Genomic DNA, 55938 nt, shown 5'->3' with positions numbered 1-55938 from the left:
TTCGTCGCGTCGGAGTCCACGCCGGGCGCGTCCGGATCGGCCACGAAGTAGACGATGTCGTAGCGCGAGAAGTCGACGTCACGGTCGGCCACCGCGAACGCGTCACGCAGATAGGCGGCCCGCTGCGCGGCGCTCCAGTCGCGCCTTATGGCGTACGACGCCGAGGGGCGCGGCATGCGCAGCCAGCGCTTCAGCGGATGCGGGCGGAGCGTGAACCTGCCGTAGGAGGCTTCCTCGAAGAAGCGGCTGGTGGCCGGGAAGTGGTCGGCGGCCAGTTCGGCGGGCGTGCTGCGCGGGGCCGAGTCCGGGAAGGAGAGGAATACCATCACGGCGTCGAGCGGGCGGCTCGGGCGCGCGTAGGAGCGGTTCCAGGTGTCCACTCCCTCGGAGTGGTGCGCGTCGGTCCGGTGCAGGGCGCACGGCGTCGTGGAGAACGGTTCGGCCACCGAGGGGACGGTGAGGATCGACGTCGCGGCGAGCGCCGACATCGTGGTGAACACGGCTGCGACACTGCGCAGATGGGGCGGCACGGGGGGACCTCCGAGTGCGGTTGCACGGACACCGCACCCAGCCTGTGGGATTTTGATCCGCTACGCCCTGTTTGTCTGCCCCAGAAGAGTGAGCATTCGTCACACCCCCGAATGGCCGATATCCAAAATCACTCACGGAACGTCACAAGCGGTCGCACGCTTGAAGAACCCGTCCATGCGCGGGCAGAAACGATCTGTCAAAACCGTGGGTTCATCAGGGACACTGGAAGGTAGCTGGAAGGCCCTCGGGCCAGCATCTATGATCGGCACACTTGCCTGCACGGACGGAGATCGAGTGCACTGCGGGAGCGAGCGGTGAGCGGAACGTCCGAAGGGTCGACGCCCGCGGCGGACCTCGACCGGTCCGCCATCACGGAGAGTGACGAGAGAAGGCCTCCCGGTGCGCGGCCGCCGGCGGGGGCATCGGCGCACACCTACCGTTCCGTCTTCGCGGCCGCCCCGCTGGCCATGGCCGTCGTCGACCGCGACGGCCTGGTGGTCAGCGCCAACGACGCGCTCGGCACGCTGCTCGGCACCGACACCGCCGCACTGACCGGACGCGTCGCGGCCGACCTGGTCGATCTGACCGCCGATGCCCGCGCCTGGCACGCCTACCGCGAGGTGCTGCGCGGCCGGCAGGCGAAGCTGCGCTGCACCCGGCGGCTGAAGCAGCCCGACGGCCGCACGGTGTGGGTGCAGGTCACCGTCGCCCCGCTCGCCGAGTCCGGGGAGGGCGTCCTGCTCTCCGTCGCCGACATCACCGCCCGCCGTGAACTCCAGGCCCGGCTGCGGCACCTGCAGATGCACGACCCGGTCACCCGGCTGCCCAACCGCACGCTGTTCTTCGAGCGGCTGACGGCCGCCCTGGAGGCGGACGCCCACGAGCAGGGCGGCACCGGCCGGGTCGGACTGTGCTACCTCGACCTCGACGGCTTCAAGGCGGTCAACGACACCCTCGGCCACCGGGTCGGCGACCGGCTGCTGGCCGCCGTGGCGGAGCGGCTGACCCGGGTCGCGGACGAGGCAGGGCGCGGGCGGGCGGGCACCCCCTTGGTGGCCCGGCTGGGCGGCGACGAGTTCGCCGTGCTCGTCGAGGACTCGACGGGCACGGACCAGCTGGCCGAGCTGGCCGCGGCCGCGCTGACCGCGCTCCGGGCCCCCTTCGACCTGGCGGGCCGGCGGCTGTCGCTGACGGCCTCCATCGGCGTGGTCGAGCGGCACACGGCCGGCACCACGGCCACCGGCCTGATGCAGGCGGCCGACACGACCCTGTACTGGGCGAAGGCCGACGGCAAGGGCCGCTGGACGCTGTTCGACCCGGAGCGCAACGCGCACCTCATGACCCGGCAGGCCCTCTCCTCCGCGCTGCGCCCCGCCATCGAGCGCGGTGAATTCGCCCTGGACTACCAGCCGTTGGTGGGCATGGAGGACGGCCGGCTGCGCGGCGTCGAGGCCCTGGCCCGCTGGCACCACCCGCAGTTCGGCACACTGGCGCCGAATCGGTTCATCGGGCTGGCCGAGGAGGACGGCTCGATCGTGCCGCTCGGCCGCTGGGCCCTGGTCACCGCCTGCCGTCAGGCGCGCCGCTGGCAGCTGGACCACCCGGGCGAGCCGCCGATCTTCGTGAGCGTCAATGTGGCGGTCCGCCAGGTCTGGGACTCGGACCTGGTGGCCGACGTGGCGGACGCCCTCGCCCGGACGGACCTGGCCCCGCATCTGTTGCAGCTGGAGCTGACCGAGTCGGCCGTGATGGGGTCGGCGGGCCGGCCGCTGGAGGCCCTGCAGGCGCTGAGCGACATGGGGGTGCGGATCGCCATCGACGACTTCGGCACCGGCTACTCGAACCTGGCGTATCTCAGCCGACTGCCGGTGTCGGTCCTCAAGCTGGACGGCTCGTTCGTGCGCGGCTTCCAGTACGACGAACCCGGCGACCGGCCGAACCCGGCCGACGAGGTCGTGGTCGAGGCGATGATCCAGCTGGCCCACCGGCTCGGGCTCACGGTGACCGCCGAGTGCGTGGAGACCTCAGCCCAGGCGACCCGGCTGCGGCACATCGGCTGCGACACCGGCCAGGGCTGGCTCTACTCCCGGCCGGTGTCACCGGACCGCATCTCCGAACTGCTGGCGACGCAGTCCTACGCGGTGGGCAATCCGTAGGCGTCCGCGATGAGTTCGTACGAGCGCAGCCGCAGCTCGCCGCGGTGGGCGTGCGAGGTGAGCATCAGCTCGTCGGCGCCGGTGCGCTTGTGCAGCGCGTCGAGTCCGACGCGCACCTCGTCGGCGCCGCCCTGCACGATGTTGCTCGTCCAGGACCGCACGAACTCCTCCTCCATCGGGCTGAACTCGTGCTTCTCGGCCTCGGCCGGGTCGGGGAACAGACCGGGGCGGCCGGTGCGCAGCCGGACCATGTTCAGCGCCATCGCCCGGCTCTGCCGATGCGCCTCCCGCTCGTCGTCCGTGGCGAGGGCGGAGACGCCGATGAGGGCGTAGGGCTCGTCGAGGACGTCGGACGGCCGGAAGTTCTCCCGGTACAGATCGAGGGCCGGGACGGTGTTCTGCGCGGAGAAGTGGTGCGCGAAGGCGAAGGGCAGGCCGAGCAGGGCCGCGAGCCGGGCGCTGAAACCGGAGGAGCCGAGCAGCCAGACGGGCGGGCGGTGCGGGGACTGGACGCCGCCGGGCGCGCTGCCCTGCACCGGGCCGGGAACGGCGTGGATACGCCGGTAGGGATGGCCGTCCGGGAAGTCGTCGTCCAGGAACCGGGTCAGCTCGGCCAGTTGCTGCGGGAAGTCGTCGGCGCCCTCGTTCAGGGTGTCGGAGCGGCGCAGCGCGGCGGCGGTGGCCCCGTCGGTGCCCGGCGCCCGCCCCAGCCCGAGGTCGATCCGCCCCGGCGCCAGCGCCTCCAGCGTGCCGAACTGCTCGGCGATGACCAGGGGCGCGTGGTTGGGCAGCATCACCCCGCCCGAGCCGAGCCGGATCCGCTCGGTGTGGGCGGCGAGGTGGGCGAGGATCACCGCCGGCGAGGAGGAGGCGACGCCCGGCATCGAGTGGTGCTCGGCGACCCAGTACCGGTGGAAGCCGCGCGCCTCGGCGAGCCGGGACAGCTCGACGCCGGTGCGCAGCGCGTCGGTGGCGGTGCTGCCCGCCCCGACGGTCATCAGATCCAGTACGGAGAGGGGGACGGGGGCGGTCCCGTGGGCCGTCCCCCGGATCTCGTCTGCCGCCACGGTGCTGCCTCCTGTGTCTCGCCGTACGCTGTCTTCCGGGTGCTAACAGGAGGCAGTCTCCGGTTTATTCCCGGGGCGGCCGACGGACTCAGACCTGCACGATCGGCTCGCGGGTGAACAGGGAGCCGAGCGCCGGGGCGTTCACCCTGCGGTCCGTCAGGCGCAGCGCCTCCCACACCGTGACCTGGTTGGCCGTGAGCACCGGCTTGCCCAGCTCCTTCTCCAGCGCGGGCAGGTGCGCCACGGTATGCAGGGCCGTGTCCGGCAGCAGCAGCGCCTGCGCGTCCGCCCGGTCCGCCCGCCGGGCCAGCTCGAACAGCTCGCGCTCGCCCCAGTCGCCGACCTCCGCCGCCGTGATGATCCCGGACGGCCGCACTCCGGTCACCGTCGCGCCCCCGGTCCGCAGGAAGTCCGCGAACAGTTCGGCCACGTCGTCCGGATAGGTCGCGCCGACCGCCACCCGGTGCACCCCGATCTCGCCCAGCGCGTGCACGAACGCGAAGGACGTCGAGGAGGCCGGCATGCCCGCGGCCAGGGCCAGCGAGCGCACCTGCTCATGGGCGCCCGCCCAGCCGTACACGAAGCTGCCGCTGGTGCACGCCCACACGACCGCCTCCGCGCCTGCCAGCCGCAGCGCCTCGACGCCCGCCGAGAGCCGCTCCGGCGCCCCCATCCGGCGCAGCGCGTCCACCCGGTGCGCGTCCTCGCCGATGTCGGTGTGGACCAGGTCCACCCGGATGTCGCTGCCCAGGAGCTGCTCGATGCGCGGATAGTCGTCCTCGGCGGAGTGCCCCGGGTAGAGGAATCCGAGTGCGGTCATGTCCAGCCCTCCTGCTGTTCTTCCGGCAGTACGGGCCATCCGGGCACCGCTTCTCCCCCACTGCCCCACAGGGCGTGCGAGGTACCCCCCAACAGCGCCTGGTACGGCCCCACCGCACGGGTACCCAGTCGGCGCAGCGCCGCCCACATCGTGACCTGGTTGGCCGAGAGCACGGGCAGCCGCAGCTCCGCCTCCAGCTGGGGGATCACGTCGTACGTCGGCAGGTTGGTGCAGGAGATGAACAGGGCGTCGGCACCGCCCACCCGCACGGTCCGGCGCGCCATCGCGACCACCTCCCGATACGGCACCCGCCAGATGTGCCGGGTCAGCCCCATGTAGGCGCAGCCCGACACCCGGACGCCCGCCTCGGCCACGTAGTCCCGCAGGGCGCGGGTCACCGACTCCGTGTACGGGGTCAGCAGCGCCACCCGCCGCACCCGCAGCTCGGCGAGCGCCTCCAGCAGCGCGCCGGACGTCGTCACGGCCGGGACGCTGCCGGAGTCGCTCGCCCGGACCATCGCCTCCCCCATCGCCCGCTCCCCGGCGATCCCGCCGACGAAGCTGCCGGACGCGCAGGCGTAGGCCACCACCTCGGGCTCGACGGCGGTCAGCGCGCGTACCGCCTTGCCGAGCGTCTCGTGCTCGCTGACCAGCCGGGCCAGGTCCAGGCTCACCTCGACCGGCACGAACGGCGTCCGTGTGAGGTGCAGCGACACCTCGTCCGGCACCCAGCGCCACAGTTCCCGGTCGAGCGCGAAGTCGAAGGGGGCGACCACGCCGACACCGCGCTGCGGGCGGGGGCCGCCGAGAAAGGAGACGTCCATGGCAGACACCGGCCTCACGGTAAGAAAACGGGAGGGCAACAGGGTGCGGGTACGCCCGTGTTGACGAAGGTAGGTTCGGGTGCGAGCGTGGTCAATCCGCGCATGTCAGACGCCCTCCCCCCAGCCCACGCCGACGCCCCGCCCCACCGCCCCTCCGCCATCCAGCCACCGTCTCCCCCCACCCGGACCGGTCCGGCACCGTCCCACACGCCCCGCCCGACCCCGACAACCCCCACCGCCCCCGCCATCCAGCCATCCAGCCGCCGTCTCGCCCCAGTCGGACCGGTCCGATCCGCCCGTCTCGCCCCGACACCCGCCACGGACCCCGGAGGAACGGTTTGCCGATGCCCGTCCCGACGCTCCTCGTCCTCGACGCCGACCCCCTGCCCCGTCTCGGCCGGCTCACCGGCCGCGCCCGTGTCGTGCACGCGGACGAGCGCACGCTGGCCGGTCTGCTGCCGACGGCGGACGTCCTGCTGGTGTGGGACTTCGCCTCGCGCGCGGTCCGCGACGCGTGGCCGGGCGGCGGCCCGCGCCCGCGCTGGGTGCACACGGCGAGCGCTGGCGTCGACCATCTGATGTGCCCGGAGCTGGCCGGCTCGGACACCGTGGTGACCAACGCGCGCGGGATCTTCGACCGGCCCATCGCCGAGTACGTGGCCGCGCTCGTGCTGGCGATCGCCAAGGACCTCCCGCGCACCCTGGACCTCCAGCGGCAGCGCACCTGGCGGCACCGCGAGGCCCGGCGGCTGGCCGGCACGCGCGCGTGCGTGGTCGGCTCCGGGCCCATCGGCCGGACCATCGCCCGCACCCTCAAGGCGCTGGAGGTGACGCCCGCGGTCGTCGGCCGCGTCCCGCGCACCGGCATACACGGCCCGGACGACCTGGACCGGCTGATGTCGCGGGCCGACTGGGTGATCGCGGCGGCACCGCTGACCGAGCAGACGCGCGGCATGTTCGACGCCCGCCGGTTCGGCGTGATGCAGCCCTCGGCGCACTTCATCAACGTGGGCCGCGGGCAGCTGGTCGTCGAGGACGCGCTCGTCGAGGCGCTGTCCAAGCGCTGGATCGCGGGCGCGGCCCTGGACGTGTTCGCCACCGAGCCGCTCGCCCCGGACAGCCCGCTGTGGCGGCTGCCCGGGCTGATCGTCTCCCCGCACATGAGCGGCGACACGGTCGGCTGGCGGGATGAACTCGGCAACCAGTTCGTCGAGTTGTACGAGCGATGGGCGGCGGGCAGACCCCTGGTGAACGTGGTCGACAAGAAGCGCGGATACGTGCCGGGTCGCTGACCCCGGGAGGGCGCATGGAGCTGACCGACCTGACCGCCGTACAACTCCTCGACGGCTACCGCACGGGCGAGTTCAGCCCCGTGGAGGTCACCGCCGCCGCGCTGGAGCGGGCGGCGCGGATCCAGCCGGAGGTGAACGCCTTTGTCCGGCTCCTTGCGGACGAGGCGCTGGAGCAGGCCCGGGAGTCGGCCGGGCGGTGGCGGCGCGGGGAGCCGGCGGGGCTGGTCGACGGCGTGCCGGTGACGGTCAAGGACATCCTTCTGCTGCGCGGCCATCCGACCCTGCGCGGTTCGCGGACCGTGGCGGCGGACGGCGCGTGGGCCGAGGACGCGCCGTCGGTGGCCCGGCTGCGCGAGCAGGGCGCGGTCTTCATCGGCAAGACGACGACACCCGAGTTCGGCTGGAAGGGCGTGACCGACTCGCCCCTGACCGGGGTGACCCGCAACCCGCACGACCCGGCCCGCACCGCGGGCGGCTCCAGCGGCGGCAGCGCGGCGGCGGTGGCGCTCGGCGCGGGCCCGCTGTCACTGGGCACGGACGGCGGCGGCAGCGTCCGCATCCCGGCGGCGTTCTGCGGGATCTTCGGGCTGAAGCCGACGTACGGCCGGGTGCCGCTGTATCCGCCGAGCGCCTTCGGCACGCTGTCCCATGTGGGCCCGATGACCCGGGACGCGGCGGACGCGGCACTGCTGCTGGACGTCATCGGCCGGCCCGACGCCCGGGACTGGTCGGCGCTGCCCGCGCCGTCCGGCTCCTTCGTGGCGGCCCTCGGCGGAGGCGTGCGCGGGCTGCGGGTGGCGTACTCGCCGTCGCTGGGCGGTCAGGTGGCGGTGCGTCCGGCGGTCGCGGCGGCGGTGCGGCGGGCGGTGGCGGGGCTGGCGGAGCTGGGCGCGTACGTCGAGGAGACCGATCCCGACCTCGCCGACCCGGTGGACGCCTTCCACACCCTGTGGTTCAGCGGCGCCGCCCGGGTGGTGCAGCACCTCCCGCCGGGCCGGCGGGCGCTGCTCGACCCCGGGCTGCGGGAGATCTGCGAGGCGGGCGCCCGGTTCGGCGCGCTGGACTACCTGGCCGCGGTGGACGTCCGCATGGATCTCGGCCGGCGCCTGGGCCGCTTCCACGAGACGTACGACCTGCTGGTCACGCCGACCCTGCCGATCACGGCGTTCGAGGCGGGCGAGGAGGTGCCGAGAAGCTCGGGCCACCGGCGCTGGACGGGGTGGACGCCGTTCACGTACCCGTTCAACCTCACCCAGCAGCCGGCCGCGACCGTTCCCGTGGGGACGGACGAGGCGGGGCTGCCGATCGGTCTGCAGCTGACCGCGGCCCGGCACCGGGACGCTCTGGTGCTGCGCGCCGCCCATACGCTGTACGCGGCCGGGCTCACGCGCGGCGGAAGCTGAGCGTCTCCCCCGCCGCCCCGGACCGCCACAGGTCGTTGCACGCCTCGGCCATCCGGTCGAGACCGTCGACGACCTGGCCCCAGACGATGCCGGGCACCCAGCCCACATCGCCGTTGAGCAGCAGGTTGTTGCGCTCGTAGAACAGGGCGAGGTCCACCACGGTGGTCCCGGGGCGGACCTCGCGGTCGTAGCCGTAGGCGCGCGTGCCCAGTTCCGCGCCGGCGAAGGAGAAATAGCAGAGGTCCCCGGGAATCGGGGTGACCGTCGGATTCTCCAGGGGCGGTTCGTATGCCGCCAGGGGCGGGAAGAGGGCGTAGATCTCATTGCGCGCGTACTTGGCGTGATAGACGTCACCGGACAGCGGCAGGGCGTCCCACACGGCGGTGCAGGTGATCGGAGCACGGTCGTCCAGGAGCCGGGCCGTGCACCGTACTTCCCGCTTGACCAGCGAGATTTCCAGAAATCGGGCGGTCGTGGAATCCGTCATGGAATCCATGGTGCATAACTCGTGTGGTCCCGGGTAGCCGCGCGGCCATGGCTCCACCACTTGGGAACGGCGTACACACAACCGGGTACAGGCACAGACACAGCCGGCGGGCGGTGCTCGCGGGTGTCGCGGCCCTCGGCGCGCTGGGCGCTGCGGGCTGCTCACGCGTGCCCACGGCGTCCGCGACGAACGGCGGCGACCTGCTGGACCGGTTGCGGGCGCAGGGTGTCGTACGGCTCGGGATCGCGGGCGAAATACCCTTCGGGTACATCGACAAGGACGGCCGGCTGACCGGTGAGGCACCGGAGTTGGCGAAAGCCGTCTTCAAGCGGCTCGGCGTGGACACCGTGCAGCCGGTGCCGACCGAGTTCGGCTCGCTGATCCCCGGACTGAATTCGCAGCAGTTCGACGTCGTGGCCGCCGGAATGTATGTGAACCCCGACCGCTGCGCACAGGTGATCTTCGCCGACCCCGACTACCAGATGCTCGATTCCTTCATCGTGCGCAAGGGCAATCCGAAAGGGCTGCACGACTACGAGGACGTCGTCGCCAAGAAGGCCAGGTTCGCCACCGGGACCGGTTATGCCGAGATCCAGTACGCGGTCGAGGCCGGGTACGAGGAGAGCGACATCCTGATCGTCCCGGATCAGGTGGCCGGGCTGAACGCGGTCGAGGCCGGACGCGTCGACGTGTTCGCCGGGACCGCCCTGACCGCCCGTGAGGTGGTGAAGAAGTCCGCCAAGGCGGAGGCCACCGCGGCCTTCGCCCCGCTCGTCGACGGCAGACCGCACGTGGACGGGGGCGCGTTCGCCTTCCGGCCCACGGAGACGAGGCTCCGGGACGCCTTCAACACCGAGCTGCGCAAGCTGAAGAAGAGCGGTGAGCTGTTCCGCATCCTGCGGCCGTTCGGCTTCACGAAGGCCGAGATGACCGACCTCACCGCGAAGGAGCTGTGCGGCGGATGACCACCGGGCTCTGGGAACTCGTGCTCAAGGGGGTCTGGACCACGGTCCAGCTCCTGGTCCTCAGCGCGCTGCTGGCCGCGGCGGTCTCCTTCGTCGTCGGCATCGCGCGCACCCACCGGCTGCGCACCGTCCGCTTCGTCGCCGGTTTCTACACCGAGGTGTTCCGCGGCACCTCGGCACTCGTGATGATCTTCTGGGTGTTCTTCGTGCTGCCGATCGCCTTCGGCTGGCAGCTGGTGCCGATGTGGGCGGGCACGCTGGCGCTCGGGCTCACCTACGGCGCATACGGCTCGGAGATCGTTCGGGGGGCGCTGAACGCGGTCGACGCGGCGCAGAAGGAGGGCGGCATCGCCCTCGGCTTCACGCCCTGGCAGCGGCTGCGGCTGATCCTGCTGCCCCAGGCGGTGCCGGAGATGATCCCGTCGTTCTGCAACCTGGTGATCGAACTGCTCAAGGGCACCGCGCTGGTGTCCGTCATGGGCATGGGCGATCTGGCGTTCAGCGCCAACCTGGTGCGGCTGGCGCTCCAGGAGAGCGCCGAGGTCTACACCTACGTCCTGCTGATCTACTTCGTGATCGCCTTCGTGATCACCCGGCTGATGCGGGCGCTGGAGAAGCGGCTGAAGGCCGGGATCGGCAGGGACCCCGGGACGGAGCGGACCGCGCGTGCGGCCAAGCGCGCGCAGACGACCGGCGTGGGCGCCGCGGGCGGTGGTGCGGCATGACCTGGGACTGGAACGCCGTCGGCGACTTCATGCCGCACTTCTGGGACGGCCTGCTGGTCACCTTGCAGGCGCTGGCGCTCGGCTCGCTGCTCTCCTTCAGCCTGGGCCTGGTCTGGGCGCTGCTGATGCGGACCCCCACCCGCTGGGTGCGCTGGCCGGTGGGGGTGGTGACGGAGTTCGTCCGCAACACCCCGCTGCTGGTGCAGCTGTTCTTCCTCTTCTACGTGCTGCCCGAGTGGGGCCTGGCCTTCTCCGCGCTGACCACCGGCATCATCGCGATCGGGCTGCACTACTCGACGTACACGATGCAGGTCTACCGGGCCGGCATCGAGGCGGTGCCCGTCGGTCAGTGGGAGGCCGCGACGGCGCTGAGCCTGTCGGTGCGCCGCACCTGGACCGCGGTGATCCTGCCGCAGGCGGTCCGCCGGGTGGTGCCGCCGCTCGGCAACTACGCCATCTCGATGCTCAAGGACACGCCCATCCTGATGACGATCACCGTCCTGGAGATGCTGGGCCGGGCGCGGCTCTTCTCCCAGCAGCACTTCCAGTTCACCGAGCCGGTGACGGTGATCGGCGTGGCCTTCATCGTCATCTCCTTTCTCGCCTCCCTCCTTCTGCGCACCCTGGAGCGTCGTCTTGTCCGTTGAGACCAGTAAGCAGCCGGCCGCAGCCGAGGACCGTCCGGCCCGGCTGATCCACATGGCGGGGGTGACCAAGCGGTTCGGGGAGCACACGGTCCTGGACGGACTCGACCTGTCCGTGCGGACGGGCCGGCATGTCACCCTGATCGGCCCGTCCGGCTCCGGCAAGACCACGATCCTGCGGCTGCTGATGACGCTGGCCGAGCCGGACGAGGGCACGATCACGGTGGACGGGCAGCGGCTGTTCCCGGCCACCGAGAAGGAGGTCCGCGAGGTCCGCAAGAAGATCGGGATGGTGTTCCAGCAGTTCAACCTGTTCCCGAACATGACGGTGCTGCGGAACATCACGGAGGCCCCGGTCACCGTGCTCGGCCTGGACCGGGACGAGGCGGAGGCGCGCGCCCGCGAGCTGCTGGAGCTGGTCGGGCTCGGCGACAAGTGCGGCATGCGCCCGTCCCAGCTGTCCGGCGGCCAGCAGCAGCGGGTGGCGATCGCGCGGGCGCTGGCCATGCGGCCGCAGGTGCTGCTGCTCGACGAGGTGACCTCCGCGCTCGACCCCGAGCTGGTCGCGGGCGTCCTGGACCTGCTGCGGGACATCGCCCGCAGCACGGACATCACGATTCTGGCCGTGACCCACGAGATGAACTTCGCCCGGGACATCTCCGACCAGGTCCTGATGTTCGACGCCGGCCGGATCATCGAGGCGGGGCCGCCGGAGAAGATCTTCAGCGCTCCGGAGCACGACCGTACGCGGGAGTTCCTCGGTGCGGTCCTGTGACCGAATTTTTTTTCGCCGTGGCGGTGCAATTGCACCACGTGAGGGTGTCAACACAGCAGGTCACTCGCCGGGGTGTGACATAGGCATATGTCAGAGTGCCGACGTCCCAGTTGAGGGCCCCGTGATCTCACCGACACCTCCTCCGCACCGGACTCCTGCCGGTTATCGTGGAAGCGATCCGCTGTCCGGATTGCGGCCCAGAGAGCGAGTGCAGGGGGGACCACCGTGGCGCTGACGCACGAGCCGACCGCCCCGTACCACTCCGCCCAGGACGCCCTGCGCGTCCTGGAGACGGTGGCACGGAACACCACCGGCATCACCGACACCGAACTCGCCCGCCGGATCCGCCTGGGCCCCGAGCGGCTGACCGCGCTGCTGCGGATGCTGCGCCGCGAGGGATACGTCGAACAGGTCACCGACGGCGCGTACGTCACCGGGGAGGCGCTGCGCCGGCTCGGCTCCACGCACGACCGGGAGCAGGCGCTGCGCGACAAGCTCCAGCTCATGCTGGTCCGGCTGCGGGACTCGGTCGGCGCGGCCGTCTATCTGAGCCGGTACGTCGACGGCGAGGTGAAGGTCACCCAGTACGCCGACAGCCCGGCCACGCCCGCGGTCAACGAGTGGGTCGACTTCCGCTCCTCCGCGCACGCGACGGCGGTCGGCAAGAGCCTGCTGACCCAGCTCGACCACAACGCCCGCCGCGACCACCTCTCCCGGCACCGGATGGCCCGCCTCACCTCGCGCACCATCACCAGCGACCGGCTGCTGCTGTCCCGCCTGGAGTCCCAGCCGCCCACGGTGCCCGTGCTGGACCTCCAGGAGTACGCGGTCGGCACGGTGTGCGCGGCGGTGCCGATCACGGCGGGCTCCTCGGTGGGCTGTCTGGCGCTGTCGCTTCCGGTGGAGCACGCGCACCGGCTGCGGCAGGCCGCGAACACCCTGAACCGCAACGCGGCACCGGTACTGCTGTCACTGGCGATCTAGCCGGTGGTATGGACCACACCGCGGGCGCGGGGCCCCGAGAGGTCCGGAGCACCCTCGCGGACCGGGTAGTATTTTCTCCGTCGCCGACCGCGGGAAGCGGACGGCGGGAGTCATGCGCCGCTAGCTCAGTTGGTTAGAGCAGCTGACTCTTAATCAGCGGGTCCGGGGTTCGAGTCCCTGGCGGCGCACCGGTGAAGGGCCTCTCGTGGAGACGAGGGGCCCTTCGGCGTCCTCCGCGGTCAGTCGCCGGTACGCCCGCTCGCCCGGCGGCCGCCACCACACCGGATCGGCGCACCGCGGCCCCTCCCGGCGCAGCCCCGCCCGGTGGATCTTGTTGGTGGCGGTGACCGGCATCCGCTCCACCAGCCGGACGAACCGGGGCGCCATCTTCGTCCCGAGGTCGGGCTGGGCGGCGAGGAAGGCGGCGAAGTCCGCCGGGTCGAAGGTCCCCGCGATCGCCGCCATCACCTGGTCGCCGGTGACCGGGTCCGGCACCGCGTAGACGGCGACGGCGGCGGCGCCCGGATACCGGGCGAGGATGTTCTCGATCATCGCGGCGGCCAGGTTCTCGCCGTCGACCCGCAGCCGGTCGTCGCCGCGGCCCGCGAAGTAGAGGTAACCGTCGGCGTCGCGGCAGAACAGGTCCCCGGTCCAGTACCAGCCGCCCCGTCGCCGCCGCTCGGCCTCCGCCGCCGCATTGCGCCAGTACCCCTCGAAGGGGTTCGGCCCCCGGTTGACCAGCTCGCCTATCGCCATGTCACCGTTGAGCAGCCGGCCGGCCCCGTCGAAGCGGGCGGGCGGGCACTCCGCGCCGCTCTCCGGGTCGAGCACGGCCAGCCCGGGCGCCCCGCGCCCCACCGCCCCGGCGGGGGTACCGGGCGTCCACTGCACCGCCGCGCCGCCCTCCGAGGAGCCGTACCCCTCCACCAGCCGCACCCCGAACCGCCGCTCGAACCGCACCGCGTCCACCGCCCCCGCCTCGGTGCCGAAGCCCAGCCGCAGCGGGTTGTCCGCGTCGTCCGGGCGCGCCTCGGTGGCCAGCACGTACTGCACGGCCCGCCCGACGTAGGTGAAGTACGTCGCCCGGAACCGGCGTACGTCCGGCAGGAAGCCCGACGCGGAGAACCTTCGGCGCAGTGCCACCCCGGCGCCGGCCGTCAGCGCGGGCGCCCAGTCGGCGATCACCGCGTTGCCGTGGAACAGGGGCATGCAGACGTAGTGCACGCCGTCGGGGCCGAGGCCGAACTGCTCGACGAGGGAGCGGCCGGCGGCGGCCAGCCGTCCCTGCGAGCAGAGCGCGGCCTTGGGGGCGCCGGTGGAGCCGGAGGTGAAGCAGAGCAGAATGCGGTCGCCCGGGGTGGCCCGGGAGGGGTCGGGCACGGCGTCGGCGTAGGGGGCGAGCAGCTCGGCGTAGTCCGGGGCGTCGGTGATCAGCAGCCGTACGCCGGGCAGGTCGAGGCCGTCGAGGAGCGGCAGCTGGGACCGCTCGGTGACCAGCAGCGGGCACTCGGTGTGCCGGATGTCGCGGGCCAGTTCGGGGCCCCTGCGGGTGGGGTTGATCCCGGCGACCGCGGCGCCCGCGAGGGCGGCGGCGCCCAGCCACAGCGGGAACTCCGGGGTGTTGTCGAGCAGCACCCCGACGTGCGGTTCGGCTCCGGCCGGCAGCAGGTCGGCCAGGAGGGCCGCGCGGGCGGCGGCGCCGGCCGCGACCTCATGGTGGCTCAGCACCCGCTCCTCGAACCACAGCCCCGGCCGCCGGTCCCCCCACCGCGCGGCCACCAGCTCCGCCACTGTGCGCCTGATGGACTCCATGGGCGCGCAGGCTAGCTGACGCAGCGTCAGATGTGGAGAGGTGCAAGCCCGGGCGGCCCGTGCACGCCGGGCGCCGCTGCGCCGGCGCACACGGGCCTCAGCCGGACGAGGTCAGAACGTGACGTCGGAGCAGGCGTAGAACGCGTTGCCCGTGTCGGCGATCGTCCAGACCGCGAGGATGACGTGATGTCCGCTCAGGCCGCTCGGCAGGGTGCCGCTGTGCGAGAGCGTGGCCGGCGGCTGCTGGTTGTTGTAGGGGACCGTGAGGAACGGCGTGGTGGTGAGGTCCGCGCGGGACAGGGCGTGGTTCTGGTTCCAGCCCTGCTTGGTGACGTAGTACCGGAAGTCCGTCGTGGCGTGCCGCGCGGTGAACTGCCAGCGGAAGGTGTAGCTCTGGCCGCCGCTCACCTGGGTGGTCGGCCAGGCCCCGCCGGACGGCGTGGTCGGCGAGCTGAGCTGGGCGAACCGGCTCAGCCCGCCGTTGCAGAGCTGGCCGTCGGCGGGACCGGCGGCCGGGAAGCCCTTGGGGCCCTCGACGCTCTGCGGCTCCCACTGGATGTCGCCGCAGTTGGCCACGGTTCCGTTCTGGCAGAGCTTCTGCCTGCTGACGGGGAGGTCCGTGTAGCCGTGGCCGCTGGCCCCGCCGGAGGAGAGCGCAAGGGCTCCGGCGGTGGCCAGACCCACCACGACGGCGGACAACTTGGTCTGTGTGCGCATGCTGCCGCTCCTGGAGAACGTGGGGGAAGTTCACTGAGCCGTGCAGGTCTAGACCAAGTCTCAGATTATGACCGCCGATTGAGCATGTCCATACCAATCACGGGGCGGACTCCGTACGGCCCGAGCAGAAGGCGACCGTCAGGTCCCGCACCAGCATCTTGCGCTCGTAGTCGTCGAGTTCGACCAGCCCGCGCACGGTCAGCCGGGTCACCGTGTCCTCCACCGAGTCCACCACCGAGCTGAGCATGGAGGAACGTTGCTGCGCGTCGAGCGCGGCGATCCGGCGGCGGTGCATGGCCGCGGCGATCTCGGGCGCATACTCGGCCCGTACCGGCTGCACCGAGAACACCTCGAGCCCGATGCCCGCCGTGTCCGCCGCCACCAGCCGGGTCAGCGCCTCCCCCGCCGCCTCCGCGGCCCCCGGCGCCCCGCCCGGCATGTCCACCGGCACCCGGGCCAGCGCCGCCTCCACGCATTCCCGCAGATACGACTCGTGGTCCTCCACGCCGAGCACGGCCCGCGCGGTGTCCCGCACCCGCCACACCACGAGGACCACCACCCTGAGCGCGACCCCGTTGGCGTCGGCGGCCGGCATCGGCTTGCCACGCCAGTGCCGCAGCCGCACATCGACCCGGCGCCGCCGCAGCAGCGGGTTCACCCACATGAGGCCCGTGCGCCGCACGGTGCCCCGGTAACGGCCGAACAGACCGAGCACCCAGGCCCGGCCGGTCGCACCCCGGGCGAGCCCGCCGAAGCCCAGCACGCCGAGCGCCCCGGCCCCCGCGTACGCCGCCCACTGGGCCGGGCCCAGACCGGCGCCCACGTGTCCGGGCAGCCGCAGCGCCTGCACCGCCAGTTGCGGCAGCACCCCCGCCCACCAGGAGGTGGCCACGCACCCGGCGGCCCCGCCCAGACCGGCGAGCACCCCCACGGCCCCGGGCAGCACCCGCGCCGACCGCTCCACCAGCAGGGGGTCCACCTCGGGCACTCTCCGGGCCTGCACCGGCCCCGGCCGTCTGAGCCGCGGCTGCTCGCCGGTGCCCTGCCGGCGGGCCACCACCGCGGGCTTGAGCGGCACCGCCACCGGATGGGGATCGTCGCGGAACAACAGATGGACGGGGATCTCGGTGGTCGACTCGTTCTGGATCAACCGGGTCGGACGGGACGGCCCCTCCACGGGTCCCTCCGACTCGGGCGTATGTGACGTCGTTGCGCTCATGCGTGCCTCCAGCCTCCGCGCCAGATGCGTCATGACAGATAAGTGACAGGAACGGGATGGCCTAGGCGAACAGCCGCCGCCAGGTCTCCGGCCCCGGGTAGCCGTCCGCCGCGCCGCCCCGCCAGCCCTGGGCGCGCTGGAAGGCCTCGACGGCCCGCCGGTCCGCCTCGCCCCAGCGGGGTCCCGGCCCGGTGCTGTAGAAGCGGCCGTATCCCTTTTTGACCAGCTGTTGCCCCAACTGGGTGATGTACGCGTTGTTCGCACCCGGACGGAACATGCCGCGGCCGGGGTAGCCGGTCACGCCGTGCGAGGCGGGCGCGGGCGGGCCGGCCTTGCCGGCCCGGATGCTCTTGCCCTTCCCGGTCACCAGCAGCTCCCAGGTTCGCGGTCCCGGCAGGCCGTCCGCGTCCGCGCCGCTCCAGCCCTGGGCCCGCTGGAAGGCCTGGGTCGCCCGCCGGTCCGCGTCCGACCAGCGCGGCGTCGGCCCCTGGGTGTAGTAGGCCCGGCCGCCACGGGCGACCAGCATCTCGCCCAGCCGGGTGACGTACTTGTTGTTCGCGCCGGGTCCGAAATAGGCCGCCCCCGGGAACGGCCCGGCCTTGACCGCAGTGGCCGCCGCGGCGCCCGCCGCCCCGGTGGTGAGTCCCTTGTAGCGGTAGGGGACGTACTTGTCGGAGTTGCTCCAATAGGCGTACGGCGTGGCCTGCCGGCGAGTGCGCGGGGCCGTCTGCTCGTAGGCCGTGTAGTAGGTGTGCGTGTAGTCCGTCCAGCCTCCGAAGATGACGACGTGCGAGCCCTTCTGCGGGTCGGTGGGGTTGTGGAAGAGCAGAATGTCACCGGGTTGCAGATCCTCTTTCTTGATCTTCACACCGAACTTCGCGAGGCTGCCGGTCCACTCGTTGCCCGGCAGCTGCCAGGCCATCGAGACGAAGCCCGAGCAGTCCTGGCGGTAACCGTCGGACCAGTACGACGTCATGCTGTACGGCACCTGGGCGGCGACCCAGGTCTTGGCCCGGTTGATGATCTCCGTTCGGGTGACCGTGCGCTGGGCCGATCCGGTGGGCTTGCCGCCCGGACCGTGCAGCGGGGCCTCGCTGCCCTGCGGGGTGTCGGGTTCGGGGGCCGCCGGAAGGCCCGGCCGGTGCGGGGCGGCCGGAGCGAACGGGGCGGCGAGGGCGGGCACCGCGTGGCTCGCGGCGAGGGCGGACGTGGCGGCGGCCACGACCAGGGCCCCCCGGGCGGCCGGGTGCCCGCCGAACCGTCCGGGCAGCGCCCTCGGGCTCACCCGCCGCCAGTGAATGCATCCGGGACAATCGCAGTCGCTCACGGGATCGAATTCCTCGAATACCGGAGTCGCCATGCGATCCCCCTCACATTCCGGTGTGAAATGTCCGCTTCTGTGCACGTTGGTCAGTTTGTCAACTGTCATCGCCGCGCGCATGTTGACGGTCCGAATGATGTACGTACTCTTGGCGGACTCCCTTGCGCCGCCCGCCGGCGGTCGGGAGCACACCCCGAGGTCAGGTAGAGTTCTCGTGTCAGCAGGCGCCGCTAGCTCAGTTGGTTAGAGCAGCTGACTCTTAATCAGCGGGTCCGGGGTTCGAGTCCCTGGCGGCGCACCATGACGATGGCGAGCTACGTCCGTAGGAAATACGGATCATGCTCGCCATCATTGTTACTGCGCGCCTGCGTCGATGTTTGGCCGGATACGCTCTGGCCATGGCAGCCCGAGACCTACAGGAGCGGATCAAGAAGCTCATCGTCGACCGACGGCTGCCCTCCGGGGCGCCGCTGCCGACCGAGCCCGAGCTGATGGAGTTCCTCGGCGCGAGCCGGAACTCGGTACGGGAGGCGCTGAAGGCCCTCCAGGCGATGGGCATCGTGGAGATCCGGCACGGCTTCGGCACCTACGTCGGCCCGATGTCCCTCGCCCCGATGGTCGAGGGCCTCGCCTTCCGCACCCTCGCCGGACATCACCGGGGCGAGGACTCCCTGCTCCAGCTGCTCGAACTGCGCGAGGCCATGGAGGCGGGACTGGTCTCCCGGCTGGCCGGGCGGCTCCCCGAGGCCGACCTGACCGAACTGGCGGCGCTCGTCGACCGCATGGAAGAGCGGGCCGCGCAGGGCGCCGGCCTCACCGAGACCGACCGAGCGTTTCACGCCATGCTCTACCGGGGGCTGGACAACGTCCTGCTGAGCGAGGTGCTGGAGGCGTTCTGGGACGCCTTCCACCGCGTACAGCGGGATCTGGTGGAGGTGGCGGAGGAGCCGCGGGTCACCGGCCGCCGGCACCGGGAGATCCTGGACGCGGTACGGTCCGGCGATTCCATACGGGCGGAGAAGGCCATAAGAGACCACTTCGGCAATATCCGCGCCCGACTGTCCGACGCTGTCATGACGCGCCCACAGGATCCCCACACGCACCACAATGAGCGCGTATGACCGGCAAACACCCCGTTTCGCATCTTGCGATCATGCTGAGCACCGTAGAAACCTGGATGTTCAAGCTGTCGCCGATATGCGGCACTTGGGGGGCAGGGGAACCGGTTGCCGGAACGACGGGGAGAGGGGACCCGTCACATAGGCGGATGCCGCGGGGGGCACCCTGCAACCGGAACGTCGCGGTTCCATGTCGATAAGGTGTGGAAGACGTGGTGACTGTGACCCACCACTGGCGCCGTGAAGGTCACGGGGGACCCGAACGGGCACAAGGAACCGACTGACACGCGGTGTTCCGCGTGTGGGGGGATGACTCATGACGTCGACGCCGACGGGCGCCCGGCAGAACTTCGACCCGTCACAGACCACACAGCTCAGGGTGCCTGGGCACCGCACCGGCAACACGGGGACCTTCCGCCGGATCAAGAAGAACCTGCCGAGATACGACTACGAGCACTACAGCCGGCTGGCGGGCCCCCTCACCCAGCCCGACCCCGGCAAGCCGTACCGGGTGCAGTACCGCTCGCTGCTCTCGCAGGAGCCGCACCGCATACGCGCCGCGCTCATGCTCGGCGCGGCCCCGCTGCTCTCGCTGGTCCTGCTGGCCTGGCTGCTCCAGCCCGAGCACTGGACCGAACGCGACTACCCCGCCTACGGCTTCCTGCCCGCGCTCGACATCGTGATGCTGGTCTCGATCGGACTGATCGAACTCTTCCGCTGTATGAACGTCCTGTCGAACGCGCACGCCACGCTGGTCGCCCGCGACCCCGTCCCGGTGGTTCCCGAGACCGGCACCAAAGTCGCCTTCCTGACCTCCTTCGTGCCCGGCAAGGAGCCGCTGGAGATGGTGACCAAGACCCTGGAGGCGGCCGTCCGGCTGCGCCACCGGGGCCTGCTGCACATCTGGCTGCTCGACGAGGGTGACGACCCGGAGGTCAAGGAGGTCTGCGCCCGGCTCGGCGTCCACCACTTCTCCCGCAAGGGCGTCGAGAAGTGGAACCGGCCCAAGGGCCCGCACCGCGCCAGGACCAAGCACGGCAACTACAACGCCTGGCTCGAGGCGCACGGCAACGAGTACGACTTCTTCGCCTCGGTCGACACCGACCATGTGCCGCTGCCCAACTACCTGGAGCGGATGCTGGGTTACTTCCGCGACCCGGACGTCGGCTTCGTCATCGGCCCGCAGGTGTACGGCAACTACGACACCTTCGTCACCAAGGCCGCCGAGTCGCAGCAGTTCCTCTTCCACGCGCTGATCCAGCGCGCCGGCAACCGGTACGGCGCCCCGATGTTCGTGGGCACGTCGAACGCCGTACGCATCAGGGCGATCAAGCAGATCGGCGGCCTGTACGACTCGATCACCGAGGACATGGCCACCGGCTTCGAGATGCACCGCGCCAAGAACCCGGCCACCGGCCGGAAGTGGAAGTCGGTGTACACGCCGGACGTGCTCGCGGTCGGCGAGGGCCCGAACGCCTGGACCGACTTCTTCACCCAGCAGCTGCGCTGGTCGCGGGGCACCTACGAGACGATCCTCAAGCAGTACTGGAAGGGCTTCTTCTCGCTGCCGCCCGGCAAGCTCTTCAACTACACCATGATGATCATCTTCTATCCGATGTCCGCCCTCAACTGGATCCTGGCGGCGCTGAGTTGCGCGCTGTTCCTGGGCCTGGGCGCCTCGGGTGTGAACATCGACCCGACGGTGTGGCTGATGCTCTACGGCAACGCCTCCGCGCTCCAGATCGGCCTGTACATCTGGAACCGCCGGCACAATGTCTCGCCGCACGAGCCGGAGGGCTCAGGCGGTGTCGCCGGTATGGTGATGTCCGCGCTGTCCGCGCCGATCTACGCCCGCTCGCTGATGGACGCCGTGCTGCGCCGCAAGAGCAAGTTCGTGGTGACACCCAAGGGCGAGTCGGCCAGCCCCGACACGCTGTTCGGGACGTTCCGGATCCACTGGTTCTTCATCCTGGTCTTCGGCGGGTCGCTCACCGCCGGCTTCGTCTTCGGACACTCCCACCCGGCGATGATCACCTGGGCCGTCTTCGCCATGCTGATCACCGCGGCGCCGGTCTTCGCCTGGCGGTACATGCTCCGGCAGGAGCGCAAGCGGCCCGCGGCCGACCCGCAGGACACGGCGTCGGCCGTCACGGCATCGGACACCGCGGCGGCCGGCCACGAGCCGCAGGACACGACGGCTGCGCCGCACGCGCCGCAGCAGCGGCCCACCTGGGCCGCCTCGAACGGGACCAACGAGCAGACCATGCAAATCGCCCTGGGCGGACTTGGGGGACGTAAGGAATGAACGACAGTGCCGGTCGCCGCCGTGCTCGTCGACTCGCGATAGGCACGGCGGTGGTGCTCGCGCTGGCCGGGATGAACGGGCCGTGGCTGTACCGCTTCGGGACCGAGAAATACCACCAGTACAAGATCGACAGACCCGAGTACAAGGCCGCCAACGGCAAGTGGGACATCATCGAGTTCCCCGAGGAGTACCGCCAGCACACCATCCACGCGGCGCTCCTGCGCACCGGCAAGGTGCTGCTGATAGCGGGCTCGGGCAACGACCAGGAGAACTTCGACGCGAAGAAGTTCGACACCCGCATCTGGGACCCGGTCAAGGGCACGATCAAGAAGGTGCCCACGCCCAACGACCTGTTCTGCACCGGCCACACCCAGCTGGCCGACGGCAATCTGCTCATCGCCGGCGGGACCAAGCGGTACGAGAAGCTCAAGGGCGACGTCACCAAGGCCGGCGGCCTGATGGTCGTGCACAACGAGAACCCCGACAAGCCGATCACGCTGCCCGCGGGCACCAAGTTCACCGGCAAGGACAACGGCAAGACCTTCGTGTCGAAGGACCCGGTCCTGGTGCCGCGCGCGAAGAAGGTCTTCGACCAGGCGACCGGCGCCTTCCTGCGCAACGACCCGGGGCTCGGCCGGATCTACGTAGAGGCGAAGCAGAGCGGCACCCAGTACGAGACCGGCACCCAGGACAACTACCGGATCCAGGGGCTGACCGGCGCCGACGCGCGCAACACGTACGGCATCGCGCAGAAGCTCGCCCTCGACAAGAAGGACTTCCAGGGGATCCGGGACGCCTTCGAGTTCGACCCGGTCGCCGAGAAGTACATCAAGGTCGACCCGATGAACGAGGCCCGCTGGTACCCGACGCTGACCACGCTCAGCGACGGCAAGATCCTCAGCGTCTCCGGTCTCGACGACATCGGGCAGCTGGTCCCGGGCAAGAACGAGATCTTCGACCCGAAGACCAAGAAGTGGACGTACACCGAGAAGATCCGGCAGTTCCCCACCTATCCGGCCCTGTTCCTGATGGAGAACGGGAAGATCTTCTACTCCGGCTCCAACGCGGGCTACGGCCCCGACGACGTGGGCCGCGACCCCGGCATCTGGGACGTGGACACCAACAAGTTCACCAAGCTGCCCGGGATGAGCGACGCGGACCTGATGGAGACCTCCGGCACGGTGCTGCTGCCGCCCGCGCAGGACGAGAAGTACCTGGTGATCGGTGGCGGCGGGGTCGGTGAGTCCAAGGTGGCCAGCAAGAAGACCCGGCTGATCGATCTGAAGGCCGCGAACCCGACGTTCAAGGACGGGCCGTCGCTGGAGAAGGGCACCCGCTATCCGCAGTCCTCGGTCCTGCCCGACGACACCGTGCTGGTGTCGGGCGGTTCGGAGGACTACCGGGGGCGCAGCGACTCCAACATCCACCAGGCGCGGATCTACCACCCGGACAGCAACAGCTTCACCCAGGTCGCCGACCCGCTGGTGGGCCGCAACTACCACTCCGGTTCGATCCTGCTGCCCGACGGGCGGGTGATGTTCTTCGGGTCCGACTCGCTGTACGCGGACAAGGCGAACACCAAGCCGGGGAAGTTCGAGCAGCGCATCGAGATCTACACGCCGCCGTATCTCTACCGGGACTCACGGCCCTCGCTGTCCGGCGGGCCGCAGACGATCGCCCGCGGCGCCTCGGGGACCTTCACCTCCGGGCAAGCCTCGACGATCAAGAAGGTCCGGCTGATCCGGCCCAGCGCCACCACCCATGTGACGGACATCGACCAGCGGTCCGTCGCGCTGGACTTCACCACGTCCGGGGACAAGATCACGGTGACCGTGCCGAAGGGCCGGAACCTGGTGCAGTCCGGGTGGTACATGCTGTTCGTGGACGACGCCCAGGGGACGCCCTCGGAGGCGCAGTGGGTGCACGTACCGTAGCGCTGCGCTGGCTTGGGCAGCGGGCGGTGCGGGTCTGACTCTGGGTGCCGTGGCGCTCCCGCGGGTCCGACTTTGGGTGCGGGAGCGCTGTGGCTGGTCGCACAGTTCCCCGCGCCCCTTCGGGGCTCGGGCCTACGTCAGTTGGAAGCTCTTGCCAGGTTCAGGGCGTAGGTGGGCCACCAGGCTCCTGCCTTGGGGCCTCCCTTGCATTCGCCGTCCGACTCTCCCGGGCGTTTGACCCACAGGTAGGCGTCCACCAGAGGGGCCGCCGTCTTCGTCGTCGGCGGCTCGCCCAGCGCCCGGCCCGGCGGGTTGCACCAGCGTTCGTCCGGACTGCCGCCCGTGTAGGGGCCGTTGCCGTTGCGGCTGGTGTCGATGACGAAGTGCTTGTCGCCGACCTTCGCCGAGAGCTGCTTGCCGTAGGCGAGGGACTCCTCGGTGGAGTAGAAGTTGGAGACGTTGACGGCGAAGCCGTCCGCCCGGTCGACGCCGGCCCATCGGAGCGGCTCGAAGATCTGGTCGGGGTGGCCCCAGCCGGCGTTGCCCGCGTCCAGGTACACCTTGGTGTTCTTCAGGGACTTGAGCTTGGCGACGGCGCCCTTGAGCAGGTCGTAGCGCTCCTCGTGGAGCTCGTCCGGGGCGCAGCCGTTGACCAGGTGGAGCACGGCGTCCGGCTCCAGGACCACCATCGCCGGCCGGTCGCCGATGCCCCGGGCGACACCGTCGATCCAGGCACGGTAGGCGTCGCCGTCAGCGGCCCCGCCCTGTGAGTACTGGCCGCAGTCGCGGTGCGGGATGTTGTAGAGGACGAGCAGCGCCGTACGGTCGGACTCGTCGGCGGCCTCGGTGAAGCCGCGCGCCTCCCGCTCCGGGTTCTCCGTGCCGATCCACTCCGCCGTCGGCTGTTCGGCGATCTTTCTGATCTGGTCGGCCTCGGCGTCCTTGCCGTCCTTCTCGTAGGCGGCGACCTGGCGGGCCGCGGTCCCGTCCGGGTTCACCCAGAACGGGTCGGCGCCCTTGGGCTGTTGGGTGATCCGGGCGCCCGCGTCGCCCGGTTCCTTCCCGTCGTCCGACGAGGAGCATCCGGTGACCAGGAGCGCCGCCCCCAGCACCGCCGCGGACGCCCGTGCCCGTGCCGAAGCCGGGACCCCCCTGCTGACGTACATCCAACCCCCTGGGTGCACTCTTCCGAGGCTCAATCGTGGCATACCCGCCGTGCCGGTCACGAGGCCGCGGCTGTCCTGCCGAGCTTACGGAAGGCGGGCGGCGCGGCGCCTCACCGGCCGGTTCCGGTCAGGTACGCCGACACCGCCACGTTCGCCGAGGAGTCGTCGCCCGCCCGGTCGACGGTGCCGTCGCAGGTGATCAGCCACAGCTCGGCGCGGCCCGCCCGGTGCGGCCGTCGGGACTGCCCGGCGTCGCAGCCGTCGTGGGGCAGCACCCGCACGTCGGCCACGGTGAACTCGGCGACCGTGCCGTCGTCGCGGGTCACCCGGACCGTCTCACCGGGCCGCAGGGCGCCGATCCGGTGGAGGACGGCGGGCCGGGTCCCGGTGTCCGCCCGGCCCACCAGGACGGCGGTCCCGGCCGACCCCGGCCGCGGCCCGGCGGCGTGCCAGCCCACCGCTCCGGGCCGGGTGGACGACGGCGGTGCGGTCGCGTCCCGCCCGTCGGGGCCGCGGCCGACGACGGGTACCCGCACCCCGAGTCCGGGGATCTCCAGGCGCTGGGGCAGGGCGTCCGCCAACGGCTCGGCCGCCGGGGGCAGTTCGGCTCCGGCGGGGCGCCCCACCGCGGCCATGTCACCCGTCGTCGGCCCGAACACCCCCGGTGGTACGTCGGCCGCCTCGCGGGCCCACAGCCACAGCCCGAGCAGCAGCAGCGCCCCGGCCAGGCCGGTGACCAGTCGGCCGGCTCCGGCGTGGCGCACACCGTCGGACATGGCGGCGGACGCTCTCAGTCCTTGTCGCGGCTGCGGCGGGCGCTGCGCAGCCCGACGGCGACCGCGGCAAGGCCGACCAGGACGATACCGATCACCGCGTGCACCAGGCCGGGACCTGCGGAGCGGATGGCGACGGAGGCGAAGTAGGCGGGGTCATCGCCCGCCGTGTCGAGCGCGGCGACGGGCGCGGCAGGGACAGCGGGCACGGCAGGAGCAGCGGGCGCGGCGGGGACGACGGCGGTCGGGGGCGCGGCGCCGGCCACCGTGACGGTGCCCGTGATCCGCTGACCGCCGCAGGCGATCCGCACGTCGTACGGGCCCGGCGGGGCCACCGGACGGATCCGGGTCCGGCCGGTGAGGGTGCCGGCCGCGCCGGTGAGGACACCGGCGGCGGCGAACGCGTCGGAGACCGCGGTGCCCGTGCTCGCGTCACAGCCAGTGACCCGCAGGGCCACATCGGCGCCGGGGGCGGGGGCGGCCGGAGCCACCGAGACTCCGTCGCCGTCCGCCGCGTACGCCGCCGGGGTGAGCGCCACGGCGGCCAGGATTCCTGTACCGAGAGTGAGGGGTAGTGAGCCCATCGTGAGACCTCCAGTACCTGGAGGCTCCCTCGTGGGCCACGGACCCGCATCCTCGACGGCGTCGTACTGCGCCGTTCGGGTCACAAAGGTTTCAGATGCGGTCGACGAGATCCGCGATCGAGTCCACGACCGTGGACGGCCGGTACGGGTAGTCCTCGACCTGTTCGGGCCGGGTCAGGCCGGTGAGCACCAGGAACGTCTGCATCCCCGCCTCGATGCCGGCCAGCACGTCGGTGTCCATCCGGTCACCGATCATGGCGCTGGTCTCGGAGTGGGCGCCGATCGCGTTCAGCCCGGTCCGCATCATCAGCGGGTTCGGCTTGCCCGCGAAGTAGGGCTTGCGGCCGGTGGCCTTGGTGATCAGCGCGGCGACGGCGCCGGTGGCGGGCAGCGGGCCCTCGGTGGAGGGGCCGGTCTCGTCCGGGTTGGTGCAGATGAAGCGGGCGCCGTCGAGGATGAGCCGGACCGCCCTGGTCATGGCCTCGAAGGAGTAGGTGCGGGTCTCGCCCAGCACCACGTAGTCGGGCTCCTGGTCGGTGAGGATGTACCCGACGTCGTGCAGCGCGGTGGTCAGTCCCGCCTCGCCGATGACGTAGGCGCTGCCGCCGGGGCGCTGGTCGTCGAGGAACTTGGCGGTGGCGAGCGCCGAGGTCCAGATGTTGTCCACCGGCACGTCCAGGCCCATCCGGCCCAGCCGGGCGTGCAGGTCGCGCGGGGTGTAGATGGAATTGTTGGTGAGGACCAGGAACGGCCGGCCGGACTCACGCAGTTTCTTCAGAAAGGCGTCGGCGCCGGGGATCGGCACGCCCTCGTGGATCAGCACACCGTCCATGTCGGTGAGCCAGGACTCGATGAGCCTGCGGTCTGCCATGTGCTTCGGTCTCCTGGCATGCGTACGGTCAGGGGCTGGGGCGCCGGAACCACGGCGTACCGACGCCCCCCAGCGTAAGCGCTCCGCCGAACGGGTGGTGCGCCGTCAACCGTCCGCGGCGGCGTCCGAGCAGCGCGACCGGCGGCACAGCAGCCCACGCGAAGGGGCACGGGCAGCTGTGTGGCCGGGCCCGAACCGCCCGCACCCGACGAAGCTCCTCATGTGACGGGGCCGCCGTGGGCCGGCGGCTCGCGCAGGTCCGCCAGGGCGCGGCGCCCGGCAACTCCCGGTGCGGCCGGGCGAGTTCGGTGGGCCTGCCGGAGCGCAGCCGGGCGTCGGGCATGGACAGCGGCGCGCGTACGCCGCCCTGTGACGCCCCGGTCGCCGGGGCACACCCGCCCGAGCAGCGCCGTCACCTCACCGGGCGCCCATGAGCAGGGCGGGCAGTGCGGCCACCGAGTCGAGGACGTGCGTCGCCCCTGCCGCCCGGAACTTCCGGTCGCCGTGCGCCCCGGTGCGCACCCCGGCCACCAGGCCCGCCCCGGCCCGCACCCCGCTCAGCACGTCGTAGGAGGTGTCGCCGACGACAGCGACCTGGCGTACGTCGGCGGCGGCCTTGGTGCGGACGAACGCCTCCAGCACCAGGTCCGGGTACGGCCGTCCGCGCCCGCCGGTGTCGGCCGGGCACAGGGTCAGCGGCACGAGGTCGCGCCAGCCGAGGGCGGCCAGGAGGGCGTCCTGGGTGACCCGGGCGAAGCCCGTGGTCAGGACGACGGTCCGGCCGTCCGCGCGCAGTCGCTCGATCGCCTCGCGGGCGCCGGGCACCGGGGCGACACGGCCCGCGCCGACGAGTTCGCCGTACGCCTGCTCGAAGGCGGCGTTCGCGCGCCGGGCCAGGTGCTCGTCGCCGAACAGATGCCGGAAGACGGAGATCTTGGACTCGCCCATGGTGGCGCGGACGTGGCCGAGTTTCTCGGCGTGGCCGGCGGAGCCGGGCTCGATGCCCAGGTCGCGCGCGGCCGACTCGAAGGCCAGCTCGACCAGGCCGTCGTCGGCGACGGTGGTGCCGGCCATGTCCAGCACGACAAGACGGATGTCGGCGGTCTGCGGAGTCTGTGTGTTCCGCGGAGGCACCTGTCTCACCAGCCCAGTTCGTCGGCGGTCGTCTCGGCTGTCGCGGGCGAGCAGGTCATGCCGCGCCCGCCGGGCCCGGTCACCAGCCACACGCCGTCGCGCAGCTGCTGCCGGTGCACGACCCGGCTCGGGTCGGTGCACTGCGCGTACACCCCGGCCCAGCGGCGCCGGATCCGCGGCAGCGGGCGGCCGAGGAAGGACTCGACGACGGCCCTGAGGTGGTCGTAGGGATCCTCGACGGTGTCGAAATCGAAGGGCTGCTCGTACGCATGGGTGTCACCGATGGTCAGGCCGCCGTCGGCGCGCTGCACCATGAGCAGCTGCATCCGGTGCGCGGCGGCCGTCTCGGACTGCGGCTGCCGGGCGTTGAGTTCGTCCAGGGCCGAGGAGGCGTACGCCGGGTAGTACCGGAAGCTGTCGGCGTCCGCGACCGAGGTGGTGAGCGGCTCGCCCAGCGGGTCGGTCTGCATCATCTGCAGCCGTACCCGGCGCACGGGCAGCCCGGGTCCGGCCAGCTCGCGCACGAGCCCGCCCAGCCAGGCGCCGGTGCACAGGACGACCGTGTCCGCGGTGTGCAGGTCGCCGTGGTCGTCCCGTACGGCCCCGGCGCTGACCACCTCGCGCACCTCGCGGCCCGGCAGGAAGGTGTAGTTCGGGGACTTCGACAGCTCGGCGCGCAGGGCGAGTTGGGCGGTGCGCGGCTCGACGGCCGCGTCGCGCTCGCAGTACAGGGCCGCGTCGAAGTCGCCCCGGAGGGCGGGGTTGAGGGCACGCGCCTCACCGGCGGTCAGCAGCTGGTAGCCGCGGGCGGCGGCGTCCGGGCGGGCCAGGGCGGCCTCGGCGACCGCGCGTTCGAGGGCGCCGCGCACCGGTGTGAGCGAGCCGTTGGCGCGGAAGCCCAGCGCGGGCACCCGCTCCCCCATCCGCTGCCACAACTCCCGTGCGCGCAGGGCGGTGTCGAGTTCCTCCCCGCCCGCGCGCCCGCTCACCCAGATCTGCCCGAAGTTGCGCAATGAGGCGCCGCGCGCCTCGGCCTCACGCTCGATCTGCACGACCGTGTGGCCGCGTTCCACTGCTTGCCAGGCGTGCATGGTGCCCACCACGCCTGCTCCCACGACTGTCACTCTCACGGCGGCAACGCTCCCGGCGAACGGAGAACCGGAAAGGTCCGGCCGCCGGCGAGGGCGTGAACGACCCATCACATTTGGACCAGACCCGTTATCACTTCGTGATTCCGATGGCGGGTGCGACGGCTGCCCTGTCAGCCCTTCAGACGCGCGGTGAAGGAGAACCGGTCCCCGCGGTAGAGGCTCCGCACCCGCTCCAGGGGGCGCCCCGCACCGTCCCGGGACACCCGGTGGATCAGCAGCATCGGCAGCGCCGGCGGGGTGCCGACGAGCAGGGCCTCGCGCGGGGTGGCCAGCACGGTCTCGATCCGCTCGTCGGCGTCGCCGAACACGATGCCCCGGTCGCGGAGGTAGGCGTAGAAGGAGGAGTCGGGCTCGAAGTCGGTGTCCAGGTGCGGCGCGCGCGAGACGGCGAGGTACGTGCTCTCCAGGCCGACCCGCTCGTCGTCCGCGAGCAGGACGCGCTCCAGGTGCCACACGGGCTCGCCGCGGGTGAGTCCGGTCTCGGCGGCGAGCGCGTCGGGGCAGGGGAAACGGTCGAGGGCGACGAGCGTACGGCCCGGGGTGCGCCCCTGCCGCCGTACGCCCTCGGTGTAGCTGGCGAGGGAGAGCGGCTGCGCCAGCTTGGGCCCGGCGACGACGGTCCCCCGCCCCTGCCTCCGCAGCCGGCCCTCGAGCACCAGTTCGCGCACCGCCTGCCGCACGGTCTCGCGGGCGACCTCGAACCGGTCGGCGAGATCCCGCTCGGTGGGGATGAGACCGCCCTCCCCGAGTTCCTCCACGAGCACGGCGATCCGCGCCTTCACCGCGTAGTACTTGGGGATGCGCCCGTGCTCGGGGATGCCGGAGCGGACGGGGGCGCCGGGGGCCTGGTCGTTCGGGTAGTCCACGCGGGGATCGTCGCAGACGGGGGTGGCGCCCAGGGGCGGGGACCCCGCGTACGGGATCAACGGCGGGTACGGGATCAACGGCGCCGGCGCACCCCGAGGACCACCGCTCCGCCGGCGGCGAACAGGACGAGCCCGACCGCCGCGGAGTACGCGACGACACCCGGACCGGTGCCGGACGGATCCTCGGGCGCCTCCCCCGCCTCGGCGTGCGCCGTGGCCGCAGCGCTGGGCGACCCGGTGCCCCGGTCGCCTCCGCTCTCCCCCGGGCGCGGCGTCCGGCCGGCCGTGACCGTGAACCGGTAGTCGTTCGACTGCCCCACCCAGTCGCCGTCCGCGCCGCGCCGCTGGACGACGGCGGTGTTGGCGACGACCGTCCCGGGCTCGGTGTCCGCGGTGACCGAGAGCCCGACCCGCACGGTGACGGTCGCGCCGGGCGCCACGGTGAACCCGTTGAAGCCGTCCCCCTCGAAGACACCGATCAGCTCGTCCTCGTCGGTGGTCTCGAAGCGCACGGGGCGCAGCCGCGGGCCGTCGGCGAACTCCATCCGGGGCGGGGAGGACTTGAGGGTGTGCTTGTCGTCGACGAGCACGACGACCGGGTGGATGTCGGCACAGGTGAGGCGAGTGGTGTTGGTGAGGTCGAGATACCAGCTGCCGGACGGGCCCCCGGCGACGTAGGAGTCGGGTCCCCCGCGGATCCGGGTGGTCAGCGGGAACTCCCGGTCGTCCGGGCCGGCACAGCCGGGGGCGGGGTCGCCCCGCGCGGGAGCCGGCGCACCGAGGACGAGGACGGCGGCTGCGACGAGGCAGAGGGGCAGGGAGCGGGCCGGGGAGAGGAACGGACACAGTCGCATGACCACATGACCGTGCCGGACGCCGGACGAGCCGGGACGGCACCGCCCCGCAACGGGCACTCGTACGGCGCCGCACATCCGTCCACCCGGCCCAGCACGGATCCCGCGCCGTCTGCCGCCGCATGCGGGGGGGGGCGCTCGCCGCCGGCCTCGGCCGCCCCGAGGGTCCTGACGCCCTGACACCCCGGCCGGCGTCAGCCGTCCCGTCGTCCGAACAGCGGCGCCAGCATCAGCTGCGCCGCGCCCTGCGCGACTCCCCGGCTCCCGCCGGCCGCGAGCCGGACCGGGATCGGGTCGCCGGGCGTCCCCTTGCGCCGGGCGCGCTCCGCCAGCACGGCCGCCACCCCCCGTACGAACTCCCCCGGCGCCGCCGCCACGGTCCGGCCCCCCAGCAGCACCAGGTCGATGTCCAGCAGCCCCACCAGATTGGCCGCCCCCGTGCCCAGCACGCGCGCCGCCGCCGCCAGATCGCCGCGGGCCACGGCCGCCAGGCACAGCGCCTCGATACAGCCCCGGTCGCCGCACCCGCACACCGGCCCGTCCAGCCGGATGACCTGGTGGCCGAACTCCCCGGCCCCGGTCCGCGCCCCGCGGTGCACGCTCCCGCCGATCACCAGCCCCGCGCCGAGCCCCGTACCGAGGTGCAGATACGCGAACGAGCCGCCCTCGCCTGCCACGGCCAGGCCGAGGGCCGCCGCGTTCGTGTCCTTGTCGACCACCACGGGCCGACCGAGCCGCCGCGCGAGCGCGTCCCGCAGCGGGAATCCGTCCCACTCGGGGAACCCGGTCACCCGGTGCAGCACGCCCCGCGCATGATCCAGCGGGCCGGGCAGCGCGACCCCGACGCCGAGCAGCGCACCCCGCGCCCCGGGCAGCAGCTCCTCGACCTGCCGGGCGGTCCGCTCGACCACCGCGTCCGCCCCGGCCCCCAGATGCAGCGCGGACCGCGCCTCGGCCAGCACCGTCCCGGCGAGGTCGCAGAGCACCACCCGCGCCTCGTCCCGGTCCAGATGCACCCCCACCGCGTGTCCGGCGCCCGGCACCAGCCGCAGCACCGTGCGTGGCTTCCCGCCGGTCGACGCGCGCCGCCCCGCCTCCGCGGCGAGCCCCTCCTCGCGCAGCCGGCCGGTGATCTTGCTGACCGCCTGCGGGGTCAGCCCGGTGCGCTCGGCCAGCTCAAGGCGGCTGATCCCGTCGCTCCCGGCCGTGCGCAGCAGATCGAGCACGAGCGCGGTGTTGTGGCTGCGCAGGGCGAGCAGGTTGGCGCCGGCCCCGCCGGTGGCCGTCCCCGCCGCCGCACTCCTGATGCCCGCCACCGCGCCGTCCTCCCGGTTCGCCCCGTCCGCCCTGCTCACGCCCCCATTCTCGCCGACACTTGCACTTTGGCAACAGCGTTGCGAAAGTGGGCGTATGACAACTGGCACGACTGGCACCTCCCTCCGTGTGGGCCTGATCGGCTACGGCCTGGCGGGCTCCGTCTTCCACGCCCCGCTGATCGCCGCCACCGAGGGCCTCACCCTCGACACGGTGGTCACCGCGAACCCCGAGCGGCAGGAGCAGGCCCGCACCGAGTTCCCGGACGTCCGGCTCGCCGCCCGCCCCGACGAGCTGTTCGGCCGCGCGGGCGAACTCGACCTGATCGTCATCGCGTCGCCGAACAAGACGCACGTCCCGCTGGCCGCCGCCGCCCTGGAGACGGGCCTGCCGGTCGTGGTGGACAAGCCGCTCGCCGGCACGGCCGCCGAGGCACGGGAGCTGGCCGCCCTCGCCGAGCGGCGCGGCCTGCTGCTGTCGGTCTTCCAGAACCGCCGCTGGGACAACGACTTCCTGACCCTGCGCAAGCTGCTGGCCGAGGGCGCGCTGGGCGACGTCTGGCGGTTCGAGTCCCGCTTCGAGCGCTGGCGTCCGCAGCTCAAGGGGGGCTGGCGCGAGTCCGGCGACCCCACAGAGATCGGAGGCCTGCTCTACGACCTCGGCAGCCATGTCGTCGACCAGGCCCTGGTCCTGTTCGGCCCGGCCACCCGGGTGTACGCCGAGTCGGACATCCGCCGCCCGGGCGCCGAGACCGACGACGACACCTTCATCGCGATCACCCACGCCGGCGGCGTCCGCTCCCATCTGTACGTGTCCGCGACAGCCGCTCAGCTCGGCCCGCGCTTCCGGGTGCTCGGCTCGCGCGCCGGCTATGTGAAGCACGGCCTCGACCCGCAGGAGGCGGCCCTGCGCGAGGGGCGGCGGCCCGGGTCCGGCTGGGGCGCCGAGCCCGAGTCCCTGTGGGGCCGCCTCGGCTCCGGCGAGTCACCGCTGACCGGCGGCGGCACCCCCGTACCCACCCTGCCCGGCGACTATCCGGCGTACTACGCCGCGGTGGCCGACGCCGTCACCGGCGCCGGACCCAACCCGGTCACCGCGTCGGCGGCGGCCGACACCCTCGACGTGCTGGAGGCGGCCCGCCGCTCCGCCCGCGACGGCGTGGCGGTGACACTGTGAGCCACCACCCGCAGATCACCCCGCGGTCCACGCCCGAGCTGACCCCGAGCGTCGAGGAGCTGGAGGCACAGGAACGCCGGCTGATCTTCCGCCGGTTCACCTGCGACGACGCCTGGACCCTCGGCTCGCTCCTGGTGGAGCTGGCCCGCGAGCGGCAGGCCCCGGTGGCCATCGACATCCACCGCGCGGGCCAGCAGCTCTTCCACGCGGCGCTGCCCGGGGCCACCCCGGACAACGACGCCTGGATCGCCCGCAAACGCCGTGTCGTGGAGCGCTACGGCGCCTCGTCCTACCTGGTCGGCGCCCGCTGCCGGGCCAAGGGCACGACGTTCGAGGAGTCCTCCCGGCTCGACCCGGACGTGTACGCGGCCCACGGCGGCTCGTTCCCGATCAACGTCGCGGACGTGGGCGTGATCGGCGCGGTCACCGTCTCCGGCCTGCCACAGCTCCAGGACCACCGTCTGGTGGTCGAGGCCCTGGAGCAGTTCCTGGGGGATTAGCCCGCCAGAGGACTATCCCGAGGCTCCCTCCGGTTGAATCGTCGTACCAGTCAGCGATCATCGAAGGACACCCACCCGGAGGGAACGGAACCATGAGCACCGCCCTGAAGGAAAAGGTCGGCCGGTACGGCATCTGGAGCGTGGGACTCCGCTCGGAGGATCCGGACCGGCGCCCCCAACTCGCCGAGGCCGCCGCCGAACTGGAGCAACTCGGGTTCGGCGCGGTCTGGCTGGGCGGCAACAGCGCCCCCCGGCACGCCCTGCCGCTGCTCGCGGCCACCTCCCGGCTCACCGTCGGCACCAGCATCCAGAGCATCTGGGACTACGACGCCGAGGCGAGCGCCGCGGGCTTCGCCGAGGTGGAGTCGGCGCACCCGGGCCGCTTCCTGCTCGGCCTCGGGGTGAGCCACGCCAAGATGGCCGAGCAGTACCGCCGCCCGTACGCGGCCCTGGTCGCCTATCTGGACGCACTGGACGCGGCCGGGGTACCCGCAGGGCGCCGGGTCCTGGCCGCGCTCGGTCCGAAGAACCTGGAGCTGACCCGCGACCGGGCGGCGGGCGCCATCCCCTATCTGGTCACCCCCGAGCACACCGCGCGCGCCCGCCGGATCCTGGGCGAAGAGCCCCTGCTGGCACCGGAGTTCAAGGTCGTCCTGGAGACCGACCCGGACCGTGCCCGCGCGCTGGCCCGGTCCAGCCTCGCCCCGTACCTCACGCTGCCCAACTACACCAACAGCTTCCTGCGGCTCGGCTTCACCGAGGACGACCTGTCGGACGGCGGCAGCGACCGGCTGATCGACGCGCTGTTCGCCTGGGGCGACGCGTCCCGGATCCGGGAGCGCATCCACGCCTTCCACGAAGCGGGCGCCGACCACGTGGCCCTCCAGGTGGTGGACGCCTCCCCCCGCGACACCCTCCCCCACAAGTCCTGGCACACCCTCGCCGCCCTACTGAACTGAACTCAAGGGGCGCGAGGAACCGCCCCAAAGGGGCGCGGGGAACTGCGCGACCAGCCACAGACAACCCGCACCCAAAAAACCACGAGTCCCCCCACCCCCCTAGGGGCGCGGGGAACTGCGCGATCAACCACAACCAACCCGCACCCAAAAACCACCAGTTCCCCCCACCCCCCTAGGGGCGCGGGGAACTGCGCGACCAGCCCCCACCGCCCCGCACCCGAACAACCCCAGTTCCCCCACCCCCCGTTCCCCCGAACCCCAGCGGAGCGGTCACGCCGATTCGAGGCCCTGCCGCTGCCGCCCCAACCCCTCGATCTCCAGCTCGACGACATCCCCGGCCCGCAGATACGGCTTCGGCTCGGGCTGCCCCAGCGCCACCCCCGCGGGCGTACCGGTATTGATGACATCACCGGGGTAGAGCGTCATGAACCGGCTGACGTACCGCACGACCTCCGCGACCGGGAAGATCTGCTCGGCGGTGGTCCCGTCCTGCTTCAGCTCGCCGTTGACCCACAGCCGCAGCGACAGGTTCTGCGGATCCGGCACCTCGTCCGCCGTCACCAGCCACGGCCCCAGCGGATTGAACGTCTCGCAGTTCTTGCCCTTGTCCCAGGTCCCGCCGCGCTCGATCTGGAACTCCCGCTCGGACACGTCGTGCGCCACCGCGTACCCGGCGACATGCGCGAGCGCCTCGTCCGCCGACTCCAGGTAGCGGGCCGTACGCCCGATGACGACGGCCAACTCCACCTCCCAGTCGGTCTTCACCGAGTCGCGCGGCACGAGCACCGTGTCGTTCGGACCGACCACCGTGTCCGCGGCCTTGAAGAAGATGACGGGCTCGGCGGGCGGCTCGGCCCCCGTCTCGCGGGCGTGGTCGTGGTAGTTGAGGCCGATGCAGACGATCTTCCCGATCCGCGCGAGCGGCGGCCCGATCCGCAGCCCGGCCGCGTCCAGCACGGGCAGGTCCCCGGCCGCCGCGGCGGCCCGGACCCGGCCGAGCGCGGCCTCGTCGGCGAGCAGCGCCCCGTCGATGTCGTCGACGAGCCCCGACAGGTCCCGCAGGGTCCCCTCGGCGTCCAGCAGCGCGGGTCGCTCCGCCCCCGCCGTACCGATTCGCAGCAGCTTCATGGTCACCATCTCCCTCGATCGCGGGCGCCCCGGCCGATGGGTGCAGCCATCGGAGGACCGGTCGATCCTCCAAGGTCATCGTCCCGTCCGCAACACCCGGTTCACGTGGTGGACCGTCATCGGCGCTGGGACCGGCCGGCCGCGCTCACCGGTGGAGCACGGCCCGTTCGACGGCGCTCCATGTCGTGCTGGTGACCACGTACAGCGCGGCGGCCAGCGGCACCACGGCCACGGTCAGCAGCGTGGCGTACGACATGAACGGCATGACCCGGCCGACCGCCGCGAGCCCGGGGACCTGTCCGTCCCCGGCCGGCACCGGCGCGTCGGCCGCCGTCATCCGCTTGGTCCGCACGCAGGTGAAGGTCGCGACGGCGGCGACGACGGCGAACAGGCCGAGGTAGACGGTGCCCGCCGCGCCGAACACGCCACCCTGGGAGAGGGCGTCCGCCCACCGTCCGCCGAGCGGCGCGGCGAACAGCTCGTGCGTGAGCAGCCCGTTGGGCTCTCCGCCGATCGTCGAACTGGAGAACAGGTGGTAGAGGAGGAAGAAGGCGGGCAGCTGCAACAGGCCGGGCAGACAGCCGGACAGCGGCGACACCTTCTCCTCGGCGTGCAGTTCCAGCACGGCCTGCTGGAACTTCTGCGGGTCCTTCCCGTGCTTCGTGCGCAGCTCGGCGATCCTGGGCCGGAGCGCGGCCCGGGCCCGCTGCCCGCGCGCCGCCGCCCGGGACAGCGGATGCACCAGCAGCCGGACGAGCGCGGTGAACAGGACGATCGCGGCGGCGGCCGCGGAGGCGTGGAAGAGCGGCTGGAGCAGCTCGGCGAGCTGCTCGACAAGGCCGGCGAAAACGGACATGGGTGAGCCCTCCGTGGGGTCTCGTCGTGCCGGGAGACGGATGTGCGTGGCGGCATGACGACCCGCGCGGGGTCACGTATGTGTCCGGGTGAGCCCTACGCGGTGGTCGCCGGGAGGGCGCACCCGGGTGCCCTGGGCCGCGGCCGGCCCGAGGCGTCGGGGTCCCGCTGGGGCAGGAAGGCCGTGCGGCGGGCCCGGTCACGGATGGCCGTACGGACCCGGGTGGGTGGTACGGCCGGGGCGCAGCGGGCGGCGATCAGGGAGCAGACGGCGAGCGCGGACGCCGCGGCGGCGGTCGCCGCGAGTGCGACCGTGGCGGACAGGGCGCCGGTGTCGAGCAGGGCGACTTCGAGCAGCAGAAGCAGGAGGAGGGCGGCGGGACGCAGGGCGGACCAGCTGCGGACCATCGATCGCCCCTCCCCTCGCGCGCCGGTGCGTGCCGTGCTGTCGGTCGTACCGGGCTCTGCCGTGCCGTCCGTTGTACAGGACCTGTACAGGATCCCCTGTACGAGGTCCCCGTCATACGGGTTGTACGGATTCCCCCGTGGGGGCGGACTCGGTCACGAGGGGCTCCAGCAGCCGCTTCGGCCTCAGGAGCGCCCGGCTGACCGGGTCGGCCGGTTCGGGATCGAGCCCGGGACCCGGCACGAGGACAACGTCCCCGACGGGCACGACGGTTCCGCAGGCAGGGCATTCGCCGTACGGCCCGAGTTCCGTACCGCAGTCCACGTGCCGGAACGCGCGCAACTGCCGGTCCATGAAGTGCTCGCGTCCCCACACGGCGAGTGCCCGCAGCGCGGGCCACAGCGCGATCCCGCGCTCGGTGACGACGTACTCGTCCCGCGGCGGCGACTCCTGGTAGCGGCGCCGGTCGAGGATGCCCTCCTCGGTCAGCGCCTTGAGCCGGGCCGACAGGACGGCGCGCGGGATGCCGAGGTGGACGAGGAAGTCGTTGTAGCGCCGGACGCCGTAGATCGCGTCGCGGACGACGAGGAGCGTCCAGCGTTCGCCGACCACCTCCAGCGCGCGGGCGATCGAGCACTCCTGTGTCGCGTAGTCCTTGCCCAGTGCCATGGGGACCACCTTAGCCACTTTCCGACCTCTTGGTTCAATGAACGAACCGATGGTGTTACGGTACCGCACATGCCTAGGTTCAATGAAAGAACCCTTAGGGGCACGGTCCCCCGGAGCGCACCGCACACACCACACACCGCGCACGCCACGCGCTCCCGGGAGTCGCCCCCGCCACCCCGGCCCACCGCCACCCTGGCCCTGACCAGCGCCGCGACCGCGGTGGCCCTGATGACGTACACGGCCCCGATGGTCACGCTGCCGGACACCGCGGCAGCCCTGCACACCCCGCTCTCCGCCCAGGCGTGGCTCCTCAACGGCGCCCCGCTGGGCCTCGCCGCACTGCTCCTGGTGGCCGGCAGCCTCGCCGACGACCACGGCCGCCGCCGGGTCTTCCTCGCCGGCACGCTGGCACTCGGCATCACCACGGCCCTCGGCGGGCTCGCGACGTCGACCTGGGCCTTCACCCTGGCCCGCGTCGCCCAGGGCGCGGCGAGCGCGGCGCTCCTGGCGAGCGGCCTGGGCCTGCTGGTGGCGGCGTTCCCGAGCCCGCGGGGGCGGCTGCACGCGACCGGCGTGTGGGGCGCGTTCGTGAGCGGCGGCATCGCGGCCGGCCCGCTGGTCGCCGGCGCGCTGCCCGGCTGGCGGGTGGGCTACGCCGTCCTGGGCGCGGCGGCCCTGCTGGTCGCGGGTCTTGGCGTGCGCGTGCTGTCCGAGTCGCGCTCGCCGCGGGGCGGCCGGCCGGACGCCGCCGGGGCCACCGCCTTCGGACTGGCGCTGGTCGCCCTGGTCGCGGCACTCACCCTGGGCCGGGACGGCTGGCTGCGGGCACCGGTCGGACTGCTGCTGGCGGCGACCGTGGTACTGGTGGCGGTCTTCACGGTCGTGGAGCGGCGGGTACGCACCCCGATGATCGACCTCGGCCTGCTGCGCAGCCCCCGCTTCCTCGCGTCCTCGGCCGGCGGCCTGTTCACGGGTCTGGCGGTGATCGGCCTGTTCAGCTATCTCCCGGCGCTGTTGCAGCAGACCCTGCGCCTGTCACCGATGGACACGGCATGGCTGCTCCTGCTCTGGTCCGGGCTGTCCTTCGCGGTGGCGCTCCAGGCGAAGCGCCTCGCCGGGCGCGTGCCGCCGCGCGGCCAGCTGGCGGTCGGTTTCCTGCTCCACACGGTCGGCGCGCTGACGATGCTGGGCGCGGTGGCCGCGGACTCCTGGGTCCGGCTGCTGCCGGGACTCGTGCTCAGCGGGGTGGGCAGCGGCCTGCTGAACGCGGCGCTGCCGCTGCTGGCGGTGGAGTCGGTACCGATCGAGCGGGCGGCGATGGGGTCGGGCGCCCAGCAGACGTTCCGCTACATCGGGTCCTGCGCGGGCGTGGCCCTGACCATCGCCCTGGCCACGTCCTCCGGAGCGGGTCTGTCCCATGGAGCGGACGTGGCGATGGCGGTGTCGGCCGGCCTGGGGGTGACGGGCGCGGCGAGCGTGCTCGTCCTGCGGGAGCGGGGCTGACCGGAGCCCCGCCGCGGTCACCGGGACCGCGGTCGCATCGACAGCAGCTTCCCCCACACCACCAGCCGGTACCGGGACGTGAACTCCGGGGTGCAGGTGGTCAGGGTGAGGTAGTAGCCGGGGTCCGTGTAGCCGTAGGCGGGTCGTACGGCCGAGCGCGGCACAGGGCGGAGGACACCGGAGTCACGGGCCGACGTCCGCGGGAGGATCTGGTCGACGGCGTACGTGTACGTCGCCGTCCTCGTCTCCACCCGGATCGTGTCCCCCGCCCGCAGCCGAGGCAGGTACCGGAAGGGCTCTCCGTGCGTGTTCCGGTGCCCGGCGAGCGCGAAGTTCCCTGCCCGGCCCGGCTGTTGGGTGCCGGGGTAATGACCGGCGTACCCCTTGTCGAGCACGTCCCGCTTCCCGACGCCCTCCGCGACCGGCACGCGAAGCCCCAGCCGGGGGACGGTCAGCACGGCGTACGCACGGGAGTGGCCGGTCCGGGACGGACCGGTGGCGGGGTACGACCGCTGCCGGGCCGTGGCGCCCGGCGGGCCCGCCGACGGGGAGGGCGGCGCTGCCGGGACCGTACCGGCGTCGGCGGGACCGGGGGCTGCGGTGTCGGGGTCGGCGGCGTCCCATTCCCTTTCCAGCGCCGCCACCTTCCGCTCGGCTCCCTGCCTGGCCTCCCGGTTCGTCCACCACAACTGGTGCGCGACGAGCAGCAGCAGGACGGCCCCGACGGTCACCAGGGCCTCGCCCCCGGCCCACATCACCCGCCGGCGCCGGGCACGCCGCCGCCGCGTGCCGTTCGCCACGACGGGCACCCCGCGCACACCGGAAGCCCGCATACGCCGTACGCCTCCCCACCGCCCCTTCGCCCGAAGCCGCCCACGCAGCCGGCACGATAGGCGCAGGGCCGCCAACTCACCAGAGCCGCGTCCCAACTCCCCACGCCCCACTACGGGACGACACGGCACCGGAGCCCGAGCCGCACGAAGAGGCGAAGACCTGCCCCACCGGTCACCCTGACCGCCGTCCGCCCTGTCGGCCATCGGCAGTACGGTGTCCCCCATGCGCCCCGACACGCCTGCCGAGAACGTCGACCACACCGCCGAAGCGGCACGCCTGGAACGGACCGCCGGCCGCTATCCCGAGGACGCCGAGGCCCTGCTCCTCCAGGCCGCGGCCCATCTGGAACTCGCCGGCGACCGCCCCGCCGCGACCGCGCTCTACGACCGCCTGCTGTCCGCCCCGGACCCCTTGGAGGCCCCCCACCTGGTGCGGGCCCTGAAGGCGGCCAACCTCTGGGAGTACGGCCACGAGGCGGAGGCCCGCGCGATCATCGAGGGGGTCCGCACCGCCGCTCCCCGGGACCCGGCGCCCTGGGTGATCGTGGCCGAGGCCCTCGAATCCCACGACGAGCTGGAAGCGGCACACGACGCGTTCACGCAGGGCGCGACGCTGCTCCTGACGGACGTCCCGGAGCCCCCGTACGCCACGCACCCCCTCCTCTTCGGCCGCCACCGCGTCCGCCGGATGCTGGGCGCGGCCCACGACGACTGGGACACCCTGGCCGACACCCTCCACTCCTCCTCGGTGTCCCTGGACGAACTCCACGACCCCAAACGCGTGTGGTCCCTCGGCTCGGACAACCCGGCGGAGCTGGAGGCCGAGATCTCCCGCCTCCGCGCGGAACTCGGCGCCCACCGCGAGGCCCTGTCCCGCCCGTTCCCGGTGGCGGTCCTGCACTGGCCGGCCACGGAACTGGACGAACTGCTGTCCGCCTACCCGTCCCTGGCGACCGAGTACCCGTCCCGGGAGCAGCACCTGACGACCATAGAGTCCTCCCTGCGCGAACTGTCCTCCTCGGGCACGGCCAACCTGGGCATCGTCACCGGCACGGTCCCCTCATACGAGGCCTTCGCGGCATCGGAGGCGTCCTCCCCGACGGAGGTGGAGCTGCTCCCCCAGTACGCAACGACCCTGGCAGCGAGGGGAAGGGCGACGGCTTGGCCACCGGAACGGGGAACGGCTTGCTGGTGCGGAACGGCACAACCGTACGAGGACTGCCACGGCAAGCCGACAACTTGAGAAACAGACCACAGAACACCTGTGCGGCCGCACTAAAGGAGCCCAGTGACTGCTGTTAGAACAGATCCCACATCGCACGGGCGACCGTGCGCACAAACCACAAGGGGTCAAGGAAGCAGTCGTGGCACAGCAAGCAGCACAGCCAGAGGATGCGTCAAGACCGGTCGCCGGTGTCTACGAACAACTGATTACCCGCGACGTACACGGCGAGCTGAAGCGCTTTGAAGCCGCCGGTTGGAAAGCCATCGAAGCCGAGGTCAGCCCGGAATCTTCGCCGCATGTGCTGGCTCGCTACGTGGGTGAAGCTGTCGCGCGAAGGTTGCGCGAGATTCCGCCCGCGGATCGAGTGGAGACCGCGAACCACATCCTCGCCTCCCTGACCAACGGCGCGTCTGGTCCGGCCGGGGCCGAAGCCGTAAGCACCATCGTGGAAGGACCACGGCAACTCCTGGCCCTCGCCCAGCAGGAGGCTCCGGGCGTGTACGCCGTGCGTCCCCTCACGCCCCTGTCGGAGACGTCACTCATCACCAACTCCCCCGACGATCTCAACCTCGGCACCGAGCTCAGGGCGGAACTCGCTACCGCAGACCGTATCGACCTGCTGTGCGCGTTCGTGAAGTGGTACGGCATTCGTGTCTTGGAAGACTCCTTGCGCGCCGCCAAGGAACGAGGTGTACCGATCCGGGTCATCACGACGACGTACATCGGCGCCACCGACCGCCATGCACTCGACCGTCTCGTCCACGACTTTGGCGCCACGGTAAAAGTCAACTACGAGATCCGATCCACTCGACTGCACGCCAAGGCTTGGCTGTTCAGACGCAGCAGTGGCTTCGATACCGCATACGTCGGGAGCTCCAATCTCTCGAAGGCTGCACTGCTGGACGGCCTGGAATGGAACGTACGCCTGTCGTCCGTTGCCACCCCTGCGGTGCTCGACAAGTTCGAAGCAACCTTCGATGCCTATTGGAACGACTCCGCCTTCGAGACGTACGACCCGGATCAGCACGGTGAACGTCTCGACTCCGCCTTGGCCCAGGCGGGCGGCACCGCGTCCGCTGCTGATCTGAGGATCAGCCTGTCGGGACTGGAAGTACGGCCCTTCCCATACCAGCAGGACATGCTTGAGCGCTTGCGGATCGAGCGTGAGATCCGCGGGCGAAGCCGCAACCTTCTGGTCGCGGCCACTGGCACCGGCAAGACGGTGATGGCTGCTCTGGACTACCGAAACCTGAGGGAGAAGTTCGAGGGTGGTCGGCCAAGGCTGCTTTTCGTCGCCCATCGCAAGGAGATCCTCAAGCAGTCCCTACGCACGTACCAAGAGGTACTGGATGACGCTTCGTTCGGTGAGTTGCTCTACGGCGGGGAAGACCCGCGTGCTGGGAACCATGTCTTCGCCAGCGTGCAGTCATTGAACATCCAGCGGCTAGAACAAATGGCTCCCGACCACTTCGACATCATCGTCATCGACGAGTTCCATCACGCTACGGCCACCACCTACCGCCGAGTCATCGATCACTTCAAGCCGAAAGAACTACTCGGCCTGACTGCGACTCCCGAGCGTATGGACGGTCTCAATGTGCAGGATGAGTTCTTCGACGGCCGCATCGCAGCAGAGATGCGGCTCTGGGAAGCCCTTGAGAACGATCTGTTGTGCCCCTTCCACTACTTTGGCATTCCCGACGGCACGGACTTGACGAACCTCGGCTGGCAGAAGGGCACCTACGCGAACCAGGAACTCGGCGATCTCTATACCGGCAACCATGCCCGAGCTCGTATCGTGGTCAAGCAGATCTGCGACAAGGTTTCTCAGCCAGGAGCCATGCGTGCGCTGGGGTTCTGTGTGACCAAGGCGCACGCCCACTTCATGGCCGACTTCTTCCGGCAGGCCGGCTTCCAAGCCACGGCACTCGACAGCGACTCGCCTGCGGCAGTACGGGCCCAGGCCCTGTCGGAGTTGCGTGATGGCAAGCTCCAGGTCATCTTCTCCGTTGACTTGTTCAATGAAGGGCTCGACATCCCAGATGTCGATACGCTGCTTCTCCTGCGCCCCACCAACAGCGCCACCATCTTTCTCCAGCAGTTGGGTCGCGGCCTGCGACGCACCCAGACAAAGCCAGTCCTCACGGTCCTCGACTTCATCGGCCAGCACCGAGCGGAGTTCCGCTTCGAAGAGCAGTTCCGCGCCCTGACGAACCTCTCTAGAAACCGGCTCGTCGACCACATCGAGCGTGACTTCCCACTCCTGCCCTCCGGATGTCAGATCATCCTGGAAGGCAAGGCGAAGGATCTCGTCCTCGACAACATCCGGACTCAACTGGGTGCCACGGTCAAGACCTTGGTAACCGAGGTCAAGGCTTACCGCACGCTCCGGCTTGCCGACTATCTCCGTGAGAGCCGTCGGGAAATCAAGGAGCTGTACAAGAGCGACAACTCATGGACCACGGTCCTCCGCAGAGCGGGCCTGCTGAACTCCCCTTCGCCCTCTGGCGAGTCCGCACTACTCAAGCGAGTCCACGCCTTCCTCCACATCGATGACTCCGAACGTGCGAACGCCTACCTCCGCCTGCTCGCCGACGATGCACCGCCCTACGAGTCGCTGCCCCCGACAGATCAGGCGTACGCCCGCATGCTCTTCTTCAACCTCTGGGACAACGCGGGCGGGTTCACCAGCTTCCAGGAAGGTCTCGCATCACTGCGGACCCAGCAGGCACTCCGGGATGAACTGCGGCAAGTGTTGTCGTACGTCATCGATCAGGCGGACCACTTCCCGATCCCTCTGGAGGGCGATCACAGTCACGTTCCGCTGAAGGTGCACAGCGCCTATAACCGGTCCGAGATCCTGGCGGCACTCGGGGTAGCCCGTTTCGGAGGTCAGATGCCCCGCTCCTTCGCCCAGGGCGTCCAGTGGGTCGACGAGCTTCAGACGGACGCCCTGCTGATCACCCTTGAGAAGAACGAAAAGGACTTCTCGCCCACCATCCGGTACAAGGACTACGCACTGAGCCCAACCCTGTTCCACTGGGAGTCACAGAACTCCACCGCCGAGACCTCGCCAACCGGGCTGCGCTACCAGCATCATGCCCAGCGAGGCACCCATGTCCTGCTGTTCATGCGCCGCTACAAGAACACCGACATCGGCAAGTCCCAGCCGTGGGTGCTCCTCGGGCCCGCCACCTACGAAGGCCACACGAGCAGCAAGCCGATGGCCATCACATGGCGGCTTCAGCATCCCCTGCCGGCGGACGTGTGGTCGTATGCGGCCATCGCTACAAGCTAATTGAGCACGCCTGACATCAGAACGTTCGGCTAACGTCTAGACATGGACGTAGCTTCGATCAGACCCGGACTGCTGACGACGCGCGAAGAGATGCAGAAGGTGTTCGGCGGAGGACGTCAGGCCGGCATCGAACCCTCCGACAACACCCCAAACATCCTCATCTACGTAGATCACGACAGCGGCAAGCAGTACGGCTACGAGGACGGCTGGCTGGGAGAGGAAGACGAGCGGGGCCCTGTGTTCGAGTACACAGGACAGGGCAAGGTCAGAGACCAAACGTTTCTGGGAACGGGGGGTTCTCGCAACGCCGCGGTCCTCTATCACGCAGAAGCCGGAAGATCCCTACGGGTTTTTATGGCCGCGGGTAAAGTACCGGACTCTAAGTCTTCCGCCAAACAACAACGGTATGTTGGCGAATTTGAGCTGGACTCGAAGCAGCCCTACACCGTGCGCGAGGCAAAGGACGAGGAAGGTGAGCGGCGTCGCATCATTGTCTTCCGCCTGCGCCCCAAGGGAGATTGCGAGCGCCTCACCGAGGACGTCGTCACACGCGCCAAAACCACTGATGCGCATAGGGTCTCTGCGGGTGTTGTCACAAGCAGGATGATCGAGCCCAAGATGGTTGCCCCCAAGAGGAAAGGGGCAGCGGAGAGCCGGCGTGCCGCCCAGCCGAGCCTTATAGCCGACCTCCGCCAATCAGACCTACGGGACAAGTATCGTGCGGAACTGACGAAGCAACGACACGAAGTTTTCGCATTCCAAATTAAGATCGCAGGCACGACAACGATCCTCAAGACCGACCTCTACGACGCCACCGCACACGAATTGTATTCAGTGAGGGGTGACAGCAGTCGAGAGGAAGTGCGCACGGCGATAGGCCAACTGAAGGATTACGTAAGGCACATCAGGCCGGGCAAGCCCAAGCTGACCGTTCTTCTCCCCGAAAAGCCACAGGACGATTTGCTGGATCTTCTCCACACAGAAGGGATCGATCTCGTCCACCAGGACGGTACCAGATACACGAGATACGCGGTCAAGTAGCCACCTTTCCACCCTCATGGAGCCGCCGTGCCCACCTCACCAGAACACGAGTTCCTGACACAAGCTGCGCTACGCATCATGGAGAACGCCTCACGCTCACGGCTGTTCGGGTACGTAGAGGGGCAACGCAAGCTATTTGACTTCTCGTGCGACCTCAAGAAGGACTGGTCGAAGGTGGTTTCGGGTCAAACGCTGTGGAAACACGGCGGGGATGGAATCGACAAGGACATCAGGACGCTCCTCAATGAGCCGGACATCGCTGCCGCCGTGTACATCGCGCGCCATGAGAGCCGGAACCGCACTCGGCTTGCGGAGGTAACCCAGTCCTTCCTCAATACGCCGATGCGGGACCGCTTGTCTCGCTTGCGCGTGTTCTGGGTGCCATCGGATTTTGATGCGGACGACGAGCAAGCCCAGGAATCAACCTACAGCTATCTGAAAGAGGAGATGACGAAGGACCTCCTCATGCAGGTAGCTCTCGGAGGTCTCAACCCGCTAGATGTGACCCGTTTTTCGTCGTCACGGCGCCCCGGACTACCCATCGCCATCCTGTCCCATGTCAAGCAGCACGGCTATAGAAACCACAGCCACACCGCCAAGGTGCTGGCCACAAGCAAGGACGCGCTTCGTGCTGAGACTGAACGGCTCTTCGTCATTGGATTCCTTGCAAGCGACAGCCTGCAGGGCGGGATTTACCGCGTAACAGACAGTGGATCGGCCATGCTTGACGTCTGCTCACGACTGCGGGATTACCTTCACGGAACTCTCGGCGACGAAAACGAGAACCTTGAGCTCGAACACATCTGCAGACTACTGGGCATAGACTATCCCTCCATACCAACCGATACTCGTCTGCTAGGAAAGGGTGCCACGGTTGATATACAAAACCCCACGGCCCTTCTACTCCAACATGTCGCCCAAGCCGATGCCGACAATTCCACAAAATGGCCCGCCCCTTACTTCAGGTCACCCTGACCTTGCGCGATAGGTTCGACCATTACTGTAGGCAGCAGGACGTGGCGGTCCGGCCTTTCTTGGCGCTTCCCGCGACGGGAGACGTACCGCTGTAGGACACTCGTCCTAGACCGGCGGAAGCAAGGAGTACTCAATCGTGAGCGCACAGTACGCAGAGACGTCTGGACCTGCGACGCTGCCGTTGAAGACCATCGGTGACATCAGAGCCGCCCTCAGGTCCGGCCATGGCTTTCCCAGCGACCGGGAGTCCTTTGAGGCGGATCTTCAGCATGCGCTGGAGACGTCCTCGGAGACGGACCTCAACGCTGTGGCCACGGTGATCGTCGACTATCGGGGCCGAATCCGGCTCTACCAGGACCCCGACTTCGACATCGCCGTACAAGAGGGCATCGACCTCACGGCCCGGTTGAAGCAGGAGGCACAGGACCGATGAGCGGCGCAGCGTTCCGGGGTTGGCAGTGGCCTACGTATACACCCCAGCGCCACCACCGCCTACCGTGGCCATCGTCTCGCTGACGCCGGACGACGGTGCTGCTTCCGAATGATGTGGGACGTCCGTCGTCGCTGGGGCCGGTGTGCGCGGTGGGGTGGGCGGTTGAATTCTCGGGCTGAAGGTTGCTTGGACGTCGCGGGGCAGGTTCTCCGTGACACGAGGGGGTCGATGTATGCGGGGTGCTGTCGTTGCTGTCAGTTGTAGCGGGGTGTACTCCTTCACCAAGCCGAATCGGGAGAGCATCACCCTGCTTGCCGGGCTCGGAGTTGAGGGGGACGTGCACTCGGGGGTGACCGTGAAGCATCGGTCGCGGGTCGCGCAGGACCCCACGCAGCCCAACCTTCGGCAGGTGCACCTCATGCACGAGGAACTGTTCGAGGAGGTCGGCGCGGCCGGGTTTCGGGTGGGGCCCGGGGAGTTGGGGGAGAACATCACCGCCCGGGGCATCGATCTGCTGGCGCTGCCTGTGGGGACGCTCTTGCGGATCGGTGACGACGCTGTCGTCGAGGTGACCGGGCTGCGGAATCCCTGCGTGCAGATCGACGCCTTCCAGGCCGGGTTGCTGAAGCAGGTCGTCGGGCGGGACGCGGACGGGAAGCTCGTGCGCAAGGCCGGCGTCATGAGCGTCGTGAAGGTGGGCGGCCGGGTGCGGCCGGGTGACGCCATCAAGGCCGAACTGCCGGATGGGCCGCATCGGCCGCTGGACCGGGTCTGAAGCGCCGCCGGGCCCGCCCGTGGAAAGTTGACACGCCTTGACTCAGGTTCGGGGCGGTGCGTGGGCCCGGGGTTAGCCTCTGGGCAGTGGCACAAGGAGGCAGACATGGCCATGGTTCCCAGCTCTGTGATCGCCGCGAGCGGGCTCGTCGGCGGGTACGGCGTCGCCCGCTGGACGAAGAAGCGGCAACTCGGCGGGGTCGTCCTGGCCGTCGCGGGGGCCGCCGCCGCTCAGCAGTGGCACAAGCAGGCCGGGCCCGGGGCGGCGGGCGTGCTCGGTGCCGCGTATGTCGCCGCCTTCGCCGGGTCGCATCCGCTGGCCAAGAAGATCGGTGCCTGGCCGTCCGTGTTCGGGGTCGCCGGCGCCGTCGCCCTGGCCTCCTGGGCCGTCGCCGACCGGCGCGCCTGAGCCCGGCCCGGGGCCGAAAGGCCCGTTCGTCTCCGCCGCGCGCAGCGCCTCCACCAACCCGAGCGGCAGCGACGTCACGGGATGCTAGTCCGCCGCCGTCAAGGGGCGGGCCACATCCTCCAGTGGCCGTCGTTCCGCCGGTACCGCCAGCGCCGCCGCGACCAGCCCGGCCGCGCACATCAGGCCCGCGCCGACCTGGAAGGCGAGGACCGTGTCGCCGACCCTGCCGGTGCCGGTGAGCCCGGCGAACAGGAGCGGGCCGCTGATCCCGCCGGCCGCGGTGCTGAGGGCGTAGAAGAAGGCGATGGACATGGCCCGGGTCTCCATCGGGAAGATCTCGGAGACGGTCAGATACGCGCTGGAGGCGCCCGCCGAGGCGAAGAACAGCACCGCGCACCAGCACGCGGTCAGCGTGCCCGCGCCGAGCGCGCCCCGGTCGAACAGCCAGGCCGTGCCGAACAGCAGCAGGCCGGAGAGCAGATAGGTCGAGGAGATCATCACCCGTCGGCCCACGGTGTCGAAGAGCTTGCCGAGCAGCAGCGGGCCCAGGAAGTTGCCGGCCGCGATGACGACGAAGTAGTAACCGGTGTCGCCCGTCGGGACGGCGAAGAACCTGGTCAGGATCGCGCCGAAGCCGAAGGTGATCGCGTTGTAGAGAAAGGCCTGGCCGACGAAGAGGGCGAAGCCGAGCACGGCGCGTCTGCGGTAGTCGTGGAGGACCGTGCGGGCGATCTCCCGGAACCCGATGCTGCGGCGCTGGCGGATGACCAGTACGCCACGCGGCTGGGGCAGCGGTCCGCCCCGCTCCGCGACGACCTGCCGCTCGATCGAGGCGACGATCCGTTCCGCCTCCCGCTCCCGGCCGTGGATCAGCAGCCAGCGCGGGCTCTCGGGGACGTGCCGCCGTACCAGGAGGATGACCAGGGCGAGCACGGCGCCCAGCGCGAACGTCAGCCGCCAGCCGACGTCCGCGGGCAGCAGGCCGGTGTTCAGCGCGACGATCGACAGCAGCGAACCGCCGACCGCGCCCAGCCAGAAGCTGCCGTTGATGAGCAGGTCGACCCGGCCGCGGTGGTACGCCGGGATCAGCTCGTCGATCGCCGAGTTGATGGCCGCGTACTCGCCGCCGATGCCGAAGCCGGTCAGGAAGCGGAACAGGAAGAACCACCAGGTCGAGAAGGAGGCCGCGGTCAGCGCGGTGGCGGCCAGATAGACCCCCAGGGTGATCATGAAGAGCTTCCGGCGGCCGTAGCGGTCGGTCAGCCGGCCCCAGAAGAGGGCGCCGGAGCAGGCGCCGGCCACATAGAGCGCGGCGGCGACGCCGGTGACCTCGCCCGAGGTGATCGGCAGCCCGCTGCCGGGCTCGGACAGCCGGCTCGCGATGTTGCCGACGACCGTGACCTCCAGGCCGTCCAGGATCCATACGGTGCCGAGGCCGATCACGATCGTCCAGTGCCAGCGGGACCAGGGCAGACGGTCCAGCCGGGCGGGTACGGAGGTGGTGACGGTCCGGCCGGTGGCGGCCTGGGCAGCGGTCATGGGCACGGACTCCCTCGTCGTCGGGTCGCCGCGTCACCGAGGAGCCCAGCAGGGATCCCGCGTCGCCGAGAAGCCCGCCAGGTCCCCTCGGCCACCGAGAAGCCCGCCAGGTCCCCTCGGCCACCGAGAAGCCCGACAGGACTCCTGGGTCACCGAGGAGCCCGACAAGACTCCTGGGTCACCGAGGAGCCCAACAGGGTTCCCGTGTCGCCGAGAAGCCCGGCAGGGCCCCGCGTCGCGCAGAAGCCCGGCAGGGCCCCCGCGGCCGGCCCGGCTAAGCGCCGAACGCCCGCGACACCGTGTAGATCAACAACCCTGCCAGGGAACCGACCACCGTGCCATTGATGCGGATGAACTGCAGGTCACGGCCGATGTGGGCCTCGATCTTGCGGGTGGTGTGCTCGGCGTCCCAGCCGGCCACGGTGTCGGTGATCAGGGAGGTGATCTCCTTGCGGTAGGTGGTCACGATGTGCACCGCCGCGCCCTCGACCCAGCTGTCGACCTTCTCCTGGACCTTGGGTTCGGTGGCCATCCGGGCGCCCAGCGTCAGCAGCGAGGCGCGGACGCGCAGCCGCAGCTCGCTGCGCTCGTCCTCGGCCGCCGAGACGATCATGGACCGTACGGCCGTCCAGGCGGAGGCGATCAGGTCCTGGACCTCGCCGCGGCCCAGCACCTCGCCCTTGAGCCGCTCCACGCGCGCGCGGGTGTCCGTGTCGGCCTGCAGGTCGGAGGCGAAGTCGCCGAGGAAGCGATCGAGGGCGCCGCGCGCCGGGTGGGAGGGCATGTCCCGCATCTCGGTGACGAAGCGCAGCAGTTCCTTGTAGACCCGTTCGCCGACCTTCTTGTCGACGAAGCGCGGGGTCCAGCCGGGGGCGCCGCCCTGGACGGCGTCCATGACCTGCTCGTCGTGGAGGACGAGCCAGTCGTGCGCCCGGCCGACGATCAGGTCGACGAACCGCTTGTGACCGCCGTCCGCGACGATCTTCTCCAGCATCTTCCCCATGCCGGGGGCGATCTCCTGGGCGTTGGCGCGGCGCGTGATGGCCTCCCCGACCACCGCCTGGACGTCGGAGTCGCGCAGCACGGTCAGGGCGCCGCGCAGCGCCGTGGCCAGCTCCGCCGTCACCCGGTCCGCGTGTTCGGGCTCGGCCAGCCAGGTGCCGAGTCTGCTGCCGATGCCGACGGCGCGCAGCCGCTGCCGTACGACGTCCTGGGAGAGGAAGTTCTCGCCGACGAACTCGCCGAGCGAGATCCCGAGCTGGTCCTTCTTCGTGGGGATGATCGCGGTGTGCGGGATGGGCAGGCCGAGGGGGTGGCGGAAGAGGGCGGTGACCGCGAACCAGTCGGCGAGCGCGCCGACCATGCCGGCCTCGGCCGCCGCGGCGACATAGCCCGCCCAGGGGCCCGCGCCCGCGCTCGCGGCCCATTTCGCGAGGATGTAGACGACGGCCACGAAGAGCAGCAGACCGACCGCGGTGAGCTTCATGCGCCGCACGCCGCGCTGCCGCTCCGCGTCGGCGGGGGTGAACGACGTCATGGCGCGCTGGCTGCGCGGCGCCGCGGGCCCGGCCGCCGTGCCCGCGGCCGGGCCCGTCTCCGTACCGTCCGCCGCACGACCGTCCGCCGCACGTTCGATCATGCGTTCGGCCGTACGTTCTGCCGTACGCCCTTCCGCGCCTTCCTCCGTGCGTTCCATACGCTCCACCCGTTCGGCGATCCCGCACCCATTGTCCCAACCTGACCGACTCCTGGAACGGAACAAGAGTTCCCGGCGTCTGTCCGGGCGGGGGTTTGCACAGGGTCCTGTCAGGTCACCCCGGCTCATGACACATCATGGGCTCGTCGGACCGGAGCCCCGGCTCCCCTCGCCGAGGAGAACAACACAAGCATGACCAGGCGTCATGGCTACGTCCTGCTCAGCGCGGTCATCGCGCTGGTGCTGGGACTGTCCGCCGCCATCTACGCCGGCGTGGCTGCCGACGACGGCACGCCCCGCACCGCCGTCGCCAGTCACCGTCCGCGCCACGACCCCTCGGCGGCCCCCGCCTCCGCGGGCACCTGGGTCGGCGCCTGGTCCGCCTCCCCGGTGGGCGGCGAGCCGGGCACGGAGACGCAGGGCATGGCGGGCCGCTCGGTGCGCAACGTGGTCCACACGAGCGTGGGCGGCACCAGTGCCCGGATCACGCTGTCCAACCTCTACGGCCAGTCGGCGCTGGCCGTCACACGCGCATCCATAGCGGTCGCGGCCGGTGACGACACCGCGGCCGCCGTGGCCCGGACGATGCGGCGGCTCACGTTCGGCGGCAGCACCGACGTGGTGATACCGCCGGGTGAGCAGGTGGTGAGCGACGCCGTACGGATCACCGTCCCGCGCGCGGCGGACGTCCTGGTCACCACGTACTCGCCGACCGCCGCGGGCCCGGTCACCTACCACCCGCACGCGCGGCAGACCTCGTACATCGCCTACGGCGACCGCACCGAGGACACGACCGCCGCCCGCTACACCGAGCAGACGTCCACCTGGCGTTATCTGACCGCCCTCGACGTGCTGAGCAACGAGTCCGACGGCACGGTGGTGGTGCTCGGCGACTCGCTCACCGACGGAATCACCTCCACCGAGAACGCCAACCGCCGCTGGACGGACCTGCTCGCCCGGCGGCTGCGCGACGCGGTCTCGGACGGTGCTGACGTGCCCCACTACAGCATCGTCAACGCGGGCATCAGCGGGAACCAGATCCTGGCGGACGGGCTGGGCCGGCCCGCCGACAACGAGAACGCGCTCGACCGCTTCGAACGGGACGTGCTCGACCGTACGAACGTCAAGGTGGTCGTCATCGACCTGGGGGTCAACGACATCCTCCGCAACCCGCTGCTCGCCGACCCGGACCGGATCACCGAGGGACTGCGCACGCTGGTCCGCCGGGCCCATGCCCGCGGGCTCAAGGTCGTCGGCGCCACCCTGATGCCGTTCTCCGGGCACCGGGGCTCGACACCGGCCCGCGAGCGGGTCCGCCGGGAGATCAACGCCCGGATCCGCGCGGGCGAGGTCTTCGACGCGGTGGCCGACTTCGACGCGGCCCTGCGGGACCCGTGGAGCCCGCGCCGGCTCCGCCCGGAGTACGACTCGGGCGACCATCTGCACCCCAGCGACCGGGGCTACCGCAGGATGGCCGAGACCTTCGACCTACACGCCCTCAAGGGCGCGGGCCAGGCGGAGCTATAGCGGAACCGGCACCGACAGCCGGCCGACGGCGGCAGGATCGTGACAGCTCAGCCGTCGGCCGGGTGGGTGGCGTCCTGCGGGGCGGTGGGGTGTGTGGCTCGGGTGGTGGTCGATGTCTGTCTGGAGCCGGGCGGCACCCCGTGCCCCCGGATGGCGGGCAGCCCCGTGACGCGGCCAGGTAGGGCCCACGACGACGGGGGGCTCTGCCATGCCGGCCCGCATGACGCGTCCGACCTCGACGCGCTGCTCGCGCGACTCTTGCCCGGTCAGCGGCTGGCGCCGGCCGGCCACACGATGCGCACGGGCACACCGGTCCGCTCCGCGTAAGCGACCACGTCTGCTGTCCCGCCGAACGCCCAGGCCGGTTTCCCGTCCCACACGGCGATCAGCTCGTCGACGAGGCCCACGAGGATCTCGCTTCCCGCCTGGTGCGCCTCGGAGGTTGACTCGGTCATGCCGGTTTCATGGATGTCGACCGCGCCGCTGTACAGCTCGTCATAGATGGGGTGGTGCGACTCTGGAAGGCTCTCGCGGTACTCCGTCGCGGGAACGACGACTTCGAGACGGCCGCCCTGCTTCAACACCGCTTCCGCGAACCATGCATCGGGACCGTCGGCGATGCACGACACGGCTGTCAGGTCGGCGGTGTCCAAGTCGCGTACGACCTCATCAAGCATGGCGCGTACCCGTTGGGCCACCTCCTTGCTGAGCCCGCGATGTCCGGTGATCCCTACGCGCATCGATGATCCCCTCTGCTACAGGTAAACGCCGTGAAGGCGCTCGTCGAAGTCCCGCACCGCCTTTGGCGGTGAGGCGGTTGTGAGGGTACGGCGTACGGCGCGGGCCCGCTCCACGATCCGCCCGGACCGGTACGTCAGACCGGTGTCGAGGGCGCGCGAGGCGAGGGCGAACGCGGCGTCCACTCTTCCGGCGGCCAGGTGACCGGCGGCGATGTCCAGTACCAGCAGGGCGCGTTGTTTGGCGTGGCCGGTGGCCAGGGCCGCTACGTCGTCGCTGATCACCCAGGCCGCCAGGCCGAGCCGCGCGCCGCAGGTCACCCGGCAGGCGGCCACCTTCTCCGGAGTGAAAGAGAAGACCCACGGCCACGGTGGCGGCTCCTCGGTCGTCTTCAAGGCCACGGCAGCGGAGCGGCTCGCGGTCAGGGCTTTGTCGGTCGCCCGCCGATCCCCGGCCGCTGCGTGGCCGAGGGCTTCGACGCTTGACAGCCAGGCATCCGCGACGGGCGGACGCCGGTCCCCAAGCGCGCGCCGAGCTCGGAGTGCCTGGTTCAGTGCCTCCACGCCGTTTCCGGCGTGTGCCTCGAACTGGGCGAGCGTACCCCGCTGGTAGGCGGCCAGCAGGGGGTTGCCGGCCGTCTTGGCGGCCTTGATCGCTGCACCGTACCAGGACCGGGCGGAGCCGTAGTCGCCCTTGTCCCAGGCGAGCCAGCCCGCGAAGGAAGCGGCTTCGCTGCCCACCGCAGCAAGCCGTTCCCGGTCGCCGTTGCCGCGCGCGGATCGGGTGATGCTCTGGATGAGCCGGATGTGAGCCTCGATGGTGTCATACAGGTCACGGGACGGGGTGGAGCCATCGAGCCGTCTGTAGGCACTGGTGGACAGGCGCAGCGCGGCGGCCTGCCCACCACCGCCATCGGCGGCATCAACGGCAGGAGGTGGGGACAGGACCGAGGTCGCTGCGACTGCTACGACCCCGCCTAGAAGTGTCCTGCGCTGCATGTCGTCTGACCCGTCTTTCACCTGCGCCTGGGGACGGCCGTCCGCGAGGCCCACCAGCGCCGGCGGAATGGCGAGGTGTGCGGCTGCCGCCTCCAGGATGTTCGTGCTGTAGTCGCCCTGGCCCTTCTTCTCCAGGCGGGAGACGGTGGACTGCGACAGGCCCAAAGCCTGCCCCAATGCCGTCTGCGTCATCTGTTGTGCCTTGCGGGCCAATTCGATGACGCGCCCGTAATCCCCGGCCCGGGACGCGTCCCGGATCAGCCCTGTCTGGAAGTCCACGGCGTACCCCCACGCTACGAGTCTCCACGGCTTTGGGCGCCTACCCGCACCCGCTCAGTGCATTTCCGTATGCGAGTGCCGCATGAGTGATGGTCGCATGGGCGCGGTTGATCGTTGACTCATGTCAGCACCAACAACCGCCGTAACGCGGCGCATTGGTGCGACGGAGGCCGTTCCCGCCACCGGGACGGACGGCCGTCACCTCTCATTCCGCTCACCACGACGAGGCTCCGATGACCGAGATCAGAACGGCCCAGGCTTCCGCCGCCCCTACCCGCCCCGAACCGGCCGGCGCCGCGCGGTGGCCAAGGCCTGGCTGTACCAGGCGGCGCCGTCCCACGAAGCGGCCAATGAAGAGTGGACGACGCAGGGCATCGCCGTGCTGACCGCGGGCATCGTGTGGGACGCCGTACGCGTGCCGTACACACCGCTCGGCGCGGACCTGGACCACCACGCCGACCCCGCCCAGCCGCGCCGCCGACTAGCCGAACCGCGGGTGACTTCCACTCCGGGCCCGTACTGGGTGACGCTCCCGGACGGCACCGGCCCCCTCACCGACCCACAGCACCTGCACCAGGCGCTGGCGGCGAAGCAGCAGGACGCCCTGACGGGCGCACCGCAGGTGATCGCGTGAGGAGCCACGACCCGTTAGGTGCAGAGCTGACCGGGGATGGCCGGGCCCGCCGGCTTCCCGCTCCCGGCTCTCCCCGCAGGGGCCGGCGGGCCCGGCCCGGCACACCCGGCCCGGTGATGTCCAGCAGTGTGCCGGGCCGTCACTTTCGCTTCGAAAAAGGAAGGTTCTCGATCGTGTTGCCTCCGGCACCGCCAGGCCTCGTCCCCTACATCGCCGGATGGAGTGAGGAAAGGCTCCTGTCGTGTCCGGTCACCCGCCGCCGCGTGGTCCCGGGGATCGGGTACGCGGATGAGACGCCGTACGACCGCGACAGCTTCGGTGTGCTCTGGGCCCGGTACGCCCTCCGGCCGAAGCGGCGCCGGGGCAGCCCACAGCTCCGGAACGTCCACCCCTACCGGCAGCGCCGGGCGATGCTGAACATGATGTGCCAGGTCTGCTCCCGTATGCCGCCGGACCCGCACGGCCCGCATCTGTTTCTCCTGCGGGACTCCTGTGGTGCGGTCCGGGAGGGGGAGCGGACGACGAGTCCGC

51 protein-coding genes, 2 tRNA genes and 1 pseudogene (1 of these 54 only partly in view) are annotated in these 55938 nt (G+C 71.1%); 27 read left to right on the top strand and 27 right to left on the bottom strand.

Annotated elements, in window-relative coordinates; all coding sequences use genetic code 11:
• Positions 1–488, bottom strand: the beginning of a protein-coding gene (locus CTZ28_RS08000) for a M6 family metalloprotease domain-containing protein (RefSeq protein ID WP_121888861.1). The gene continues 724 nt to the left of window position 1, outside the view; the window shows 488 of its 1212 coding nt (coding positions 1–488); the start codon lies at positions 486–488; the stop codon falls past the left edge of the window.
• Positions 489–845: 357 nt separating this feature from the next.
• On the opposite strand from CTZ28_RS08000, the gene CTZ28_RS07995 reads away from it, so the two are divergent.
• Positions 846–2687: a putative bifunctional diguanylate cyclase/phosphodiesterase gene (locus tag CTZ28_RS07995; RefSeq protein ID WP_121888565.1), complete on the top strand. Its 1842-nt coding sequence runs from the start codon at positions 846–848 to the stop codon at positions 2685–2687.
• Here the strand turns inward: CTZ28_RS07995 and CTZ28_RS07990 are convergent.
• The 3 genes from CTZ28_RS07990 to CTZ28_RS07980 form a co-directional block, all read right to left on the bottom strand.
• Positions 2666–3754 (bottom strand): LLM class flavin-dependent oxidoreductase, encoded by a 1089-nt coding sequence (locus tag CTZ28_RS07990; RefSeq protein WP_121888564.1) that lies wholly within the window; start codon positions 3752–3754, stop codon positions 2666–2668. The genes CTZ28_RS07995 and CTZ28_RS07990 overlap by 22 nt on opposite strands.
• Positions 3755–3842: 88 nt before the next feature.
• Positions 3843–4574 (bottom strand): maleate cis-trans isomerase family protein, encoded by a 732-nt coding sequence (locus CTZ28_RS07985; RefSeq protein ID WP_121888563.1) that lies wholly within the window; start codon positions 4572–4574, stop codon positions 3843–3845.
• The gene (locus CTZ28_RS07980) at positions 4571–5398 is read right to left on the bottom strand and encodes a maleate cis-trans isomerase family protein (protein WP_183154325.1); all 828 of its coding nucleotides are present in this window, start codon (positions 5396–5398) and stop codon (positions 4571–4573) included. Before CTZ28_RS07980 ends, CTZ28_RS07985 begins: the two co-directional genes overlap by 4 nt.
• A gap of 344 nt (positions 5399–5742) precedes the next feature.
• On the opposite strand from CTZ28_RS07980, the gene CTZ28_RS07975 reads away from it, so the two are divergent.
• Entirely contained in the window at positions 5743–6690 is a 948-nt protein-coding gene (locus CTZ28_RS07975; RefSeq protein ID WP_121888561.1) for a D-2-hydroxyacid dehydrogenase, read from the top strand.
• 14 nt (positions 6691–6704) lie between these two features.
• On the top strand, positions 6705–8093 hold the full coding sequence (locus CTZ28_RS07970; RefSeq protein WP_121888560.1) for an amidase: 1389 nt from the start codon (positions 6705–6707) through the stop codon (positions 8091–8093).
• Here CTZ28_RS07970 and CTZ28_RS07965 read toward each other — a convergent pair.
• Positions 8074–8580 carry a DUF3830 family protein gene (locus CTZ28_RS07965; RefSeq protein WP_383085068.1) on the bottom strand — a complete coding sequence of 169 codons (507 nt, stop codon included), beginning with the start codon at positions 8578–8580 and terminating at the stop codon, positions 8074–8076. The genes CTZ28_RS07970 and CTZ28_RS07965 overlap by 20 nt on opposite strands.
• 47 nt (positions 8581–8627) lie before the next feature.
• Here CTZ28_RS07965 and ehuB point away from each other — a divergent pair, with 47 nt between their 5' ends.
• From ehuB to CTZ28_RS07935, 6 genes are all read left to right on the top strand, one after another.
• Positions 8628–9545, top strand: coding sequence for an ectoine/hydroxyectoine ABC transporter substrate-binding protein EhuB (gene ehuB, locus CTZ28_RS07960; RefSeq protein ID WP_121888558.1), 918 nt, complete (start codon positions 8628–8630; stop codon positions 9543–9545).
• Positions 9542–10270, top strand: coding sequence for an ectoine/hydroxyectoine ABC transporter permease subunit EhuC (ehuC, locus tag CTZ28_RS07955; RefSeq protein WP_121888557.1), 729 nt, complete (start codon positions 9542–9544; stop codon positions 10268–10270). The genes ehuB and ehuC overlap by 4 nt, the downstream gene beginning before the upstream one ends.
• Entirely contained in the window at positions 10267–10917 is a 651-nt protein-coding gene (gene ehuD / locus CTZ28_RS07950; RefSeq protein ID WP_121888556.1) for an ectoine/hydroxyectoine ABC transporter permease subunit EhuD, read from the top strand. Before ehuC ends, ehuD begins: the two co-directional genes overlap by 4 nt.
• A 52-nt stretch (positions 10918–10969) precedes the next feature.
• Positions 10970–11689, top strand: coding sequence for an amino acid ABC transporter ATP-binding protein (locus CTZ28_RS07945; protein ID WP_121888555.1), 720 nt, complete (start codon positions 10970–10972; stop codon positions 11687–11689).
• Between the two features lie 225 nt (positions 11690–11914).
• Positions 11915–12673, top strand: coding sequence for an IclR family transcriptional regulator (locus CTZ28_RS07940; protein ID WP_121888554.1), 759 nt, complete (start codon positions 11915–11917; stop codon positions 12671–12673).
• 114 nt (positions 12674–12787) lie between these two features.
• Positions 12788–12861 (top strand) — tRNA-Lys (locus CTZ28_RS07935).
• Here the strand turns inward: CTZ28_RS07935 and CTZ28_RS07930 are convergent.
• The 4 genes from CTZ28_RS07930 to CTZ28_RS07915 all read right to left on the bottom strand — a co-directional run bounded on the left by CTZ28_RS07930 (position 12827) and on the right by CTZ28_RS07915 (position 17781).
• The gene (locus CTZ28_RS07930) at positions 12827–14485 is read right to left on the bottom strand and encodes an AMP-binding protein (protein ID WP_121888553.1); all 1659 of its coding nucleotides are present in this window, start codon (positions 14483–14485) and stop codon (positions 12827–12829) included. The genes CTZ28_RS07935 and CTZ28_RS07930 overlap by 35 nt on opposite strands.
• A gap of 111 nt (positions 14486–14596) precedes the next feature.
• Positions 14597–15202 (bottom strand): lytic polysaccharide monooxygenase auxiliary activity family 9 protein, encoded by a 606-nt coding sequence (locus CTZ28_RS07925; RefSeq protein WP_121888552.1) that lies wholly within the window; start codon positions 15200–15202, stop codon positions 14597–14599.
• A 97-nt stretch (positions 15203–15299) separates the two neighbouring features.
• Complete coding sequence (locus tag CTZ28_RS07920) at positions 15300–16421, bottom strand: SPFH domain-containing protein (RefSeq protein WP_121888551.1); 1122 nt, start codon at positions 16419–16421, stop codon at positions 15300–15302.
• Positions 16422–16482: 61 nt separating this feature from the next.
• On the bottom strand, positions 16483–17781 hold the full coding sequence (locus tag CTZ28_RS07915) for a peptidoglycan-binding protein (protein ID WP_121888550.1): 1299 nt from the start codon (positions 17779–17781) through the stop codon (positions 16483–16485).
• A gap of 185 nt (positions 17782–17966) precedes the next feature.
• Here CTZ28_RS07915 and CTZ28_RS07910 point away from each other — a divergent pair.
• The 4 genes from CTZ28_RS07910 (at position 17967) to glxA (ending at position 23099) form a co-directional block, all read left to right on the top strand.
• A tRNA-Lys gene (locus tag CTZ28_RS07910) sits at positions 17967–18043 on the top strand.
• A gap of 97 nt (positions 18044–18140) precedes the next feature.
• Positions 18141–18863, top strand: a complete 723-nt coding sequence (locus CTZ28_RS07905; protein WP_121888549.1) for a FadR/GntR family transcriptional regulator — start codon at positions 18141–18143, stop codon at positions 18861–18863.
• 313 nt (positions 18864–19176) lie between these two features.
• Positions 19177–21165, top strand: coding sequence for a glycosyltransferase family 2 protein (locus CTZ28_RS07900; protein WP_121888548.1), 1989 nt, complete (start codon positions 19177–19179; stop codon positions 21163–21165).
• Complete coding sequence (gene glxA, locus CTZ28_RS07895; protein ID WP_121888547.1) at positions 21162–23099, top strand: radical copper oxidase GlxA; 1938 nt, start codon at positions 21162–21164, stop codon at positions 23097–23099. The genes CTZ28_RS07900 and glxA overlap by 4 nt, the downstream gene beginning before the upstream one ends.
• Before the next feature lie 137 nt (positions 23100–23236).
• Here the strand turns inward: glxA and CTZ28_RS07890 are convergent, their stop codons facing one another.
• The 9 genes from CTZ28_RS07890 to CTZ28_RS07850 form a co-directional block, all read right to left on the bottom strand.
• Entirely contained in the window at positions 23237–24265 is a 1029-nt protein-coding gene (locus CTZ28_RS07890; RefSeq protein WP_121888546.1) for a glycoside hydrolase family 6 protein, read from the bottom strand.
• 110 nt (positions 24266–24375) lie between these two features.
• Complete coding sequence (locus CTZ28_RS07885) at positions 24376–25041, bottom strand: sortase domain-containing protein (protein WP_121888545.1); 666 nt, start codon at positions 25039–25041, stop codon at positions 24376–24378.
• Positions 25042–25055: 14 nt separating this feature from the next.
• Complete coding sequence (locus tag CTZ28_RS07880; RefSeq protein ID WP_121888544.1) at positions 25056–25622, bottom strand: hypothetical protein; 567 nt, start codon at positions 25620–25622, stop codon at positions 25056–25058.
• A gap of 91 nt (positions 25623–25713) precedes the next feature.
• On the bottom strand, positions 25714–26493 hold the full coding sequence (locus tag CTZ28_RS07875; protein WP_121888543.1) for an HAD-IIA family hydrolase: 780 nt from the start codon (positions 26491–26493) through the stop codon (positions 25714–25716).
• Between the two features lie 417 nt (positions 26494–26910).
• Entirely contained in the window at positions 26911–27636 is a 726-nt protein-coding gene (locus tag CTZ28_RS07870; RefSeq protein ID WP_398655493.1) for an HAD family hydrolase, read from the bottom strand.
• On the bottom strand, positions 27633–28757 hold the full coding sequence (locus CTZ28_RS07865) for a TIGR03364 family FAD-dependent oxidoreductase (protein ID WP_121888542.1): 1125 nt from the start codon (positions 28755–28757) through the stop codon (positions 27633–27635). The genes CTZ28_RS07870 and CTZ28_RS07865 overlap by 4 nt, the downstream gene beginning before the upstream one ends.
• Positions 28758–28888: 131 nt before the next feature.
• Positions 28889–29644: a GntR family transcriptional regulator gene (locus CTZ28_RS07860; protein WP_121888859.1), complete on the bottom strand. Its 756-nt coding sequence runs from the start codon at positions 29642–29644 to the stop codon at positions 28889–28891.
• A 74-nt stretch (positions 29645–29718) separates the two neighbouring features.
• Positions 29719–30498 (bottom strand): hypothetical protein, encoded by a 780-nt coding sequence (locus tag CTZ28_RS07855; RefSeq protein WP_121888541.1) that lies wholly within the window; start codon positions 30496–30498, stop codon positions 29719–29721.
• A 194-nt stretch (positions 30499–30692) separates the two neighbouring features.
• Positions 30693–31853, bottom strand: a complete 1161-nt coding sequence (locus tag CTZ28_RS07850) for an ROK family transcriptional regulator (RefSeq protein WP_398655491.1) — start codon at positions 31851–31853, stop codon at positions 30693–30695.
• A 55-nt stretch (positions 31854–31908) separates the two neighbouring features.
• Here CTZ28_RS07850 and CTZ28_RS07845 point away from each other — a divergent pair, with 55 nt between their 5' ends.
• The 3 genes from CTZ28_RS07845 (at position 31909) to CTZ28_RS07835 (ending at position 34447) form a co-directional block, all read left to right on the top strand.
• Positions 31909–32988, top strand: a complete 1080-nt coding sequence (locus tag CTZ28_RS07845) for a Gfo/Idh/MocA family protein (protein WP_121888540.1) — start codon at positions 31909–31911, stop codon at positions 32986–32988.
• Complete coding sequence (locus CTZ28_RS07840; RefSeq protein WP_121888539.1) at positions 32985–33488, top strand: heme-degrading domain-containing protein; 504 nt, start codon at positions 32985–32987, stop codon at positions 33486–33488. The genes CTZ28_RS07845 and CTZ28_RS07840 overlap by 4 nt, the downstream gene beginning before the upstream one ends.
• Positions 33489–33580: 92 nt before the next feature.
• Positions 33581–34447, top strand: coding sequence for an LLM class F420-dependent oxidoreductase (locus tag CTZ28_RS07835; protein ID WP_121888538.1), 867 nt, complete (start codon positions 33581–33583; stop codon positions 34445–34447).
• A 270-nt stretch (positions 34448–34717) separates the two neighbouring features.
• Here the strand turns inward: CTZ28_RS07835 and CTZ28_RS07830 are convergent, their stop codons facing one another.
• The 4 genes from CTZ28_RS07830 to CTZ28_RS07815 form a co-directional block, all read right to left on the bottom strand.
• On the bottom strand, positions 34718–35575 hold the full coding sequence (locus CTZ28_RS07830) for a fumarylacetoacetate hydrolase family protein (protein ID WP_121888857.1): 858 nt from the start codon (positions 35573–35575) through the stop codon (positions 34718–34720).
• A gap of 145 nt (positions 35576–35720) precedes the next feature.
• Entirely contained in the window at positions 35721–36431 is a 711-nt protein-coding gene (locus CTZ28_RS07825; RefSeq protein ID WP_121888537.1) for a YidC/Oxa1 family membrane protein insertase, read from the bottom strand.
• A 95-nt stretch (positions 36432–36526) separates the two neighbouring features.
• Positions 36527–36838, bottom strand: a complete 312-nt coding sequence (locus CTZ28_RS07820; protein WP_121888536.1) for a DUF6412 domain-containing protein — start codon at positions 36836–36838, stop codon at positions 36527–36529.
• A gap of 112 nt (positions 36839–36950) precedes the next feature.
• Positions 36951–37505, bottom strand: a complete 555-nt coding sequence (locus CTZ28_RS07815; RefSeq protein ID WP_398655487.1) for a winged helix-turn-helix transcriptional regulator — start codon at positions 37503–37505, stop codon at positions 36951–36953.
• A 69-nt stretch (positions 37506–37574) separates the two neighbouring features.
• Here CTZ28_RS07815 and CTZ28_RS07810 point away from each other — a divergent pair, with 69 nt between their 5' ends.
• Positions 37575–39008 (top strand): MFS transporter, encoded by a 1434-nt coding sequence (locus CTZ28_RS07810; RefSeq protein WP_121888534.1) that lies wholly within the window; start codon positions 37575–37577, stop codon positions 39006–39008.
• Between the two features lie 17 nt (positions 39009–39025).
• On the opposite strand, the gene CTZ28_RS07805 is transcribed toward CTZ28_RS07810, so the two are convergent.
• Positions 39026–39841: a class E sortase gene (locus CTZ28_RS07805; RefSeq protein ID WP_121888533.1), complete on the bottom strand. Its 816-nt coding sequence runs from the start codon at positions 39839–39841 to the stop codon at positions 39026–39028.
• A gap of 223 nt (positions 39842–40064) precedes the next feature.
• On the opposite strand from CTZ28_RS07805, the gene CTZ28_RS07800 reads away from it, so the two are divergent.
• The 7 genes from CTZ28_RS07800 to CTZ28_RS07770 all read left to right on the top strand — a co-directional run bounded on the left by CTZ28_RS07800 (position 40065) and on the right by CTZ28_RS07770 (position 47996).
• Positions 40065–41084, top strand: a complete 1020-nt coding sequence (locus CTZ28_RS07800; protein WP_121888532.1) for a hypothetical protein — start codon at positions 40065–40067, stop codon at positions 41082–41084.
• A 121-nt stretch (positions 41085–41205) separates the two neighbouring features.
• The gene (locus tag CTZ28_RS07795; protein WP_183154295.1) at positions 41206–44364 is read left to right on the top strand and encodes a DEAD/DEAH box helicase; all 3159 of its coding nucleotides are present in this window, start codon (positions 41206–41208) and stop codon (positions 44362–44364) included.
• A 42-nt stretch (positions 44365–44406) separates the two neighbouring features.
• Positions 44407–45405, top strand: coding sequence for an SRA domain-containing endonuclease (locus CTZ28_RS07790; protein ID WP_147481118.1), 999 nt, complete (start codon positions 44407–44409; stop codon positions 45403–45405).
• 27 nt (positions 45406–45432) lie between these two features.
• Entirely contained in the window at positions 45433–46380 is a 948-nt protein-coding gene (locus CTZ28_RS07785; protein WP_147481117.1) for a hypothetical protein, read from the top strand.
• 136 nt (positions 46381–46516) lie between these two features.
• Positions 46517–46813 (top strand): DUF6247 family protein, encoded by a 297-nt coding sequence (locus tag CTZ28_RS07780; protein ID WP_183154294.1) that lies wholly within the window; start codon positions 46517–46519, stop codon positions 46811–46813.
• Between the two features lie 232 nt (positions 46814–47045).
• Complete coding sequence (locus tag CTZ28_RS07775) at positions 47046–47588, top strand: MOSC domain-containing protein (protein ID WP_121888529.1); 543 nt, start codon at positions 47046–47048, stop codon at positions 47586–47588.
• A gap of 105 nt (positions 47589–47693) precedes the next feature.
• Complete coding sequence (locus CTZ28_RS07770) at positions 47694–47996, top strand: hypothetical protein (RefSeq protein ID WP_121888528.1); 303 nt, start codon at positions 47694–47696, stop codon at positions 47994–47996.
• Positions 47997–48080: 84 nt separating this feature from the next.
• Here the strand turns inward: CTZ28_RS07770 and CTZ28_RS07765 are convergent, their stop codons facing one another.
• Together CTZ28_RS07765 and CTZ28_RS07760 are read right to left on the bottom strand one after the other, a co-directional pair.
• Positions 48081–49535 (bottom strand): MFS transporter, encoded by a 1455-nt coding sequence (locus tag CTZ28_RS07765; protein ID WP_121888527.1) that lies wholly within the window; start codon positions 49533–49535, stop codon positions 48081–48083.
• Between the two features lie 274 nt (positions 49536–49809).
• Positions 49810–51072, bottom strand: coding sequence for a DUF445 domain-containing protein (locus CTZ28_RS07760; protein ID WP_121888854.1), 1263 nt, complete (start codon positions 51070–51072; stop codon positions 49810–49812).
• Between the two features lie 351 nt (positions 51073–51423).
• On the opposite strand from CTZ28_RS07760, the gene CTZ28_RS07755 reads away from it, so the two are divergent.
• Positions 51424–52758, top strand: a complete 1335-nt coding sequence (locus CTZ28_RS07755) for an SGNH/GDSL hydrolase family protein (protein ID WP_121888526.1) — start codon at positions 51424–51426, stop codon at positions 52756–52758.
• 266 nt (positions 52759–53024) lie between these two features.
• On the opposite strand, the gene CTZ28_RS07750 is transcribed toward CTZ28_RS07755, so the two are convergent.
• Together CTZ28_RS07750 and CTZ28_RS07745 are read right to left on the bottom strand one after the other, a co-directional pair.
• Positions 53025–53498 (bottom strand): hypothetical protein, encoded by a 474-nt coding sequence (locus CTZ28_RS07750; protein WP_121888525.1) that lies wholly within the window; start codon positions 53496–53498, stop codon positions 53025–53027.
• Between the two features lie 15 nt (positions 53499–53513).
• Positions 53514–54773: a helix-turn-helix domain-containing protein gene (locus CTZ28_RS07745; RefSeq protein WP_121888524.1), complete on the bottom strand. Its 1260-nt coding sequence runs from the start codon at positions 54771–54773 to the stop codon at positions 53514–53516.
• Between the two features lie 301 nt (positions 54774–55074).
• On the opposite strand from CTZ28_RS07745, the gene CTZ28_RS07740 reads away from it, so the two are divergent.
• Positions 55075–55407 carry a hypothetical protein gene (locus CTZ28_RS07740; protein ID WP_121888523.1) on the top strand — a complete coding sequence of 111 codons (333 nt, stop codon included), beginning with the start codon at positions 55075–55077 and terminating at the stop codon, positions 55405–55407.
• 263 nt (positions 55408–55670) lie between these two features.
• Positions 55671–55938, top strand: a pseudogene (locus CTZ28_RS47660) (hypothetical protein); the annotation flags it as partial.

The sequence above is a fragment of the Streptomyces shenzhenensis genome (assembly GCF_003688995.1).
GTDB lineage: Bacteria > Actinomycetota > Actinomycetes > Streptomycetales > Streptomycetaceae > Streptomyces > Streptomyces shenzhenensis_A.
Note: the sequence above shows the minus strand (reverse complement) of the source record. Positions and strands in the feature narration are given on the sequence as shown.

What these genes read in the sequence shown, in the direction of transcription:
- CTZ28_RS07905 (WP_121888549.1), top strand. Translation starts at nt 18,141, where the DNA reads ATGGCAGCCCGAGACCTACAGGAGCGGATCAAGAAGCTCATCGTCGAC.
- CTZ28_RS07930 (WP_121888553.1), bottom strand. Translation starts at nt 14,485, where the DNA reads ATGGAGTCCATCAGGCGCACAGTGGCGGAGCTGGTGGCCGCGCGGTGG.
- CTZ28_RS07915 (WP_121888550.1), bottom strand. Translation starts at nt 17,781, where the DNA reads ATGGCGACTCCGGTATTCGAGGAATTCGATCCCGTGAGCGACTGCGAT.
- CTZ28_RS07835 (WP_121888538.1), top strand. Translation starts at nt 33,581, where the DNA reads ATGAGCACCGCCCTGAAGGAAAAGGTCGGCCGGTACGGCATCTGGAGC.
- CTZ28_RS07980 (WP_183154325.1), bottom strand. Translation starts at nt 5,398, where the DNA reads ATGGACGTCTCCTTTCTCGGCGGCCCCCGCCCGCAGCGCGGTGTCGGC.
- CTZ28_RS07845 (WP_121888540.1), top strand. Translation starts at nt 31,909, where the DNA reads ATGACAACTGGCACGACTGGCACCTCCCTCCGTGTGGGCCTGATCGGC.
- CTZ28_RS07810 (WP_121888534.1), top strand. Translation starts at nt 37,575, where the DNA reads ATGCCTAGGTTCAATGAAAGAACCCTTAGGGGCACGGTCCCCCGGAGC.
- ehuC (WP_121888557.1), top strand. Translation starts at nt 9,542, where the DNA reads ATGACCACCGGGCTCTGGGAACTCGTGCTCAAGGGGGTCTGGACCACG.
- CTZ28_RS07890 (WP_121888546.1), bottom strand. Translation starts at nt 24,265, where the DNA reads ATGTACGTCAGCAGGGGGGTCCCGGCTTCGGCACGGGCACGGGCGTCC.
- CTZ28_RS07825 (WP_121888537.1), bottom strand. Translation starts at nt 36,431, where the DNA reads ATGTCCGTTTTCGCCGGCCTTGTCGAGCAGCTCGCCGAGCTGCTCCAG.
- CTZ28_RS07975 (WP_121888561.1), top strand. Translation starts at nt 5,743, where the DNA reads ATGCCCGTCCCGACGCTCCTCGTCCTCGACGCCGACCCCCTGCCCCGT.
- CTZ28_RS07945 (WP_121888555.1), top strand. Translation starts at nt 10,970, where the DNA reads ATGGCGGGGGTGACCAAGCGGTTCGGGGAGCACACGGTCCTGGACGGA.
- glxA (WP_121888547.1), top strand. Translation starts at nt 21,162, where the DNA reads ATGAACGACAGTGCCGGTCGCCGCCGTGCTCGTCGACTCGCGATAGGC.
- CTZ28_RS07760 (WP_121888854.1), bottom strand. Translation starts at nt 51,072, where the DNA reads ATGACGTCGTTCACCCCCGCCGACGCGGAGCGGCAGCGCGGCGTGCGG.
- CTZ28_RS07875 (WP_121888543.1), bottom strand. Translation starts at nt 26,493, where the DNA reads ATGGCAGACCGCAGGCTCATCGAGTCCTGGCTCACCGACATGGACGGT.
- CTZ28_RS07775 (WP_121888529.1), top strand. Translation starts at nt 47,046, where the DNA reads ATGCGGGGTGCTGTCGTTGCTGTCAGTTGTAGCGGGGTGTACTCCTTC.
- CTZ28_RS07750 (WP_121888525.1), bottom strand. Translation starts at nt 53,498, where the DNA reads ATGCGCGTAGGGATCACCGGACATCGCGGGCTCAGCAAGGAGGTGGCC.
- CTZ28_RS07815 (WP_398655487.1), bottom strand. Translation starts at nt 37,505, where the DNA reads ATGGCACTGGGCAAGGACTACGCGACACAGGAGTGCTCGATCGCCCGC.
- CTZ28_RS07925 (WP_121888552.1), bottom strand. Translation starts at nt 15,202, where the DNA reads ATGCGCACACAGACCAAGTTGTCCGCCGTCGTGGTGGGTCTGGCCACC.
- CTZ28_RS07885 (WP_121888545.1), bottom strand. Translation starts at nt 25,041, where the DNA reads ATGTCCGACGGTGTGCGCCACGCCGGAGCCGGCCGACTGGTCACCGGC.
- CTZ28_RS07880 (WP_121888544.1), bottom strand. Translation starts at nt 25,622, where the DNA reads ATGGGCTCACTACCCCTCACTCTCGGTACAGGAATCCTGGCCGCCGTG.
- CTZ28_RS07755 (WP_121888526.1), top strand. Translation starts at nt 51,424, where the DNA reads ATGACCAGGCGTCATGGCTACGTCCTGCTCAGCGCGGTCATCGCGCTG.
- CTZ28_RS07970 (WP_121888560.1), top strand. Translation starts at nt 6,705, where the DNA reads ATGGAGCTGACCGACCTGACCGCCGTACAACTCCTCGACGGCTACCGC.
- CTZ28_RS07765 (WP_121888527.1), bottom strand. Translation starts at nt 49,535, where the DNA reads ATGACCGCTGCCCAGGCCGCCACCGGCCGGACCGTCACCACCTCCGTA.
- CTZ28_RS07830 (WP_121888857.1), bottom strand. Translation starts at nt 35,575, where the DNA reads ATGAAGCTGCTGCGAATCGGTACGGCGGGGGCGGAGCGACCCGCGCTG.
- ehuB (WP_121888558.1), top strand. Translation starts at nt 8,628, where the DNA reads ATGGCTCCACCACTTGGGAACGGCGTACACACAACCGGGTACAGGCAC.
- CTZ28_RS07770 (WP_121888528.1), top strand. Translation starts at nt 47,694, where the DNA reads ATGGCCATGGTTCCCAGCTCTGTGATCGCCGCGAGCGGGCTCGTCGGC.
- CTZ28_RS07920 (WP_121888551.1), bottom strand. Translation starts at nt 16,421, where the DNA reads ATGAGCGCAACGACGTCACATACGCCCGAGTCGGAGGGACCCGTGGAG.
- CTZ28_RS07800 (WP_121888532.1), top strand. Translation starts at nt 40,065, where the DNA reads ATGCGCCCCGACACGCCTGCCGAGAACGTCGACCACACCGCCGAAGCG.
- CTZ28_RS07900 (WP_121888548.1), top strand. Translation starts at nt 19,177, where the DNA reads ATGACGTCGACGCCGACGGGCGCCCGGCAGAACTTCGACCCGTCACAG.
- CTZ28_RS07805 (WP_121888533.1), bottom strand. Translation starts at nt 39,841, where the DNA reads ATGCGGGCTTCCGGTGTGCGCGGGGTGCCCGTCGTGGCGAACGGCACG.
- ehuD (WP_121888556.1), top strand. Translation starts at nt 10,267, where the DNA reads ATGACCTGGGACTGGAACGCCGTCGGCGACTTCATGCCGCACTTCTGG.
- CTZ28_RS07965 (WP_383085068.1), bottom strand. Translation starts at nt 8,580, where the DNA reads ATGACGGATTCCACGACCGCCCGATTTCTGGAAATCTCGCTGGTCAAG.
- CTZ28_RS07855 (WP_121888541.1), bottom strand. Translation starts at nt 30,498, where the DNA reads ATGCGACTGTGTCCGTTCCTCTCCCCGGCCCGCTCCCTGCCCCTCTGC.
- CTZ28_RS07790 (WP_147481118.1), top strand. Translation starts at nt 44,407, where the DNA reads ATGGACGTAGCTTCGATCAGACCCGGACTGCTGACGACGCGCGAAGAG.
- CTZ28_RS07985 (WP_121888563.1), bottom strand. Translation starts at nt 4,574, where the DNA reads ATGACCGCACTCGGATTCCTCTACCCGGGGCACTCCGCCGAGGACGAC.
- CTZ28_RS07820 (WP_121888536.1), bottom strand. Translation starts at nt 36,838, where the DNA reads ATGGTCCGCAGCTGGTCCGCCCTGCGTCCCGCCGCCCTCCTCCTGCTT.